A 57,671-nucleotide genomic window follows, 5' to 3' on the forward strand; every position below is an offset into this window, starting at 1 on the left:
TTCCAGGTTGGTGCCGATGCAGCACAGACCATCTCGTTCAAGATGACGTCTGCATTTACTTTGACAGGTATTGCCAGTGCGACTAAAGGCAGTGCTACTGTCGCAAGCGTAACAGTAACTACGACAAATGAGCCATATTCAGTCACACAAGTTGCAGGTACTGCTGTAGGCGTAGCGACAGTGCAGAGTATAAAGGATGCTTCATCAGCCCAACTTGCAATGGCAAACCTGGATTACATGATCCAGGCGGTAGACAGTAAGCGTGCCGAGCTGGGGGCGGTGCAGAACCGTTTTGACTCAACAATCAGGAACCAGGCTAACGTATCAGAAAACCTGAGCGCAGCACGCTCGCGTATTCGTGATGCAGATTTTGCGACAGAAACGGCTAACTTGACCAAACAGAATATTCTGCAGCAAGCAGCATCCAGTATTCTGGCGCAAGCAAATCAGCGTCCGCAATCAGCCCTGTCACTACTGGGTTAGGCAAGGTGATATGTTTATGCTCACGCAGTGGCTACGGTGATCGTAACTTATGGTTTTTAGCTGTTTGGATTTGATGTTTAGATCTAAAAAACGCTAGTGGCTGCTGACCTCAGACCCTCGATGTACTGCATCGGGGGTTTTCTTTTTAGCGGTACTTCTCCTCTCGCATTTCTCAACATCTCTATATTTGGATTTATTTGGGTCCCCACCTGTAACTTAAACCTTATGTGGCATCTTTTTGCCGCTTTCGGCAATCTTTTGCCTAAACATTAATCTTGCGCAGCCGTTACATAGAGTGAGGCAATCGAGGGGTGTTCGGAATCCAACGTTTGCACTACTGCGGGTGACCTGTTCGTTCAAACAGCCACCCGCCAGAAGAGCCAGGCTGTTCAACCTGCTCTTCAACTGGTGGGCTGTTGCGTAGTCAGCACAACCCGCAGTCGCATGTTCTTCGGGAGAATATTTTATGGCCATGTACATTAACACCAACATTTCATCATTGAACGCTCAGCGTAACTTGATGAATACCAACAAAGCGTTGGATACCTCCTATACCCGACTCGCTTCGGGTCTACGTATCAACAGTGCCAAGGATGATGCGGCCGGTTTGCAGATATCCAACCGTTTGACCTCTCAGGTCAATGGTCTTACCCAAGGTAACCGCAATGCTAATGATGGCATTTCAGTTGCGCAAACAGCAGAAGGTGCGATGGATGAAGTGACCTCAATGCTGCAGCGGATGCGAACTCTGGCTCAGCAATCGTCTAACGGATCTAATAATGCGGATGACCGGGTTGCATTGCAGCAAGAGTATGACCAATTAACCACTGAAATTGATCGCATCTCATCTGACACCACATTTGGTGGGCAGAAATTACTGGATGGGAGTTACAAGGGGTCATTCCAGGTTGGTGCCGATGCAGCACAGACCATCTCGTTCAAGATGACGTCTGCATTTACTTTGACAGGTATTGCCAGTGCGACTAAAGGCAGTGCTACTGTCGCAAGCGTAACAGTAACTACGACAAATGAGCCATATTCAGTCACACAAGTTGCAGGTACTGCTGTAGGCGTAGCGACAGTGCAGAGTATAAAGGATGCTTCATCAGCCCAACTTGCAATGGCAAACCTGGATTACATGATCCAGGCGGTAGACAGTAAGCGTGCCGAGCTGGGTGCGGTGCAGAACCGTTTTGACTCAACAATCAGGAACCAGGCTAACGTATCAGAAAACCTGAGCGCAGCACGCTCGCGTATTCGTGATGCAGATTTTGCGACAGAAACGGCTAACTTGACCAAGCAGAATATTCTGCAGCAAGCTGCATCCAGTATTTTAGCGCAAGCAAATCAGCGTCCGCAGTCAGCTCTATCCCTGCTGGGCTAAGGCCACCAGATTTATGATCTCAAGAGGGGAGAGAAATGATGACTATCGATATGGGAAGCCTGTCATCTGCTAACGGCTCTTCCGCACTGTTGAAGGAGAAGAGCGGCCCGCAGGCCGCTCAAACACTTTCGGACAGATTGGTAGAATCCGCAAAAATACAGTCTGAGCAATCAGAGGACAAAGAGGTCACGGTTACTTCAAGTCGGTCAAGCAAAGAAAGTGAAAGTGAGCTGGCCATTCAGGTACAAAAATTGCAGGATTTTGGAGCGTCGCAGGGGTGGACGGTCAGTTTCAGTATGGAGCAGGACTTGAATAAAGTAGTTATCAAAGTGGTCGATGCGGACACTAAGTCAGTGATCCGGCAGATCCCCAGTGAGGAGCTGCTTGCGATAAATAAACGGATCCAGGCTCTTCGTGAAGGAGAATTCGGAGCATCGTCAAAACTAGGTCTACTACTGGATAGCGAAATTTAAATTTTTATAAGTCAAGCGAGGAAAGAGGTATGGCAGCGATTACTTCAGCCGGGGCTGGATCTGGTATAGATCTGGAAAGTGTAATATCTGCCAGCCTCGAAGCAAGAAAGGCACAGATCCAACAACCTATAGTGACGAAAAGAGTCAATGCTCAGGTTACGTTGTCTGGTCTTGGGCAACTAAAGTCAGCCATCAGTTCTTATGTTACTAACCTTAAAGAGATGGCAAAAACAGATGCTTTTAATAAGCGATCCGTGAATGTGACACAGGATAAGGATAACCCTGTTCTCAAGGCAGAGAGTAAAACAGGAGCATCTAATGGTCAATACAATATTGTAGTAAATAAATTAGCGACTACTAGTAAATTTGAAGGGACTTTCAATAGCTCAACAAATCCTCTGGTCACCGAAGATGGAACCTTGACGTTTAAAGCCGGTGATAAAACATTTACAGTTGATGTAAAAAATGGAGATTCCCTGCAGGACATTCGTAAGCGGGTTAATAATAATGGCAATAACTTCGGCTTGACTGCGAATATAATTAATACCTCCGATGGAAAATCAAAGCTAGTAATTGATTCAGGTGTAAGTGGCACAGGGAAGGATCTGCAAATAACAGGAAGTTCGAGTGGGTTGGATCCTTTTACTTCTGCACTCACTAAGACTCTATCTGCTGGAAGTGCGGAAATCTCTGTCGATGGCAGCACACTGACAAGTGATACGAATACATTCGATGGCACGATCGTGGGATTGAAGCTCACAGTATTACGCACCTCAGATAAGGATACAGCTGGACTTGCCAAATCTAATAAAATTGATGTCACGACAGATAAAGATGGTATCAAAGAGATGGTCAAAGGGTTTGTTGCTGGCTATAACGACCTGGTTGGTAAGGCTAATGCATTAGGAAAACGAAACTCAGTTGTGGCTGGTGTGACCAAGGATGATGGTGGTGCCTTGGCGGGTGATTCTATGACTCGCAGTGTTGTGAACCTCATGAGTAGTATAATAGTATCCCCATCGGAGACATCAAAAGATATTTCTACGATTTTTCAACTTGGGATCAAGATGGATAATAAAGGTATCCTATCTTTAGATGAAAAAAAGTTTAATGAAGTATTAGATAAAAATTTCGAGCAAGTTGTCGCTGTTTTTGGTGGAGAAAAAGGTGTCGCTGGTAAGTTGGCCACATCATTAGAGAGTTTTTCCAAAAGTGGTGGATTAGTTGCACAGCGAGAAGACTCTCTTAATACAGAACTGCGTTCTTTAGCACAAAAAGAGGCAGATGCTGCGGCACAGCTAGTAAAATATGAAGCTAGTCTGCGGGCTCAGTATGGTGGACTTGATGCATTACTAGCCAAAATGAACCGTTCTGCATCTTATTTGAATAATATCCAAACATCAACGAAAAGTAGCTAAAGTTTAAAATCAGCCAAATTATACTGATATGATAGGAGTGATTATGTATCAGAAAAAAATAAAGGCATATACAACTCAGAATATTCAATCTGAACTGGCAGTGGCTGATCCTTATCGTGTTATCCAGCTTATGATGCAAGGCTGTATTGAACGTTTAGCCCAAGCTAAAGGTGCCATATTGCGAAAAGATTTTGAGGGTAAATCTTTAGCAATCTCAAAAGCTTTGGGTTTGATTTATGGCCTACAAGAGGCATTGGATCTTTCATATGGGAAAATACCAGAGGATCTTTTTTCTCTTTATGATTATATGAAGCAAAGGATACTGGATGCTAGCCGTGACATGGATACAGCACCTATAGATGAAGTGTTTGATTTGATGCTGACGATTAAGAGTGGCTGGGATTCTATTCCCCTGGAAGAGAGGGAGCTGGCTTTAGCTCGTCAGGCTTCATTATGACAACAAAGCAAGCAGATGATTTGAATGATTTTAGTGATAGAATTGCGAGTGCTTTCTGTAATCATAAATTGGATCTTGCTCACGAACTTGTTGATCTTCGTTTACAATGGCTACAAGATAACTGTATTGAGGAAAGTTATTCAGCTGATTTTGTTGCTGCAGCGACGAGAGCATTGGAGCAAGATCAAAAAATTTGTGTATTGATAGAAGAGCAGAAAAAACAAATAGAAATTAAACTACGAGATTTCATGGCTGCTGAGAAAGTATCGCAACTATATAAGACATATTCCAAATAGGATTCTTCATGAATTTTGACAAAAGTATAGAATCTCTTGAGTGTGAAGTAATTAGGTTGCGTGAGCAAAAAAATCAAGAGCAAGCAATGGCGGATGTACTACCAAAACGCTTTTCTGATAATATGGCTGCATTTAGTGAATATATTCCTGATGTTTATATGCAATTCAAAGAATATAAACCAAAGCGAGCTTTTCGTTTTTTTTGCAATGAGAATGGAATACCGAATTTACTGTGGTTAGATGATAATGTATCTCTATATGGTGATGATCCATATCAGCAGGCTAATGAGCAAATTGAATATGTATTAGCCACATCTCAAATTGAGCGCTTCATTTATAACGTAAGTGAAAATGACATGAATCAAGTCCATGTCGAGTATCTTAATTTATTGGCTGAATGTTATATTAAAGCTGAGAGTGTCCAGGAGAAAACGTCCTCAATTCCAGATAGTATGCCAATGGCATTCATGTTTGGTGTCGGTTTGGGATATCAATTGGGGTTGTTATATGAGCGCTGTAGCATAAAAAATCTTTTTATATTTGAACCGGATATGGATATTTTTTATGCTTCATTATTTTCGTTTGATTGGGCTCCACTCCTGAAATATTTGAAACAAGAGAAATTAGGATTACATATTTTTTTAGGACAAGATCAAGATAGTATTATCGAAGATCTGCTTGCAGGGCTTCACAAGAGAGGTGCATTCTGGATAGCAAGTATGTTTGCATTTTGGCATTATCCTTCCCCAGAAATATTTTCGCTTATAGATCGTGTTGCAAAAGAGTTTTATTTATTGAAAACAGGCTGGGGTTTTTTTGATGATAATCTATTTGCAATTGCTCACAGTGCAAAAAATATAAGTGAGGAAGTGCCTTTTCTTTTGAAAGATAAACAAGTAGATATATCCTATAGGAACATACCTGTTTTTGTTATAGGCAATGGTCCATCACTGGATGAGTCGATTAGTTATATTAAAATTAATAAAGAGAAAGCTATTATTATTGCATGTGGTAGTACTGTATCAGCTCTACATAAGGCTGGCATAAAACCAGATATATGTGTCGCAGTAGAAAGAACCAAGTCGATGGCTGATTTTTTTGATATATTTGATGATAAAGAGTATTTGAAGGATATACTTTTTTTAAGTGTTGATGTTATACACCCGGATTGCAGACGGTATTTTTCCAAGTCTGCACTTGGATTTAAACATAATGAAGCTATGTTTTCTATGTTGATGCTTAATCGACCTGATTTACATAAATTTGGTTATCTACCATACGTAAATCCTTTGGTGGGAAATACGGGCTTAAGTTATGCCATGACTTTGGGCTTCAAGAATATATATATGTTTGGCCTAGATAATGGCTATAAAGAAAAAAATCATCATCATTCTCGTCATAGTGCGTATTATGAAGATAATGGTTCAGCTATTAAAGAATTAACAGATGCAGTTACCTCTAATGAGACATTCCTTGTTCCTGCTAATTTTGGTGGCGAGATCAGTTCTGACTGCCTGTTTGGACTATCTGCAAACTCAATGGCCAAAGTGATTGCTATGTATCCTGATGCTAGCTGTTCTAACTGTAGTGATGGATCTCTAGTTAGAGGAGCCACACCGTTAAGATACTATGATGTAAATATTAAAGAGAAAATCATTGATAAAAATAGCATTGTAGAAAGTATATATAATAATTGCTTTGAATCACTATCTATATCCATAGAGGATATAAAAGAAGCTCTGTCTGTTGAGACATTTGATGAGCTGGTAACATTGATGGAGTCAGAGTGGGAAGATATTGACCTGAATAAAAGAGATATTTCAGAAATGATGCAGAGGCATTATGATTATCTAAATTATCTCTTGTCAACTAAGCAATCACATATACATCGAGTTTTAGTTGGTTCGATAAACTATTATTTTTCATTCATTACAACTATACTATATAGCTTTAATGAAAGTGATGCTTACATTAAGTTATTAAATGAAGTAAAAGAGATAACAGTTAATTTCATGCGAGAAATTAAAGAAATGTACCCTAATGCACTAAATCATATGGATGACAATAGTTTGGATATTATTGGCCATTTTAGAAAAGTACAATGATAAAGGTGACACCAATATTTATTGGTGTCACCTTTATTTTCAGATAGGTTTAATAGCAATTATATCCCAGCTTGCAAAGTGGCATTGATTCATTGGGATTTCTATATTACGTTCTTTATGTTCTAGCCTTTCAATGGTTAATCCGGCATTATAAAATAACTCAATGATGTGATTTTTATCACTAAAATGTACTTGACCAACACCTGAAAATTGGCTATCAAAAGGTAAATCTTTCTTTGTATATGTATCTACCGATATTCCACGATGAAAATCACCATGGTTTGTCGAAAACCAATCTATACCGATAAATTTACCACCTGGTTTAAGATATAAAAAAATGGATCTAAGGATTCTTTCGATACTTAATGTATCATTGTGAGTAATGGAAGCACGATCTACAACAACATCAATAATATCATTGAATTGTGAAAGGTGTTCTTTTGCAAAGTCACTGGTGATTATTCTCTTGCTAAGCTGTGGGTAATTATCAATGACTCTCTTGGAAATAGATTGGCTGCCTTCAATACCATAGTAATCAAAGTTAAGAGACAAAAATAGGGGGATATTAGCACCAGCTCCACAGCCTAGTTCTAGAACTCGTTTATATCCATTTTTAGGATTTGCGTATCGATATATGCTAGAAACAAGGTCACTCCAAGGCCAAATGCTCATATGATGGTTGTTTTTATACTGTTCATCCCATTCATTAGAAAATGCCATAATTATTGCTCTCCTTATCTCTCTGGTTAAACCAATAATCAACAACTCCCATAAATGGAACAAAGGATCCGAATAATTGCTCATATGGGCGTGGTTGGTAGTGATGGTAGTGGATTAATATTCCGTGACGATTGAATTTAACTTCATCTAAATAGTCCTTTCCCATTGGGCCAGAGATATAGTCTGTAGCATTATGCATATTACAAAGCTCAAGGACTAAATCTGATTTTTTCTCAGTTGTAATTAAATTTGATGCTCTTGTAATGGGGGTTTCAATGTTTAGCTCATTGAGCCAGAAAAGCAGATGCGTAAAACATAAATTAGAGAGATTTTTTTCGTTAGCATCATATAGTGAAAGTATTTTTTCATATTTTTCATTGAAACCTTCAGTTCGTGCATAGCAATTTTTTATTGATTTTAAATGTTTTGATTTCCAGTCTATATCTGTGGCAATTTCTATTTCATTTAGTTTTTTATGTAAATGACCTTTTTGTTTTATTGGAATAGTTAACCATTGAGGCCCATTTGGTCCTTTGATTATGTTTCTATTGGTGTAGCTATTTTTTTCGAATTGAACATTGTCCAAAAAAATAAATAAATCACTTTTAGCTATACGGTCAAAGTAGCCAAGCCAAGGTAGATATGCTGGTTGATGGATGCTAACTTTCATATTTTTAACGCTTTGCAACAGATGCTAATTATTTTATCTACTTCATGATCTGCCAATGAGGGATATAATGGAATAGATAAGCTATTTTTAGTTAAGGCTACCGCATTTGGAGTGGATAAACCAAGGGAGAGTAACTCAGTGTTCTCTATTGGAATGATGCTTTTTATGCCATGTAAAAGGAGTGCATTCCTGCACTTTGAAATATTATCGTGGGTATTTAAAACGACGGCTCTATACCTTATTGGTGTTATGTATTCATTTTTACCATCGATGAGACTCAGTCCGGATGATAGGTATTTTTGAAAAATTTCTTCTCGACGACGAATAAATTCTGGGAGTCGTGTGAGTTGGACTCTGGCGATAGCAGCTTGGATGTCAGTCATTTGAAAATTAAATTTAAAGGAGCGGTGATCCATAATGCAGTCATAATCACGCATGCTCCTTGCTATACTTGCCAACTCCTTTTCTCGTGAGAAAAATATTCCTCCTTGCCCACCACTTGTAATCGGCTTTGTTGCACCTAGTGAAAATATACCGACATTACCAAATATGCCGACAGATTTATTATTTATTTTTGCACCTATGGCTTGTGCTGCATCCTCTATAATAAATGAAGAATAATCATGGGTTAAAACGCTATCATCTGGTATTCCGAACATATGAGCCACAATTGATATGTCTATATGTTCATTTTTATTAACGATTGGTGCGTTTGGCCATATAGGTGAATTATCCCTAAACACAGCCAATCCACGGGCCATTTGGATTGCATTCCAAATGGAGCGACATGAATATGCTGGTGCGGAAATTTTTTTATCAACAGCATTTGCAATGCTCAATGCTAAATACAGCGCAGAAGATCCGCTTGATACCGCAACGACATTCTCTGCGGGAAGATTGATAAATGCCCCGATCTCAGCCTCTAAAGCTGCAACTTCTTCTCCTTGAGCAATCCAACCTGAATTGAGGACTCTATTGGAAGCTAAAATTTCCTCATGCCCAATGGTCGGTCTATTATGAGGGATCATTGTCATCCTTGTTTTTTTCATAATATCCAGCCTTAATTACCATTGGATTTCCAACAACCAATGAGTATGGTGGTACATAGCCAGCATTGACAACCGTCCCTGCAGCAATTACAGAGTGGTGCCCAATATGAGCACCGCCCTTAATGACCGAGTGAGACCCAATAAAAATGTGATCTTCTAATATAATATCTTTGCGAACAATGTTCTCGGACAGTTCAATACATTTTAAATGAGAGTCGGCACAGTTAATTGAAACAAATGATGCTATGTCACAGTTATCTCCAATTAAAATACTTGCACCTTGACTATTAATTTCACTAAAACCACCGATGTATACATTATTACCTATTGTAGGTTCACCCAGGATCCATACAAATGGATGGTATGGATTTTCTTTAAAACTCGTCAGTTTATGGAAGAGTTTTTTGTATTTTTCATAGTCATTCATGAAATATCCTCCCATTTCAATAGTTGTCCTTTAATAAGAGCTCGTGATGTTTTTTTTCCTATGATTTCATTGAAAAACATTGGAGGCAGACCGTTCCCTGGGCGTCGCAGCCCAATATTCATTGCTGTGAGGGGAGTATCTGGATTTATATCAGATAAAATGGTAATACTACGACGTGCTAATATCCTCATATTCTGCTCGGCATCAGTAGGTTTTATATGTGGAGATCCCATCATTTGATAAGCAGTATTAATAGCAGTTATCCATTCTTTTGCCCCAACCGGATCTTCTGAAAACCAGTGATCCGGACCAGGAAGTTGATGGTCAAGGGTGAAATGTTTTTCAAATACAACGGCTCCAAGTCCATAAGCAACTGTCGCAGCTAATGGTCCTTGTGTATGATCAGAAAAACCTAGCGTTATATTTGGAAATGCAGCTGATAGTGTTTTCAGCTTGTTCAAATTAACATCACTCGATGGTGTAGGGTATTGTGAAGTACAAAGCATTAACACAACTTTCTTACCTATAAATGCACCGGTTATGTCAAGGGCTTGGTATACCTCTGCCATATCTGCCATACCACATGAAATCAGTAATGGAAGTCCCTGGGAGCTATACTCTTTTAGCAAAGGAATGTTGGTGAAATCATCAGATCCTACTTTTAGCGCGGGGACACCTAATTCAAGTAGCAACTTCATATCCGAAGGGTTTTGAGGTGTGGAGAGAAACATAATCCTCTGTTCATCACAGTATTCCTTAAGCATCCACCATTCATCGTACGTAAATTCATAACGTTTAAACATATCTAACATTGATTCAGTAACAGATTCACCTTGAGATTGATAGGTAAATTGTAGTTCTGGATCACCGACAAACTCCTCTGCTTTAAACGTTTGAAACTTGATTGCGTTAGCTCCCAAGCTTTTAGCCATGCAGATCATGTCTTTTGCTATAGCGATATCGCCATTGTGGTTAATACCTGCTTCGAGGATGATAAAGGGAGATTTATTATGAGCTGCTTGTGCAGAAAATACATGGTCCATATCAATATTCATTGCATATCCTCAATAGCTGTGAGTATGCAAGATGCAACACGGATTGCACCTTTGCCATCTGTTATCGATAGTGCAGCATTAGACATTTTGCTCAGTGTCTGCGGGGTAATTGATAGCAGTGCTTCTTTATAGTCTGCTGATGTCAGGTTTGTCGTCATTCCTAAATTATATGCAGCGCCGAGTTGATGTAATACCGTGGCAATCGGAGTTTGATTGTCTGCTTGTATAGAGACAATAGAGGGTAATCCCATGCAGCATCTTTCCCAAGATGCACTGCCACCTGCTCCGATTGCAAGGTCTGCATCTAACATCAGTTTTGCCATGTGAGGTGTCTGTACATGTAATGTAATATTTCTGTCATGGCATATTTTTAATAACCTGGCTTTATGTGGATTACTGCTACCGACAACAACATCAATATGAAAGTCTTTGTTGGTAGATAAAGTACCCAATAGCGCTTTTTCTGTTTCATTATCTTGGTCGCTACCACCAAAAAAGATAAGTACGGTTTCTATATATTCTCTAATATTGACTTGATTTCTTAAATCTTGAAAAGAAGAAGATAGTAAGGCGTATGTCGGACCAAAAAAACAGGATGTTGTTTTTGGTACTTTATAACTATCATTATTTTTGGCTGTAATTATGTTTTGATCAAGTAAGAAATCACTCATGTGATGACGAAATAAATCATCTATAACTAAAAGTGGTAACGCAGCATTTTTTATAATACATTCCCAATGCGTTTGCAAATGGTAATGATCAGCAACCACTAACCTGGTAGATCCAGGCATAGCAGTAAGTGTTTCTCTAGCATCCATTATTTCACCCTCATCAAGATTGAGATTATAATTTTTAGTTAAAGTGAAATATTGATAGCCTCTCTTCACCACTTCTTGCGCAAGTGCATTTCCTTCTTTTGAGAATATGAATAACGAATTCTCACCTAACGATCTGAATGCATCAGCAAGCGCCAAGCAACGCATTACATGGCCATGCCCTAATATCAATGATGCATCAGCACGAAAAATTATCATGAAGTACCTATGATATTATATGTCGGCCTAGCATAAATGCTTCTGCATATGCATAACCGACAGAAGAACCTCGCCATTTGGCCAAGCTTTCAAGTGCCTCAATGGAGCGAGGGTGTGGATATGGACGCATTTCTGAGTGGTATTCATTTAGCGCGAGATGTTTTTTTTGCCAATGATTGGTAATGTTGACAAACCAATTAGGGCTGAATTGTTGCGCTGAGGCTGTTGGGCGCCATTCAGTGCTCGATGCTATTTCGAAAAAAAGCAGGGTCTGTATGTTACTTGATGGCTGCGGACGAGCTGCGGCTATGACTGCATCATGTATGACTCGGTGGTCAATGTTTACATCACCAGCATGATGTGTGTACAGGATATCAGGTTGCCACGCATTTATTTCAGCTTCAATAACTTTGATTACATCAAGAAGATCAACACTATCCATCCTATTATCAGGAAAATCCAATAGCTGGAGTCTTGTTACTCCAAGAATATCATTGGCCGCCTGTGCTGCCAGATGAAGTTCTGACAATTCATCTTTTACCTCGGTACGATTGCGTCTGGAAAGTCGTGAGGTAGCACCTTCAGCCATAATTAGCACGGAAACTTGATCTCCATGTTCAATGTGGCTGGCTATAGTAGCTCCGCATCCCAAAATCTCATCATCAGGATGTGCAGCTACAACCAATACTTTGCGAGGAGCTGTTGTCATAGAATAAGGCCTTGTTGCTTTTGGAACTGCCACATCAGCTCAGCATGAGACCAGTCCTCTGGAGTATCAATATCAATTACCAGATGGCGTGGGAGTATGAGCGGTGTCGCGTTGTGACTAAACAGCAGCATGTCTTTAAGCCATGCACTAGCCTGGCCCCAATAGAATTGGCCTGCATCATGTAAAACTTGCGGTAGGTCTTGAGACCTGGTTGTAAAGTGTTGAGGAAAGAGCATTTCGACCCCTTTGCCAGCCCGTACAAATCCCCTGTACGGTGAATAATCAAAATTAGTCGCGCTGAAAACAAAGTGTTGTTCACTTTCATTTAGCATTTGGAGACCAAGAGATAGGTCTTTGGCCCGTACAAAAGGAGCTGTCGCATACAGACAACATACTGGACCTAACTGCCATCCTTGTGACCTGGCCCAGTTGATGGCATGAGCAACGACCTCCTGAGTGCCTGCATGATCATCTGCCAATGCATCAGGCCGCATAAAAGGTACCTTGGCTCCATATGCTCTAGCTATATCCGCGATATGTGAATCATCAGTTGAAACAATTATTTGGTCAAAACATCGCGAATTTTGCGCAGCTATAATCGAATGCGCAATCATGGGTTTACCTGCGAATAAACGGATGTTTTTTTGTGGGACCCGTTTACTTCCTCCTCGAGCAGGGATTACTGCAAGCTTAATTTCAGGTGGTGTTTCCATACATATGACCATCAGACTTTGATAAAGTTAACTGGATAGAAGGCGTATCGCCTCTATGACTTGATCTTGTTCGGCATTACTTAACGTACTGTATAGTGGTAATGAAAGGCATGTTTGGTAATATTTTTCTGTTATTGGGCACATGCCCTCTTGGTAATTATATCTTTGCTGATACCAAGGGTGGTGATAAACGGGAATATAATGAACTTGGGTTCCGATTCCGATATTAAAAAGAGCGTCCATGACTTGACTTCTTGTTTTACCAATAGCCATGAAATCAATAAGTATTACATATAGATGAAAGCAGGATGATACATTTTCATCTTCATGCGGAATAGTTATCCATGGGGTGTCTGAAAATGCTTTATTATAACGAGCAACAGATGCTCGTCGTTGTGCCTTAAATTCATTCAGCCGTTTTAATTGACTTAATCCTAACGCTGCTTGTATATCAGTCATCCGATAATGCCAGCCAAGAGTCTGCATTTCATAAAACCATGGACCTGGGTCGATCGTTAGTTTAGTCACATCTTTAGTTATACCATGATTGCGAAGTAACAATATTTTTTCATAAATGGATGAATCATTAGTCAGGATCGCCCCACCTTCACCACAGGTGATAGTTTTTACTGGATGAAATGAAAATATAGTTGTATCTGAATATTTACAACAGCCTACAAGAGACCCATCTTTATAAGATGAACCTATTGCATGTGCAGCATCCTCGATTACCCTTAAATTATTTTGGTCGGCAATCTCTTTTATTAACTCCATATTTGCTGGTTGACCAGCAAAATGTACAGGAGTTATCAAGCGCGTTTTTGGAGTTATATTTTTTGCAATGCTACATGGATCAATGTTGTAACTGACACTATCAATATCGGCAAATACAGGTATTAGACCACAATACACCATGCTATTGGCGGTTGCGGCAAAGGTATTTGCACTCGTGATACCTTCACTGCCTTCCGGTAGGTTTAGTGCTGCGACAGAAAGGTGTAATGCTGCGGTGCCGCTCGCAACAACAATGCAGTGTTTTGCGCCAGTATAATCGCACAGTGCTTGTTCGAATTCCGCGACTTTGGGGCCCTGAGTTATATACATAGACGCAAGGACATCGCATACGGCCGAGATGTCAGCCTTTGATATGTCCTGTTTACCATAGGGGATCATTCTGATAGCACCTGCTGATTCATGTGCTGTAGTTCAGCGATAGAGAGAAAAGTTTTATTATTGAGAGAGTTATATTCAAACCCCGGCATGACCAGCGTAGCTGTTTCACCTAGCGCATTAGTGCTGAAATCATTGTTGCAGCTATTGAAAGTGATACTGGGGGCAATCACGTAGTAATCGTTGAACTCGTAGGTGTGGAAAGAGTCGTCTGCCGGGCACATCACCTCGTGCAACTTCTCCCCTGGGCGGATACCGATGATCTCCTGTTTAAGGGCCGGAGCCATGGCCGCCGCCAGATCGGTGATCCTGACCGACGGAATTTTCGGCACGAACAGTTCGCCTCCGCGCATACGCTGAAAGTTGCTAAGAACAAAATCGACACCTTGCTGCAAGGTCAGCCAGAAGCGGGTCATCTCGGGATGGGTAATCGGCAGCATATCTGCCCCACTGTTGATCAGGTTGTCGAAGAAGGGAACCACTGAGCCCCTTGAGCCAACAACGTTGCCATAACGCACCACCGAGAAGATAGTCGGGTTCTTGCCCGCCATATTGTTGGCGGCGACAAAGAGCTTGTCGGAGCAGAGTTTGGTAGCCCCGTAAAGGTTGATTGGATTGGCAGCCTTGTCGGTGGAGAGTGCAATGACTTTCTGTACGCCATTGTTGAGCGCAGCCTTGATGACGTTTTCGGCTCCTCCAATGTTGGTCTTGATGCACTCCATCGGGTTGTATTCGGCTGCTGGCACTTGCTTGAGCGCCGCAGCGTGCACCACGAAGTCAACATCGCGCATCGCCATGTCGAGGCGCTCGGCATCGCGCACATCGCCGATAAAGTAGCGCATGCAGGGATGGTTGAAACGCTGTTGCATTTCAAACTGCTTGAGCTCATCACGGGAGTAGACGATCAGTCGTGCGGGTTGGTAGCGGGATAGCACGGTTGCAATGAATTTCTTGCCAAATGACCCAGTGCCACCGGTAACCAGAATTGTTTTTCCATTAAACATGACGGTGTCCCATGATGAAGATTGGTATCTATAGAATTCTAAAGCACTTTTTATGCCATTTGCAGACGTATATTGGCAGGTGTGATCTGAATGGCTGTTTTTTGGCTACTTGCTGTCGCGTTGGGCAATGGCTCGGCATATCTGCTCCACCGCATTGAGGGCTCTCGGGGTGAAGCGGTGCAGCTCATCCGAGTTGATCAAATCGAGTCGCTGATGTTGCACTGCGTCCAGATTGGGCCACTTCTGCCAATGACGCAGGGCGTCAGGATCTTGACTCCCCGCCAGGATCAGTGTTGGATTAGCTCTGATCACCTGTTCCATGTCCACTTGAGGGTAGGGGGTCTTGGCATTCGCCATGATGTTGATCCCCCCGCAGAGTTCGATGGCCTGAGCAGGCCAGGCATGGCCACTGACGCTGGTGAGCGGCGGGTACCAGAGTTGGTAGAACACCTTGACGTTGGTTGGCTGACCATAACGCTGTTGCAGGTCATGCAGGCGTCCCAGATAGCGATCGGCGGCTTCGTTGGCACTCTTCTCCACCCCCAGCATTTTGCCGAGAGCCCGCATCTCGGTAGCCAGCGAGGCAAAATCGGTGGGCTCCGAGTAGAAAACCGGGATCCCGAGTTGTTCCAGCGGTGCCAGCATTCGTGACTGGGCAGAGCGCCAGCCGAGGATCAGGTCCGGTTGTTGCGCCAGCAGCGCCTCGACATTGATGCTGCGATAATTGGCCACCTTGGGCTTGTTTTTCACTTCGGCGGGATAGTCGGAGGCATCATCGATGGCCACCAGCTTGTCACCGGCACCGATGTCATAAAGCAGTTCGGTAAGATGGGGCACTACGCTTACCACCCGGCTCGGAGTTGCGGCGAGCAGCGCACCGGGCAACCAGGCCAGCAGTACGCAGGGCAGCCAGATTAGCAATCGCAACCATCTAACCATGAAATAACCCTGCCACAGTGACAAGCAGCGCCAGCATCAACCAGCCCCAGCCCATTGCTTGCAGAATATTGAGTACCTTGCGCGGTGACTCGCCATCGGGGTCATCACCGCTGCCGAGTACCGGCCAGCGTTGCAAGGTTCCCTGATAGTAGCGGGGGCCACCAAGGCGGATCCGGCACTTGTCCGCAAGTAGTGTCAACAGCATCCCGATAGCAGGGTAGGGCCAGATCGCACCACTTCGCAGCAGTTGGGCTGCCTGCTTGAGCCGTGTCAGTAGGAGCAGCAGCCCCAGCAGCAGAATGGTGGGGGCATTGAGCCCCTGATAGAGGGCGCTGGCGGCTCGGCCAAAATAGCCAAAGGCGGGATCTTTCATGCTCCAGCCCTGGCTCATCAGCTGGGTTAGCCGCCAGAGCAGTGCGCCTTGTACCCCCGCGAGAGCGTACCCCAGCAGCGGGCCAGCCCATTGACTCACCAGATGCAGGGCGCAACTTTCGGTCACCGCCTTGGCAATCCCCATGGCCGAGAGCTTGCCGGTGTCACGTTTGAGCCAAGGAGCCGCCTGCAATCTTGCCAGCGGCAGGGTCTCCTGCGTGGCGAGCGAGCGGGTGGCATGGGCGAGTTCGCGCAGCGGACGGGACTCGATCATCAAGAGCAGGAACAGCAGGTCAAACAGCGGCTCGCTCAGAGCCAGATTGCGCAATGACCAGAGCCCGGCTGCGCAGGGCACCCAGACCACCAGCATCGCCAGCATACCCGCTTGCAGCTGCTGGCGTGGTGCACCATCGGCTCTGTGCACCTTGTGACCCAGTCGGGTCAGCAGGGGCGTGACGGCCGAGAGCCGCAGATGGGATGGCCACGGGATTACCGCCTCAAGCAGGGCAGCACCCACCAGAATGGCCGCCGTCGTCGAGAGGAGGGCGTCGGCCATCAGTTCGAGCGAGCCGGTTTCGATCACAGCTTACCGAGCATCTTGATGATCATCTCGGCGGAGTGTTTGCCAGCCACTTCGATAAAGGCGTCGAAGGATTCAACCTGTTCCTTGCCGGCGATATCGGACATGGCGCGCACTACCAGATAGGGCACCTTGAACATGTGGCACACCTGGCCGATGGCGGCACCTTCCATCTCGACTGCCAGCATCTGCGGGAAGTCGGCGCGGGCCTTGGCGATGGCGTCCGGTTTGCACATGAACTGATCGCCGGTGCAGATAAGGCCAACTTTGGTCTGGTGCTTGCCCTGTTCGGCAATGCAATCCTGAGCGACCGCGATGAGCTTCTCGTCGCAGGGGAAGGCGGCTGGCTGCTGTGCCATCTGGCCCATCTCGTAACCAAAGGCGGTTACGTCGACATCGTGGAAGCGCATCTCGCTGGCGATCACCACGTCACCAATGTGCAGATCCTGGGCAAAGCCGCCCGCAGAGCCGGTATTGATGACGCAGTCAGGGGCAAACTTTTCCAGCAGCAGGCTGGTCGCCACGCTGGCTGCAACTTTACCGATGCCGGAGCGGGTCAGGATCACCTCTTTGCCTGCCAGCATCCCGTGATAGAACTCACAGCCGCCCAGTTGCAGGGTGGTGGGGTTGCTCATCTGGCTGCGCAGCAGGGCTACTTCTTGCTCCATGGCGCCGATAATACCTACTTTCATTGCTGACCTCGTCTTGCTAGCCGTGTGGCTGAGTTTAAGTTGCTGTAGATCATAACAAAAGATGGCGTCGGCGCCGAGAGGCACTACGCAAGGAGAGATGAATGCCGCACACCTTACCAACTCGGTTGTCGTTTGTTGATCACAACATGCCGACTAACCTCAGCGTGGAAACAGGACTTAAAGAAGGCTTGTATAAGCCGTGATCCTGCTCACGAATTGCGTTTTATTAGCTTGTTTTTAAATTTTCAAGAAAAGTGAGGATGTGGTCGCCTTGTGCTAGAGTGCGCGTTTTTGCGGAATGCCAGCTTCCTGGCGTTCTGTTTATGTTTCCCGTCAGGAAGATCCGGGTATCAGCTCATAGGGATGTGATCGCCACACTCCATTCGCCTGTCAGCAGTAGAGGATCACCAACCACTATGTTTTACAAGAATCTCTCCATCGGCAAAAAAATTGCCGTGGTCTTTGCGGTCATTGCCGCCGTCAACGTGATATTCGGTATCTTTCTCTCCAGCGAGTTACGTGGTGTGCGTGATCGGGTGTTGAACTTTACCGACTCTACGCTGCCGAGTGTCCTGTCGGTTGAAACCCTGCTCTATGACGTCTCCTATGTCCGCCGTGCTCAGTTTGCCCTGCTGATGGTGAACGATGCCGCCGATCTGCAAGCTCGTCGCAGCCGGATCCAGCAAAATATCCAGAAAGTAGACAATGCATTTCACGCCTATGAGGCGACCGTCGGTGCTGATCACGAGCGTCAGGTGTTTAATCAAGCCAAACAACAGTGGCTCAGTTATCAACGTTCAGTGAACGAGTTTGATCTGCTGTTGGTACAAGGACAACAAGAGCAGGCCAAGGCACAGTTGTTTGCCTCGAATGCTGCTTTTGGCTCTCTGGAGCAGGCGGTTAATGGTCTGATCGATGTGAACCTCGGTTTTGTGCAAGAAAACCGTGGCAGCCTGCTGGACAGCGTCAGCATGGTTATATCGTTTGCCATGGTCAGCATCGGCGCTCTGCTGCTGTTTATGATGGCGATGACCTGGTTCCTGACCCGTCAAATCTGTCTGCCACTACAGGCAGTGGTCGCCCAGGCCAATGCGATTGCTGCGGGGGATTTGACTCATCAACTGGATCGTCAGCATATTGGCCGTGACGAGCTGGGACTGCTGGCCAAGGCATCTCTCAAGATGCAGGACAACCTGCGAGGTCTGATTGAAGAGGTGGTTGCCGCAGTGACCCAGCTTGGGACAGCCATCGAAGAGGTGAGCGCTGTTTCTGAGCAGTCTGCAAAAGGGATTCAGAGCCAGCAGCAGGAGATTTCGCTGGTGGCGACCGCTATGACCCAGATGAAGGCGACCGTCGCCGATGTTGCGGGCAACACCGAGAATGCGTCCGAATCGGCCAGTTCAGCCAATGCGCTGGCCCGTAGCGGCAATCAGGACGTGCAGCGCTCATTGGTTGCGATCACCCGAGTGGCCGAAGAGATTGAGCAGGCTGGTACGTTGGTGGCCGAGCTGGAGCGCGAGTCTGCCCAGATCAACGTAGTGGTAGATGTGATCCGAGGCATTGCCGATCAGACCAACTTGCTGGCGCTCAATGCTGCTATTGAAGCTGCTCGTGCTGGTGAGCAGGGGCGTGGTTTTGCCGTGGTCGCCGATGAGGTGCGCACTCTGGCGGGCCGTACCCAGGCGTCTACCGGCGAGATAGTTGCCATCATCGAAACCTTGCAAGCACGCGCCAATCAGGCGAAAGAGGTGACCGGTCTGAGCTGCGATATGATCCGCCAGTGCGTGATCCAGAGCGAGCAAACGGGGTCCGGTATTCAGCAGATCGAAGAGGCGGTGGCGCAGATTGCTGATATGGCAATCCAGATTGCCAGCGCCTGTGGCGAGCAGGATGCGGTTTCTGATGAGCTGGGTCGCAATGTCGAGCGTATTAATGAATCCGCCAATGAGGTCGCGCTGGGGGCAGATCATACCGCCCATGCTTGTCTGGAGTTGAGTCAGCTGGCTGTTGGGCTGAAACAGACCATCGGTCGCTTCCGTCTGGCGTGATATGGAGGCTGCCTATGGTGTCATCTCGATTAGTCTGCTGATGTGGACAAGGAATGTTTGCGAGTTCGGCGTCGTATTTGCAATGGAAGAGGCAAGCGAGCCAGGAAGCAAGCAAATCGGGAGGGGCTGCAGGTGATCTGGATGCCTGCTACAAACGCACTCTCTTGGGAAAGGCAATTGTGGCAGGGGAAGAGGTAATGACCTGCAGACCCCACCTCGTCACTCGCCATTACTGGTGAGCAGATACAAAAAAACCGGCTTGCGCCGGTTTTTTTGGTTGCTGAGCAAACTGGCTTATTTAGCCAGAGACTCCGGCAGTTCGTCACGAATTTTGGCGAGCATCTCTTTCAGTACGCGCGGGTTAGCCACGACAGTGTTACCTGAGTTCTCGTAGTTATGACCACCCACGAAATCGGTCATGATGGCACCGGCTTCTTTGGCAAGCAGCTCACCTGCCGCAGTTTCCCAAGGCTTGAGGCCGATTTCCCAGAAACCGTCGATGCGACCGGCCGCAACGTAGGCCAGATCCAGCGCGACAGAACCAGAGCGACGAATGTCAGCACACTCGATAAACATGCTCTGGAACATTTTCAGGTAGGGGGCAATGTGGTGCTTCTGCTTATATGGGAAACCAGTTGCCAGTACGGTACCAGCCATCTCTCGGGCTTTGCCCACACGGATGCGGTAGCCGTTCAGCTGTGCGCCGTTACCACGGGTAGAGGTAAACAGCTCATCACGGATGGGATCATAAACGACAGCTTGTTCAGTTTTGCCTTTCACGCGCAGGGCGATGGAAACAGCAAAGTGTGGAATGCCTTTAACAAGGTTGGTCGTGCCATCCAGTGGGTCAATGATCCATTGGTAGTCCGGATTGGTACCGGCAATCTCACCAGACTCTTCAGCAATAATGCTGTGCTCCGGGTAAGATTTTTTGATGGTATGAATGATGGCCGCTTCGGCTTCACGGTCAACGTTGGTCACGAAGTCATTGCTGCCTTTTTGGATAGCCTCAATGTTCTCGGGCTGGGAGAAGGCTTTTACTACAACTTGACCGGCGTTGCGCGCAGCGCGCACGGCGATATTCAGCATCGGATGCATAGGTTCACCACTGGATGTTAAAGAACGGGGGATAAAAGGACGGCGTATGATACCAGTATTTTTATCGATGGCAACTGTAATCCCCCTACGACCAATTGATTACCACTGCCAGATTTGACGGCTCCAATATAGACCAGATCTGCGCTAGTCTTATCCCAGCAGCCGGATACAGGCTGTCATGAGCATAGGGATATGAGCCATGAATTTGTCATTAGTGAGTCAGAACGTGTCAGCGGCCAGTGAGGGACTGTTGGCCATCTTGCGGTCATCACCCGAGTATGGTGATCACTTTGCCCACATCACCGTGACCCCCCTTGCCCAGTGGCAACCGGCCAAGACGGAGGCGGCGATCCTGTTGATCGACGGCGATGCTTCCTGGCAGGATGCCGGATTTACCCGGGGAGAGGACGAGACGATCGGCTTGCCGGTCTTGCCGCTGCTGATCCGCAAGGGGGACAAAGAGCTGACGGTCTGCGGGCCGGATGTGCGTGACCCCCGTTTCTATTTTGTCTCAAACGGCATCGTGCTGGATGAGTCGGAGCTGGCCGAGCCTGCCTGCAGCCGGGTGTTGCTACGCAAGCTGGAGTCTTACTTCCCGCTGCTTTCCCGCCTGATCATGCTGCGCCAGCGCAAGCCGGTCGCCATGCTCAACTAGCATTTACCATTGTCAGAGCGCACCAGCGGCGCACCGTGTGCCTTTTTTGGCCAGCGGTGCGCCGCTTTTTAATGGTCTGGAGCCGGCCACTTGTTGCAAGATGAAGCGGCAACCATTTATCAACTACATCGAACCGTACAATCAGGTTATGAGTAACAAGGAGTAAATCATGATCGACTTTTACACCGCCGCGACCCCCAATGGTTTCAAGGTAGCGATAGCCCTCGAAGAGCTGGGCTTGCCCTATCGGGTTATTCCCCTCGACTTGTCGGCGCTGGATCAGAAACAGCCCGAATTTCTTGCCATCAACCCCAATGGTCGCATTCCGGCCATTGTCGACCGGGATAACGACGATTTCGCGGTATTCGAATCAGGTGCCATCCTCATCTATCTGGCGGAGAAAGCTGGCAAGTTGCTGCCGGCCGATCCCAAACGCCGCTCCCAGGCTCTCCAGTGGTTGATGTTTCAGATGGGGGGCGTGGGCCCCATGATGGGGCAGGCCAACGTCTTCTACCGCTACTTCCCCGAGAAGATCCCCGCCGCCATCGAGCGTTATCAGAAGGAAGGGCGCCGTCTGTTCGAGGTGCTCGATAGCCATCTGGCCCACCATGAATATCTGGCGGATGAATACAGCATCGCCGACATCGCCACCTGGCCCTGGGTGCGTATTTATGACTGGAGCGGCATCTCCATTGAAGGGCTGACCCATCTGCAAGCCTGGATGGCCCGCATGGCAGAGAAGCCTGCCTGCCAGAGGGGGATCACCATACCGCCACGCAAAGAGCAGCCAGATGAGCTGATCAAGCAGGCACAGCAGATGATAACGCGTTGATTTACAACCTTAGATGGAGCAGCAGACCCCATAATATTAGAAAAACTAAGGCAAGCTGATTATAAAGATTGGCTCGTTTTTTGTGAGCTGAATCACTATGATGCCCCCATCCCACCGTACGTTCTGTGCGGTGGTCTGGCGGGCTCCCCGCCTCCTGTTTCCAGCACTTTTTTATGATGGCATCACAGTGTTTGTGATCAGATCCCTCTGGGCATATTACCCCGGAGGGGCGGCCGCATTTTTACGATTTAGTGGGACTGATATGGATCGGCACAGTTTTTATCCGTTGTTTTTATTGACCATCCTGATGGTCGCTGTGGGCCAGATGACCCAGACCCTGTATGTACCGTCGATTCCCATGATGGCGGGGGATTTTAATGTTGCCTCGAGTCAGTTGCAGGCGGTGATGGCCTGTTACCTGATCCCCTATGGCCTCTCCCAATTTGTCTACGGGCCGTTGTCGGATCGCATCGGCCGTCGTCCGGTGCTGATCGTCGGCATGATGGTGTTTCTGGTGGGGACCCTGATCATTCAGCTCATTCCACACTTCACCGCCCTGCTGGTGGGAAGCTTCATTCAAGGGCTGGGGACCGGTTCTGGCGGCGCAATGAGCCGGACCGTAATGCGCGATCGCTATAACGGGGCCGAGCTCAATCGTGCCAATAGTCTGGTGAGCATGGGGGTGATCTTCTCCCCGCTGCTGGCGCCGGTGCTCGGTGGTTGGCTGACCGAGTTGTTCAACTGGCGTGCCGGTTACTGGTTTCTGTTCGGCTTTGGGGCGGTAACGACCCTGGCGCTGCTGGCCTGGTTTGGTGAAACGCTGCCGGTGGCGGCACGTCAACAACCACTGCGGGTTAGCGCGGCTTATCGCCATGTGCTGAGTAATCCACGCTTTCAGGGCAATTTGCTCTGCCTGATGGCAACTTTCGCCGGTCTGGCGGTGTTTGAAGCGGCTGCCGGTGTGCTGCTTGGCGATGTGCTAAAACTGAGCGCCCGCACCGTGAGCGTGCTCTTCGTGCTGCCGCTGCCCGGCTATCTGTTCGGTGCCTGGCTCTCTGCCAAGCTCAGTTTTCGTCTGAGCCAGGGCAAGTTGATGCGTCTGGGTATTGTTTTTTTGGCGCTCGGTTCTCTGATCATTCTGCTGCCAGGGTTGTTCGGTATCGTGAGTGCCGCCTCGCTGGTTGGCGGCGCGGCGGTTTACTTCATCGGTAGCGGCATCCTCTATCCGACCGCCACCTCCTGCGCCATTGAACCGTTCCCCGGTCAGGCTGGCACCGCCGGGGCTATTCTCGGCGGGATGCAAAATCTGGGGGCCGGCATAGTGACGCTGCTGGCGGCTGGTTTCCCGATGACAGGGCAGGTGACCTTGGGCGCTATCATGACCCTGATGGTCTTGCTGGTTGCCCTGAGCTTTGCCTGGTTGCGCCACCATGGCTCCCCCCACGAGCAGATGGCGATCTGATCGACGGGATCAACCTCGATAAGCCCACCGTTACTGGTGGGCTTTTGTTTGGCAGAAAGAGTGCACATCACTGCGCTACTGCAGCTTGATAGAGCGGGGCGCCATGACCGTTTATGCGAGGAAAAAGAAAAAGCCCGTCACCTTGGTGACGGGCTTTTTGCTATTGGTACCCCGAGATGCCGTTGCCGGTTTGGGCCCTTGAACCGTAGGTTCAAGGCGGGAATCGAATCTGACCGCAGGCTTCTCGGTCGTGCCGAGCATGCGCAATAGCCAGAAGGCCGATCCCCTGTTGGGTATGATTATCGGCTCGGGGACTTGAACCGGCTGACAAACATCCCAGGGAATTTTAAAACGGTTTGCGATTAGGGCTGCTGCCCCTCTTCGCTGGAATCACCATACTGACCATGCTCAATTAAGGCAGCTTCGATGGTGCGTTGCAGCATCTTGATCCGCTTGTCCATGGTTTCAGAGTATTGGTGATTCTTATCTTTTTCAAGGCAGAGCTCATGACAGAAGTTAAGCGCCGCCATGATCGCCAATTGCTCATTGCTCGAAACTTTGGAGCGTTGACGCAGGTCGATCAGCTTGTCGGTCAGCTGCTCGGCGGCCTGGCGCAGGGCATCCTGCTGTCCCAAGGGACAGGATACCTTGTAGGGACGTCCCAAAATGACGATTTCTACGGCCTCTGTGCTCATGCCTTCCTCAATACGGCGGAGCTGATTTCCGCCTTTATCCACGTGGACAACTGGGCGGGACTATATAGCGCAGATGCATAAGTTTCAAGGCCTTGCTGGCTCTGGAAGAGGGAGAATGCTAGGATCCTGACCATTAATTCTGCAAATTTGACTGAACTTTGAGCGGATCCTCGATGAGCAAAACGAACCCCCTTGAATATACCGCCGTATCTGACCTCATGGAGCAACATGAGTTGATGGCAACGGCAGTAGAAGCCCACGGCGTGATCTGTGGTCTGGTATGTGGTGGCGTGGCCCTGGATGACAAGAGCTGGCTGCCTCCTTTTAACGACCTCGTGAACGACGGTTTCGGCCTGCCGGCCCCGGTGCGCCAGGTGATGACCGATCTTTATCACAATGTGGTCGAGAGCCTGATGGCCCAGAAAGGGGTCGAGCTGCTGCTGCCAAGTGACGATGCCCCCCTTGATGAGCGCATCGATTCGCTGGTGGATTGGTCACAGGCATTTCTGGCCGGTTTTGGCGTGGTGCAGCAGGAGCTCTCCCGCGCGTCGGAAGAGCTGCAGGAGATGATCCAGGATATCGCCAGCATCACTCAGGTCTCTGCCGAGTTCGATCAGGAAGATGACGAGAATGAAGCCTCTTTCCTGGTGCTCTATGAACACGTCAAGCTGGGGGTGATGATGACCTTCGAAGAGTTTGGCAAGCGCCCCGAGACCCCGAGCACGCCGCCGACCCTCCATTGAGGATCGGGCCACTGCGGCCATCACTGATCTGCAAGAGCGCCTGATGGCGCTCTTTTTTATCCCCTTGTGGTGGCTAACCCTGTGAGGCGCAACCGGTTTTTTGCCGCTGGCCTCGCATTCGGCTTGCGGCTTTGTGATAGCATGAGGCCACCTTTTTCACTTCTTCTTCTCTGCTTATGTCTCAATCTGATGTGCGACAGGTCGATGTCACCCTGGTCGGCGGTGGAATGAGCGGTGCCGTGCTGGCGCTCTCGCTGGCGGCCCTGCTTCGATCCGATGGCTCCTCCCTCGAGATCCTGCTGCTGGAGGCGAGCGTCCCCGAACAGCATACCCATTCGGGGTTTGACGCCCGCGCCATTGCGCTCTCGGCCGGTACCTGCGATGCGCTGTCGCGGCGCGGACTCTGGCCGCTGTTTGCCCCCCACTGCGCCCCCATTACCCATATCCATGTCTCGGATCGAGGCCACTGCGGTCAGGCTCGCCTCTCGGCCGCCGAATATGGTCTGCCCGCGCTGGGTCAGGTGATCGAGCTGGCGGCCGCTGGCAACGCGCTGCAACGGGCGATGGCCGCCGCCACCAATATCCGGGTCTGTTGTCCGGCCCGGGTGAGGCAGATTGCCCCCGATGAGGAGAAGGTGACCCTCACCCTCGAGAGCGGTGAACTGATTGATACCCGCCTGCTGGTGGCGGCAGACGGGGGCAACTCCTTTGTGCGTCAGCACTTCAAGTTGCCGGTGACCCGCCACGACTTTGAGCAGCACGCCATCATCGCCACGGTCAAAACCTCGCAAGACCCTGCGGGACGCGCCTTCGAGCGCTTTACCGAAGGGGGCCCGCTGGCCCTGCTGCCGATGCAGGATGGGCTCTCCTCGCTGGTGTGGAGCGTCGGGCAGCATGAGGTGGATGAGCTGATGGCCCTCGATGAGGCTGCGTTTCTCGCCCGGCTGCAGCAGGCCTTCGGTTGGCGGCTCGGCCGCTTCGAGCGATGCGGCGTGCGTAACGTTTATCCCTTGATCCTGACTGCCTGCGACTATCCGCTGGCCCAGCGCACCGTGCTGGTGGGCAATGCTGCTCACGCCCTGCACCCTATTGCCGGGCAGGGCTTCAACCTCGGGATGCGGGATCTCGACCTGCTCACCGGGGCAGTAGCCAAGGCGCTGGCAGAGAGGGAGGATATCGGCAGCTTCAAGGTGCTGAGCGGTTACTGGCAGCAGCGCAAGCGCGATCAGGCGCAGACCGTCTGGCTCACCTCCTCGCTGGCCCAGCTCTTCTCCAATGGTCACGATCCGCTGGTGGCGGGGCGCAATCTGGCGCTCACCCTGATGGGGCGATTCCCTTGCCTAAAGGCGCCGCTCGCCTCGCGCACCCTGGGCTTTGTCGCCGATGTGTGCGGCAACTAGCCAGCGCTTGTTGACTGGGACCTGTTGACCGCCATTCGTTGATCAAAACGTGTTGAATAAAAAGAGGCGATGCCTGTGGGCGTCCCCTCGCTGGCCAGCCGGTCAGCCCTGAAAGGATGAGATGATGCAGATGCAAAATGTGGATGTGGTGATTGTCGGTGGCGGCATGGTGGGGCTGGGGCTCGCTGCGGCCCTTAAAAATAGCCCCCTCAAGGTGCTGGTGGTAGAGGGGCAACTGCCCGACCCGCAGCTGGGGGAGGTGGCCGACAACCGGGTCAGCGCCCTGAGCCTGGCCAGCCAGCAGATCCTGCGCCATGTTGGCGCCTGGGACGGCATGGCAGCGCGCCGCCTGCAGGCCTATGACAAGATGGCGGTGTGGGAGCAGGACAGTTTCGGCCACATCGACTTTGATGCCGCCAGTCTGCGTCAGGCCAACCTCGGCCATATCGTCGAGAATCGGGTGATCCAGCTGGCGCTGCTTGAGGCCATTGAGGGTGCCAGCAATATCCAGTTGCTGACCCCCGCCAGAGCCAAGAGCCTGCAAAGTGGCCCGGCGGGCGCCCTGCTGCTCCTTGAAGATGGTCAGGCCATCTCGGCCAAGCTGGTGGTGGCTGCTGATGGTGCCCACTCCTGGGTGCGCCGTCAGGCCGATATTCCCCTCACCAGTTGGGATTACGGCCACCACGCACTGGTGGCGACGGTGCGCTGCGCCGAGCCCCACGAGGCGGTGGCGCGCCAGATCTTCACCCCGGATGGCCCGCTCGCCTTTTTGCCGCTGTGGCAGGAGAACCTCTGCTCCATCGTCTGGTCGCTGCCCGCTGCCCGCGCCGAGGCGCTCTGTGGCTGCGACGACGAGCAGTTCAACCGCCAGCTCACCGCCGCCTTCGATGCCCGCCTCGGTCTGTGCAAGGTGGAGGGGGCGCGCAGCGCCATTCCACTCACCGCCCGCTATGCCCGTGACTTTGCCCGCGAGCGGCTGGTGCTGGTGGGGGATGCCGCCCATACCATCCACCCGCTGGCGGGGCAGGGGGTCAACCTCGGCCTGCTGGATGCCGCCGCGCTGGCGGAGCAGATTTTGCACAATCATGCCGCGGGCGAGGATATCGGCCTGCTCGCCAACCTGCGCAGCTACGAGCGCTGGCGCAAGAGCGAAGCAGCCCGCATGCTGGCGGCAATGGAAGGGCTCAAGCGGCTGTTCAGTGGTGTCAACCCGCTCAAGAAGCTGGTGCGGGGCATCGGATTGCGGGCCGCCAACCTGCTGACGCCCTTCAAGGAGGGGGTGATCCGCGCCGCCATGGGGCTGGAGGGGGAGTTGCCCGCATTGGCCCGTCCTGACTGGACTGTTACGGCCACCAAGGGCAGTGCCATGCAGGCCAAGGGTGAAAAAAACTAATATTACCCGCCGTTTTTGGCAACAAAAGTAATCCGACAAGGCTGATGACCCGTTTTGGGTGTCAGCCTTTAATTTTGCTCTGGAGCGAAACGTTTTTCTGTAAATTGTGACGAAACGGTAAAAATCAAAATTTAATCTCGCTTGATCCGGCTTACAGCTGTTTTTATCACTGTATTTATCTTAGTGTCTGGAGTCAGTTTTACGGGAGTGGATTAGTTTTTTTTGAGCGGCGCGCTCGCCTGCTTGTCATATAATCCGCTCCGTTCAAGGAATCCCTCTTGCCTGGCAAGGGCAGGAGCGAGCACACACTCTGCAATCCGGTCGCTTTTTGCTGCGCGCAGTGCAGTCAGAGCGGTGGCGCGGGTCGCAAGGGTGGTCGCTACAGCGAAAAGGCTTTTTGCTAAGGAAAGAATGCGATGATCCAGACTACTGTACTGCATCCCAAACACCTGGAAGCCGGCGCCAAGATGGTGGACTTCCACGGTTGGGAAATGCCCATCAACTACGGCTCCCAGTTGGAAGAGCACCACGCGGTGCGCAGCGATGCCGGTATGTTCGATGTCTCCCACATGACCATCGTCGATTTGACCGGCGAACGGGTCAAAGCCTTTTTGCAACACCTGCTGGCCAACGACGTGGCCAAACTCACCGTCTCCGGCAAGGCCCTCTACAGCGGCATGCTCAATCCTGACGGCGGGGTGATCGATGACCTCATCACCTATTACCTGACCGATACCTTTTACCGGCTGGTGGTCAACTCCGCCACCCGCGAGAAGGATCTGGCCTGGATCCGCCATCACGCCAGCGATTTCGATATCGCCGTCACCGAGCGTCCTGAGCTGGCGATGATCGCGGTGCAGGGCCCGAATGCCAAGGTCAAGGCTGCTGCCGTGCTGAGCGCCGCCCAGCGCACTGCCGTGGTGGGGATGAAACCCTTCTTCGGCGTGCAGGCTGGCGATCTCTTTATCGCCACCACCGGCTACACCGGCGAAGATGGCTACGAGATCGTGGTGCCGCAAGAGAAAGCCTGCGAGCTGTGGCAAGCGCTGCTGGATAACGGCGTAGCCCCATGTGGTCTCGGTGCCCGCGATACCCTGCGCCTTGAAGCGGGGATGAACCTCTACGGTCAGGACATGGACGAGTCAGTATCTCCGCTCGCCGCCAACATGGCCTGGACCATCGCCTGGGATCCGAGCGATCGCAACTTCATCGGCCGCGACGTGCTGGAAGCGCAGAAAGCGGCGGGCAATCAGCCCAAGCTGGTGGGGTTGGTGATGGAAGAGAAAGGAGTGCTGCGTGCCGGCATGCCGGTCACCTTCACCGCGGCAAACGGTGAGAAGCGGGAAGGTGTGATCACCTCCGGCTCTTTCTCTCCCACTCTGGGATACAGTATTGCCCTGGCGCGGGTGCCCCGTGATATCGGTGAACAGGCCGAGGTGGAGATCCGCAAGAAGCTGGTCACCGTGAAGGTCAGCAAGCCCGCTTTCGTCCGTAACGGCCAGAAGCTGGTTTAACACAATGTCGGGGGAGGGTAGTGCCTTCCCCGCCGCTTTTCATATTCGTTTTTAAACGCGACTCAAAGATCAAAGGAAGCACAAATGAGCCATATCCCGAGCGAACTGAAATATGCCACTTCCCACGAGTGGATCCGTGTTGAAGCCAACGGCGAGGCCGTGATCGGTATCACCGAGCATGCCCAGGAGCTGCTGGGTGACATGGTGTTTGTCGAGCTGCCGGAAGTGGGCAAGCAGGTCAGTGCCGGTGACGACTGCGCCGTGGCCGAGTCGGTCAAGGCCGCCTCTGACATCTACAGCCCGGTGAGCGGCGAGATCATCGCCGTCAACGAAGAGCTGGAAGGGAGTCCCGAGCTGGTCAACTCAGATCCTTACGATGCCGGTTGGTTGTTCCGCATCAAGCTCGATGACGAAAGCGAGCTGGCCAACCTGCTGGATGCCGAAGGCTACCAGAACGTGGTGGACGAATAATAATGCCCCGGGCCCTGCACCAACGTGCGGGGCCCTTTTGTATGGCTGCCGACAGGGTCGACAGCCGGGTGAAGTCACCCGTATCCGGCGTGTTGGGGTTTAGCCAGCGCGCGGTTTACAGGGGGATCCCCGGGGTGCCAGCGAGCATCCGGTGCCGTGCTCTCTTGGCTGCGGCATAGCGAACATGAGTGGAGTCGGTCTCAGCCGACCATCAGGAACATCAGGTCTTGGTTATCAGGATTTCATGCCAGGACTTATTTACCAGGAAATAGGGAAATGACCCAGTCACTGTTTGAACTCGAGCAAAAACATGATTTTGTCCGCCGCCATATCGGCCCGGGCGAGGAAGAGCTGCGCCAGCTGCTGGCGACCGTCGGGGCCGAGAGCCTGGACGATCTGATTGCCCAGACCGTGCCCGCCGCCATTCGCCTGCCGGGCCCGCTGGGGATCGGTGCGGGTATGACCGAAGTGGAGGCGCTTGCCAAGCTCAGGGGCTATGCCGCCCAGAACAAGATTGCCAAGAGCTATATCGGTATGGGTTATCACGATACCCATGTGCCCCACGTCATTTTGCGCAACGTGCTGGAAAACCCGGGCTGGTATACCGCCTACACCCCGTACCAGCCCGAGCTGGCGCAGGGCCGTCTCGAAGCCCTGCTCAACTTCCAGCAGCTGACGCTGGATCTCACCGGCATGGATCTGGCAAGCGCCTCCCTGCTGGATGAAGCGACCGCCGCCGCCGAGGCGATGGCGCTTGCCAAGCGGATGGCCAAGTCCAAATCCAACCTCTTCTTCGTGGCCGATGACGTGCACCCGCAGGTGATCGACGTGGTCAAGGAGCGCGCAGTTCACTTCGGTTTTGACGTGGCGGTCGGCGCCGCCAGCGAGGCGGTGAGTGAAGAGGTGTTTGGTGCCCTGTTCCAGTACCCCACCACCACAGGTGAGGTAAAAGATCTGCGCGCCCTCATCGCCGCAGTACAGGCCCAGAAAGGGCTAGCTTGCGTCAGCGCCGATCTGCTCTCCCTGCTGCTGCTCAAATCCCCGGGCGAGCTGGGTGCCGACGTGGTGTTGGGCTCCGCCCAGCGCTTTGGCGTGCCCATGGGTTACGGTGGCCCCCACGCAGCCTTCTTCGCCACCCGTGATGCTTACAAGCGCTCCATGCCGGGTCGCATCATCGGTGTCTCCAAGGATGCCCGTGGCAAGAGTGCCCTGCGCATGGCGATGCAGACTCGCGAGCAGCATATCCGCCGCGAGAAGGCCAACTCCAACATCTGTACTGCACAGGTGCTGTTGGCCAACATGGCGAGCTTCTACGCCGTCTACCACGGTCCGGTGGGACTGAAAACCATCGCCTCCCGGGTGCACCGTCTTACCACCATTCTGGCGCTCGGCCTCAAGGCCAAGGGTGTCGCCCTCAAGCACACCAGCTGGTTCGATACCCTCACTGTGCTGACGGGCGACAAGGCCGCGTTGATCGCCAAGGCCGAAGGGCTGGGTATCAACCTGCGTACGGATCTCGATGGCGCGGTGGGGGTGTCCCTCTCTGAAACCACTACCCGCGGCGATGTGGCCGAGCTGTTCGAACTGTTCCTCGGTCAAGGTCACGGGCTCGATATTGAAGCCCTCGACAAGGCGGCTCAGGCCCATCACGCCATCCCGCAGGATCTGCTGCGCAGCGACGCCGTGCTGACCCACGAGGTGTTCAACAAGTACCACTCCGAAACCGAGATGCTGCGTTACATCCACCGTCTCGAAGCCAAGGATCTGGCGCTCAACTACGCCATGATTTCGCTCGGCTCCTGCACCATGAAGCTCAATGCCACCGCCGAGATGATCCCGGTGACCTGGCCCGAGTTTGGCAAGCTGCACCCGTTTGCCCCGCTGGCGCAAGCCAAGGGTTATCAGCTGCTGCTGGCCGACCTCGAAAACTGGCTGGTGAAAGTGACCGGTTACGATGCGGTCTGCATGCAGCCCAACTCTGGGGCGCAGGGCGAGTACGCTGGTCTCTTGGCTATCAAGAAGTACCACGAGTCCCGTGGTGAGGGGCATCGCGATATCTGCCTCATTCCGGCTTCTGCTCACGGTACCAACCCGGCCTCTGCCCAGATGGCAGGACTCAAGGTGATCGTCACCGCTTGTGACAAGTCCGGCAACGTGGATCTCGACGACCTGCGTGCCAAGGCTGCCGAGGCGGGGGATCAACTCTCCTGTCTGATGGTGACCTACCCCTCCACCCACGGGGTGTATGAGGAGACCATCAAGGAGGTGTGCGATATCGTTCACCAGCACGGTGGTCAGGTCTACCTCGACGGCGCTAACATGAACGCCCAGGTGGGCCTCACGGCGCCGGGCTTTATCGGGGCGGATGTCTCTCACCTCAACCTGCACAAGACCTTCGCCATCCCTCATGGCGGTGGCGGCCCGGGCATGGGCCCCATCGGCGTGAAGAAACATCTGGCACCGTTTGTGGCCGGTCACGCCGTGGTCAAGACCGACAAGGAGAGCCGCAACAACGGCGCCGTGTCAGCTGCACCGTTCGGCTCGGCCAGCATCCTGCCCATCAGCTGGATGTATATCGCCATGCTGGGGGACGAGGGGCTCAAAAAATCCACTCAGGTGGCTATCCTCAACGCCAACTATCTGGCCAAGAAGCTGGGTGAATCCTTCCCGGTGCTCTACTCCGGCCGTAACGGTCGGGTGGCCCATGAGTGCATTCTGGATATCCGTCCGCTCAAAGAAGCCTCAGGCATCAGCGAGATGGACGTGGCCAAGCGGCTGATGGACTACGGCTTCCACGCGCCGACCATGAGCTTCCCGGTGGCGGGCACCCTGATGGTCGAGCCGACCGAATCCGAATCCAAGCGCGAGCTGGATCGCTTCGTCGAGGCGATGACCGCCATCCGCGCCGAGATTGCCAAGGTGCAGGAGGGGCAGTGGAGCCTCGCCGACAACCCGCTGGTGCATGCGCCGCACACTCAGGATGACGTGATGGATGCAGAGTGGTCCCGTGGCTACAGCCGCGCCGAAGCGGTCTTCCCGTCCGACGCCGTGCGCGCCGCGAAACTGTGGCCCTCGGTCAACCGCATCGATGATGTATACGGCGATCGCAACCTGTTCTGCGCTTGTATTCCGACTGAGGATTACGCCAAGTAAGTGGTGCGCTGATCACGGCCATTTAAGTTGGAAACCGTGACATTGAAGTTGGAAACCGACAATTGAGTTGGAAACTCAACGGCCCTGCAACAGCAGGGCCTTTTTATTTTTTGCGGTGATTAACTGTAATTAAATTACAAAATGATCTCGGTTGGATCTTTCAGGCAGGCCAGGGTCTACCTCTTGTCAATGGTACACATAAAAGCATCATTTCAATTGATGCAAAAATAATGGGCGTTGATATTGACTCAGTAGCGTCAGATGCGACACACTGTAACTGCATCATTAACGATGAAGAGATTTTTTGTGAAGCTGAACCATATTGCCACCATCAGTGCTGGGCACCCCTATCGCGGCAAGATCCCGGAGATCGATTCCGGCAGCATGGCCGTGGTGCAGATGAGAGATGCCTCGCCAGAAGGGGGGGTTGACTGGTCTGCCTGCCTTCGTTCTGAGCCTACCAGCAAGAAGGAGCCTGATTGGCTGCAAACCGGCGATATCCTGGTGGCGGCCCGTGGCAGCACTAACTATGCCGTGCTGGTCGATACCGGGCTTGCACCATTGCCCGCCGTAGCCGCCCCTCACTTCTATGTGGTGCGGTTGCATAGCGAGGCGCTCAGTCCCGAATTTCTGGCCTGGCAGCTCAATCAGTCCCCTTGCCAGCGCTACTTCGAGCTTCACGCCGAAGGCAGCGCGGCAAAAAGTATTCGCCGTCAGGTGTTGGAGGAGGCCCCTATAGGCATCCCGTCTCTTGCGAGGCAAGCCGCCATCATGAAGCTGGTCCACAGCCTGCGTGAAGAACGGAACCTGATGCAACAACTGCAACGTAACGGCGAGCAGATGATGCAGGCTATCGCTGCCAGCCTGCTCGAACAATCCGATCAGCAACCGAAATAGTTTCGCTGAGCAGCCCATTTTTCCAAGAAATACCCAAGGAATTGTGACTTATGACTACCTCGATAAACCAGGACGATATCAACAAGGCCCTCTGGTCTGCCTGCGATACCTTCCGGGGCACCATCAGTGCCGATACCTATAAAGATTTCGTGCTCACCATGCTGTTCCTGAAATACATCTCCGATGTCTGGCAGGATCACTACGATGGCTACAAGGCCGAATATGGCGATGAGCCGGAGCTCATTGAAGAGATGCTCAAAAACGAGCGCTTCGTGCTGCCCAAACAGGCCAGTTTCTACAGTCTGTTCGAGCGTCGCTTTGAACCGGGCAACGGCGAGCGGATCGATCAGGCGCTGCACGCGATCGAAGAGGCCAACGGCACCAAGCTCAAAGACGCGGGCAAGAGCGTGTTTCAGGACATCAGCTTCAACACCGACCGCCTCGGCGAAGAGAAGCAGAAGAACACCATACTGCGCCACCTGATGGAAGACTTTGCCAAGGATGAGCTCAACCTCAAGCCCAGTCGGGTCGGCACCCTGGATGTGATCGGCAACGCCTATGAGTATCTCATCAAGAACTTCGCCGCCAGCGGCGGCCAGAAGGCGGGGGAGTTCTATACCCCGCCCGAAGTCTCCGATCTTATCGCCGAGCTGCTGGAGCCGATACCGGGCGACACCATCTGCGATCCGGCCTGTGGCTCGGGGTCGCTGTTGATGAAGTGCGGCCGCAAGGTGGTGGCAAACCATGGCGAGAAGCACTATGCCCTCTACGGTCAGGAGGCCATCGGCTCTACCTGGTCGCTGGCCAAGATGAACATGTTCCTGCACGGGGAAGACAACCACAAGATCGAGTGGGGCGACACCATCCGCAACCCCAAGCTACTGGATAAAAACGGCGATCTGATGCGCTTTGATATCGTGACCGCCAACCCGCCGTTTTCGCTGGATAAATGGGGTTATGAGGAGGCGGGGAACGATAAGTTCGGTCGCTTCAAGCGCGGGCTGCCGCCCAAGACCAAGGGGGATTACGCCTTTATCCTCCATATGATTGAGACCCTCAAACCCAAGAGTGGTCGCATGGGGGTAGTGGTGCCTCACGGCGTGTTATTCCGGGGTTCCAGCGAGGGGAAAATTCGCCAGCAGCTGATCGATGAAAACCTGCTCGATGCGGTGATCGGCCTGCCGGAGAAGCTCTTCTACGGCACCGGCATCCCCGCCGCCATCCTGATCTTTAAAAAGCAGAAGGTGGATGACAATGTGCTGTTTATCGACGCCAGCCGTGAGTTCAAGGCGGGTAAAAACCAGAACCTGTTGAGTGCGGACAATATCGCCAAGATCGTCGCCACCTACCGCAACGGCGGCAATGTCGATAAATACGCCTATCTCGCCTCGCTTAAAGAGATCAAGGAGAACGACTACAACCTCAATATCCCCCGCTATGTGGATACCTTCGAGGAGGAAGAGGAGATCGATCTGCTGGCGGTGCGGGCCGAGCGCGAACAACTGAAAACCCAACTGGCCGAGCTGGAAACCGAGATGGCTAAGTATCTGGAGGAGTTGGGTTATGGTGCCTAATGATTGGTCTCTCGTTGAAGCAAAGGACGTATGTAAAGCGATATCAGTTGGGGTGGTTATTAAGCCAACCCAGTATTACGTTTCCAAGGATGAGGGTATCAAAGCTTTCAGATCGGCAAACGTAAGAGAAGGTTTTATCAATGACAATGACTGGGTTTACTTCTCGAAAGAAGGGCATGCAGCAAACAAAAAAAGTAGCCTCTTGGCTGGCGACGTTCTAATTGTGCGAACTGGTTATCCAGGCACGGCTTGTGTTGTTACACCCGAGTTTGAGGGCTCAAACGCAATTGACATAGTTATTGCACGTCCCGATTCGAACAAAATCATACCTGAATATCTCTGTGCCTATACAAATAGTCACATTGGAAAAAGCCAAGTATTAGATCTTCAAGGTGGATTGGCACAAAAACACTTAAATGTTGGTGCTTACCAAGTCCTAAAGATTAAGCTCCCACCACTCCTAGAACAAAAGAAAATAACCAAAATTCTCGCTACTTGGGATAAAGCAATCAGCACCACCGAGCAACTGCTGGCCAATAGCCAGCAGCAGAAAAAGGCGCTGATGCAGCAACTGCTCACCGGCCAAAAACGCCTGCTGGATAACAATGGTGTGAGGTTTAGTGGGGAGTGGAAATTCCAAAGCATTAGTCAAGTTTCCAAAAGAATCCAGCGTAAATCCGATGGTGAAGATCACCCTATTCTCACTATTTCATCTTTATCTGGGTTTGTTAGGCAGGATGAACGCTACAGTAGATATATGGCTGGCGAGAGTGTTAAAAACTACATCCTTTTGAAACAAGGTGAATTTGCATATAACAAAGGAAACTCAAAAACCTACGAGTTTGGCTGCATTTTTGATCTTGATAGTTATACATCGGGGTTGGTACCTCACGTGTATGTATGTTTCAAACTTCATCAAGGGCTTAGCCACCGTTATTTCAAGTACCTTTTTGAAGCAGACTACCTTAAGCCTCAGCTTGGTGCCTTGGTAAATACGGGAGTCAGAAACAACGGGCTGCTGAATATTAAACCTTCTGAGTTTATGAATGCCAAAGTTCCAGTACCATGTTTCGATGAGCAGGAGCAGATTGCCGATGTTCTTCATGCATCAAGCGAAACCATCAATAAGCTGCAACTGAAGCTTGACGCCTTAAAGCAAGAGAAAAAAGCCCTGATGCAGCAACTGCTGACCGGCAAGTTGCGAGTGCAGGTGCCAAAAGAGGAGGTAGCATGTTAACCGAAATTCATTTGCGTAATTTCAAGAGTTATCGGGAGCAAACGTTACCTCTCGCCCCGTTGACCCTGATGATTGGGGCCAATGCCTCCGGCAAGAGTAACGCTATAGAAGCATTCAGATTGTTGTGCTGGTTGGCACAGGGACAAAAGTTGGATGTACTCAGGCACCAAGTACAGGATTCCGAGAAAATTGTACGGGGAAATATCCGTGACCTGGGCTATCTGGGCGCCAGTCAATTTGGATTAGGTTGTGCGACCGATGATAAAAATTGGGATTGTTTAGAAATCGATCTCTCGCTGCGGGATGGCGAGCTGCATATTGTCCAGGAGACCATTACTTCTCCCAATGGCAGTTGGCCTTTGTATCGCGTCGAACAGGCATCGGTGGGTCTGACCAATAACATACGGGTTGCTTATAACAACTTCGCCAAAGGTGGTAAAAAGCCACAGATCAGTTGCACCGATCAGATTGCCATTCTCAATCAGTTAGCAAGTTCGGCAATGTTTGAAAGCGGCCATAAAAAAGCCCAGATAGAGATCCCGAAAGTGACTGCTCGCTTTAATGAGTTGCTGGCCAACACCTTGTTCCTGGACCCGGTACCGTCCTTGATGCGAGATGGTAGCTTTCCAGATAAGCGACTGCGGGGGGATTGCGCCAATCTTTCCGGCGTGCTGTTTAGCCTGTGCCAATACAGAAAAACCCAAGCCGAAATCATCGAATTTATTCGCAGCCTGCCAGAACAGGATGTGCAGTCGATTAACTTTCAGAAAGGGTTCCGTGGCACCTGCATGCTGGAGCTGGTTGAAAGCTTCGGCGGTCAAAAAAAATCATGGACTGCTGATTTACTATCCGATGGTACGCTCCGGGTATTAGCCATTGCCGCAGCATTATTGTCGGCAGACCGTGGCACCACAGTGGTGATTGAAGAGGTCGATAATGGCGTGCATCCCTCCCGTGCCCGGCAATTACTTTCCACCATGCGTGCACAAGCCGAGAAACGCGGTGTACGTTTGCTGCTCTCGACCCATAATCCGGCCCTGATGGATGCCTTGCCCGATGAGGCATTAGGCGATGTGATATTTTGCTATCGCGACTCAAAGCAGGGTGATAGCCAACTGGTTCGCTTACAGGATTTGCAGGATTACCCAGGTCTTGTGGCACAAGGGCCGTTAGGCGAGTTAGTCACCAATGGGATCGTTGATCGCTTCGTTAAGAATCCAGAAACTCCTGAGCAGAAAAAACAGAAGGCCCTCGACTGGTTGGCGAAGATGCGGGGGGAAGACGCATGAGTGCGATATCTATTATCGATACCTCTGTATTCTTGAACTTGCTGGACGTGCCCAATAGAAATGGTGCAAGAGGGCAGGTTGATCAGGCGTTCAGAGACTACGTTGCGCTGGGCGCTACATTTATTCTGCCGATGGCGACAATCATCGAAACGGGGAATCATATTGCCCAGAACGGAGATGGTGGAACCAGACGAGCAACTGCACAACGCTTTTGTGAACAAGTAGGAGCTGCTTTTTGTGGAAATGCTCCCTACCAGATCAGTGAATTTCCTAATTCACAGGAAGTATTAGCGTGGCTGCATTCTTTCCCTGAACAGGCAGGCCAAAACAAAACGCCAGCCAAAACCACCGAAGGCACCAGTTTTGGCGACCTGAGTATTATCGAGGAATACAACAAGTGCCGCCGTCGCTTTTCCATGTCTGAGGTCTTTATCTGGTCGTTAGATTCAGATTTGGTGATGTATAGCTACAAGCCGTAACTATGGAGTTCCGTTCGATGACAGCCCATTACCTGCCAAAGTTTCAGGAAGAGTACAGCGCCAAGATCCCCGCCCTGACCCTGTTGACCCAGCTGGGCTGGACTTTCCTCTCCCCCGAACAGGCGCTTATCGCAAGGGATAACAAGGCCGATCAGGTAGTGCTGCGTCAACAGCTACGCAGCGTACTGGCCGAGCGCACCTTTGTGTTTGCGGGCAAAACCTATCCGCTGTCCCCTAAGTCAGTGGACAATCTGGTGAGTGAGCTGTGTAGCCCGGCCCTGAATGAAGGATTGCAGGCGGCCAACGAGCGGCTCTATAACCACTTGCTCTATGGCATGTCCGTCACCGAGTTTGTTGATGGCAAGAAGGTGAGCCCAACCATCCCCCTTATTGACTGGCACAACCCGCAGAATAACCGCTTCACCTTCACCGAAGAGTTTCGGGTTACTCGCGCAGGCGGCATCGAGTCGCGTCGTCCGGATATCGTCTGCTTCGTCAATGGCTTGCCCTTGGTGGTGATTGAGGCCAAGCGCCCGGATGGCAACGCCAAAAAAGGGCCGACCATCAAGGAGGGGATCTCTCAAAGCCTGCGCAACCAGCGCCCCGACGAGATCCCGCTGCTGTTTGCCTACAGCCAGTTGTTGCTCTCCATCAATGGCATCGAGGGGCGATATGGCACCTGCGGTACGCCGGAGAAGTTCTGGGCCGCCTGGCGTGAGGAGGACATCGGTGATGGCGAGATGACAGCCATCAAGAATCAGCCGCTCTCATCCGAACAACGCTCTGCCCTGTTTAGCCACCGGCCCGCCGCCGATCTGGGCTGGTATCAGTCGCTGGTTGCGGCTGGCGAGCTGGCCGTCAGTGATCAGGATCGGCTGCTCATCAGCCTGCTCTCGCCGGAGCGGTTGCTGGAGATGACCCGGCTGTTCACCCTGTTTGACAAGAAGGCGGGCAAGATAGTCGCCCGCTACCAGCAGGTGTTTGGCATCAAGCGGTTAATCGAGCGTATCAACCAGAAACGTCCAGATGGCGGGAGAGAAGGTGGGGTGATCTGGCACACCACTGGTTCGGGCAAGTCGTTCACCATGGTGTTCCTCAGCAAGGCGCTGATCCTGCACGACAGTTTGAAACAGTGTCGCCTGCTGGTGGTGACCGACCGGGTGGATCTGGAGAGCCAGCTCAGCAAGACCTTCGCTTCCAGCGGTGAACTCGCGGGCAAGAAAGATAAAGAGGCGGCCATGGCCACTTCGGGCAAGCGGTTAGCCGAGCAGATCGGTAAGGGCAGCGAGCGGATCATCTTCTCGCTTATTCAGAAGTTCAATTCAGCCACCAAGTTGCCGGAGTGCATCAACAAGAGCCCGGATCTCATCGTGTTGATCGATGAGGGCCACCGCAGCCAGGGGGGCGAGAACCACATACGCATGAAGCAGGCGCTGCCCAATGCCGCCTTTGTCGCCTTCACCGGCACACCGCTGCTCAAGGATGACAAGACCACCAACAAGTTTGGCCCCATCGTCCATGCCTACACCATGCAACGGGCGGTCGAGGACAAAACTGTGACGCCGCTGCTCTATGAGGAGCGCATCCCCGACCTGGAGGTCAACGAGCGGGCCATCGACAGCTGGTTTGAGCGTATCACCCTGGGGTTAAACGAGCAGCAACAGGCCGATCTGAAACGCAAATTCGCCCGCAAGGGCGAGATCTACAGTGCGGAGGATCGCATCAAGCTGATTGCGTTCGATATCGCCAGTCACTTTTCAAACCACATCGTCGAGGGGCTCAAGGGCCAGCTAGCCTGCGATAGCAAGGCCTCGGCGGTGCTCTATAAAAAGTACCTCGACGAGGCGGGGCTGTTCGAGTCGGCGGTGGTGATGAGCCCGCCCGACAGCCGGGAAGGCAACACCGAGGTCGATGAATCGACCACACCGCTGGTCACTCAGTGGTGGAAGGAGAATGTCGGTACTCAGGATGAGCAGGTCTATTCCAAGGCGCTTATCGAGCGTTTTGCCGATGAGAATGATCCCCTCAAGTTGCTGGTCGTGGTGGACAAGTTGCTGACCGGCTTCGATGAACCAAAGAACACAGTGCTCTATATCGACAAGCCACTCAAAGAGCACAACCTGATCCAGGCGATTGCACGGGTCAACCGGCTGCACCCGAAGAAGAAATTTGGTCTGCTTATCGACTATCGCGGCATCTTATCCGAGCTGGATACCACCATCGGCAAGTATCAGGATCTCGCTTCCCGCACCCAAGGCGGCTATGACGTTGACGATCTCAAAGGCCTCTACAACCAGATGGGCACCGAGTACAAGCGGCTGCCACAGCTCTATCAGGCCCTGTGGGGTATCTTCGCCGGGGTAAAGAACAAGCAGGATATCGAGCAATTGCGCCAAGTGCTGGTGCCCAAGATGGAGGAACTGGACGGCGAACTGGTGGATGTGAACCTCAAGGTGCGAGAAGACTTCTACGAGGCGCTCACGGGGTTTGCCAGTTGCCTGAAAGTGGCGTTGCAATCGGCCTCTTTCTTCGAGGACAGCGCCTTTAGCGAGGCGGATCGCCGTCACTACAAGGAGACGGTGAAACAGCTCTCCAGCCTGCGCCAACTGGTGCAGCAGGATGCCGGTGAGAAGGTGGACTACGACGAATATGCCGAGCAGGTGAAGAAGCTGCTGGATAAGCATGTGGTCGGGGTGGAGGTCAAAGAGCCGGGTGGCGTCTATGAAGTCGGCAAGATGGGTCAGCAGCAGCCAGAAGAGTGGAACGAGAACAAGACCCGCAACGAGACCGACATCATCAAAACTCGGGTCACCCGCATGATTGAGCAGGAGCTACGAGATGACCCTTACGCCCAGGAAGCCTTCTCCAAGCTGCTGCGACAAGCTATCGAGGAGGCAGAGAAGCTGTTCGAGCACCCGCTCAAGCAGTACATGCTGTTTCGGGAGTTCGAAGAGCAGGTACAGGAGCGGCGTCTCAGCGATATGCCCGATGCCTTTGCCGGTCATCGCCATGCGCAGGCCTATTTTGGGGTGTTCAAGAAGGTGCTGCCGGAGGTGTTTGCCATCACCGACAGCCAGGTACAGGACAAATGGATCGCGCTGGCCTTCGAGATCGACACCATCGTGGATGCTTCTGTAGCCGAACACTCCATCAACCCGCAGAACATCGAAGCAGGCATTCGCAAGCAGCTGCTGCCACGCATGTTCCAGGAGTGCAAAGCCATCGGCAGCGGCATGGAGCAGGCCAAGAAGATCGTCGAGATGGTGGTGCAGATCACTCGTGTTGGCTTGAGCGGAGTCTGATCAGATGAATGTGCCTATTCGGGCCAAGGGCGATGCTCAGGCCCAGGCTCCAGCTCCATCCTTTAGCTTTCGCTACGGCGATGAGCTGATCGCCTTCGAGCGGGTGCAACGGAGACAGGCTAGCGGCAAGGTGCTTATCAAGGTGCATCCCGATTGCCGCGTCGTGGTCTCGGCCCCGCGTGAGGCGGCTGATGATGCGGTTCTCGCAGCGGTCAAGCAGCGCGGACGCTGGATCTACGAACAGTTACGCGACTTTCGCCAGCAGTTGGAGCACGTCACCCCACGCCAGTACATCAGTGGGGAAAGTCACTATTACCTCGGCAAGCAGTACCTGCTCAAGATGATCGAAGCCCCTGATTCGGTGCAGGGGGTCAAAATGCTGCGTGGCAAGTTGGAGGTGTCGGTTCGACAACGTAGCGCCGAGAAAGTTCGTGAGCTGCTGGCAGACTGGTACAAGGCCCGTGCCAAAGAGGTGTTTGCCAGACGCCTCAACGCCATGCTGGATCAAGCCATCTGGGTCACGGGCAGACCAGCACTGCGCATCCTGACTATGCAGACACAGTGGGGCAGTTGTTCCCCCCATGGCCGGATCACGCTTAACCCACATCTGGTCAAAGCGCCCCGCGAGTGCATCGATTACGTGATCCTGCACGAGCTCTGCCATATCGCCGAGCACAACCACAGCGAGCACTTTTACCGGCTGATGGGTCAGGTGATGCCCGGTTGGGAAAAGACCAAAGTGCGGCTGGATGGGATGGCTAACCGCTTGTTGACGTGAGTTATCAGCTCGTCAGTCACCCACAGCCCGGCAGGCCACCCTTGCCGGGCTGAATTTTTTGGTGTGGATGCATTGATTGCTCTTCGCATGGAGCCTTTTGTAGCCAAAAACGGACATTCTTTCTGAACGTAATCATCAATCGCTTCAGAATAATGTTCTATATCCGCTATCCTCTTATGTCAAAAAAGGAATAAAAAAAATTTACTTATTATTTATAAAAATAAATATCCGTGATTATGTATGCTTATGTGATTGTTTATAACTATATGTTTTTTAAGATAAAAAATGAAATTTTGTTGAGTGTAGTATTTTTGCCATGATAGCGTCGATAGTTATTATTTATAAAAATAAATAAGTAAAAACAACGCCTTACGTGCACCATTGCGGTTGACGACCCCCTGCCCAGTTACTAGGTTGTATGCAGGTCAGGTAGGAGTAGTCATGCAGCAAAAAACGGTTCAGCAGCCCATCGTCACCGATGCGGAGATCGCAAAAACAGCACGGTATAACCGAGACATCAAAGCTTCGGGGTATCGCCCCTGGGTCACGGTGCGGCAGTCCCATACCTATGGTCAGGGGCAGATTGTATTTAGTCACAAAACGGGTCGTGAGCATCATCTGCTCAGTCGTGGTGAGCGACAGCCCTTTTTCTATTTCGAGCGCGATCCAACGGTTATCGACATTCTCGAACAGTACCCGCTGCCCCTGCATCAAACGCTAGAAATTGCTGCCTCTCTGAACATTGTCCATCCTGGTAATTACAAAGAGCGAGGACATTTCGGTGGCCGTATCCCTGCCAAAACCATGACGCAGGATTTTGTTGTGCTGAGGCAATCCGATAGTGGAAAAGTGCGATTGACAGCATACAGCTATAAATATTCAGAGGCACTGGACTCTGCGATCACCAGTCCCCGAGTCGTTAATCGAACACGAGCAAAAGAGCAAATTGCCCTTGAGTATTGGCGTACTCAAAATATCGATCATGTGCTGGTAACTGAGAAAGATTTTAATGCAACATTTATATACAATGTAGAGTTTTTGCGGGAATGTTTTGATTCAAAAAATTTTCTCCAGGTTTCAGCGGATTTTTATGACAATGTGATTTTACAATTTAAGTCTCACATGATTATGGCTCCCTTATCCACTCTTAGGATGTTAATCCTGCTGGTAGCTCAAGAGATAAATATCGATGAGGCGCATGTTGTTTGCTTATTCCAACATGCTGTATATACCGGTCGTATTGATATAGATTTGACACAGCGCATCGAGTTATATCACCCTCTTCCGGCATTGCGGGGGTCTTGTGCGGATTAACCAAAAAATTGTATCCAAAACAAAAAACCAGTCAGAACTGCTTATCGTTGACATCTGTCTGGATAACAGATTAATAGCCGTATCAGACCTGTTGGCTGACTCACCTAAGCGCCCATTTGTCATTTCATTGGAACATGTCGAGTCTGATATAAATGCAGCTAGGGTTTCTATTGCAGATCATGATTTTCCAGAGATATTCTATCAGCCTGATTCAGTTTTTGATCCAAAATGGATTGATAAAAGAGAACAGTGTCTTGCTACTATCAAACCACTGATAGTAGATCCAGATCTTAAGCATCGTTATCTCTATGGTGAATCAAATGGTATATTGAATCAACTCATCGCTCAGTCAGGACGTAGTAAAAAATATGTAAGCAGTTGTTTGAATCGTTATTTTAAATGTGGAGGAATGCCAAATTCACTATTGCCACGATATTACGAGTGTGGTTTGAATCATCAACTGCCAACTAAAAGTCTTGAGTTAGACGACGGAAAAATCTGCCTAGCCTCAAAAAGAGGACGTGAAACTAATTACGGTAATCCTTATCGGGGTATTACCCAGCAGGACATTAAAAACATAGAGTTATTCTCAAGGTCGATTCGTTCTGGAGAGGAAGTTGTTCTCTCTAAATTATATTTAGACTATTGTATGACCTATGCATCTGTAGAGATGAGTCCAAAAAATGTTGGAGATGGTGAAATATCAGAGTCAGTGAAAATATTACTGCCAAAAGAGCACTTGATTTCTCCCCGTTCATTCAAACGACAATTAATGAAATGTATCGACAAACTAACATTTATCAAAAAACGAGTTGGTAGCATTAATTATGCGCGAGATCATGCGGCTAAACCTGGTGTGGCAAAAAAAGGGCTGCGTGGACCGACTTATCGCTATGAAATAGATAGTACCATCGCCGATATTTATATTCGTGACGCATACTCTCAGGATGAATTAGTGAGTATTGGACGACCTACAATATATCTAGTTGTTGATACGTACAGTACCATGATTGTTGGAATTCATGTGGGGTTTGGCAGTCCCTGCTGGCATGGTGCCAGTCAGGCTCTTTGTAATGCCATGAGTAATAAAATTGATTTCTGTCGGGAGTATGGCGTTGATATAAAGGAGTCTGAATGGCCCTGCCAAGAAGTTTGTCGTGAATTAACGATGGATCGGGGATCTGAAAATTCGGATAGCAATATTACTGCAATACTGCAAGGCCAAATCGGTATCAAGGTCGCAAATTTAAATGCACTCCACCGTGGCGATATGAAAGGTACGGTCGAAAAAAGCTTCCATTTACTGCAAGAAATGGCAATACCGCCTCATGCAGGCAAAGTGATGAAGGTGCCGAAAAAAGAGGACCAGCATCCGTCGCGTAAACCATTATATAGTTACAATGAGTTTGTGAATCGCTTGATAAATGCCATTCTCTTTTTGAATAATAATCGCGCTAGTATTAATAATCAAAATTTTGAAATGTCGCGAGATGGTATTGGTTTTACTCCTCGTGATGTCTGGAATTGGGGGCTCAAGCAGGCTGTCATAGGCTCCAGAGTGTCCGCAGATAAGCTGCGTTTTGCATTATTGCCCGAATCCGAGGCAACGGTTATGTCACAAGGCATTTATTTTAGAAACTTATACTATAGTTGCAATGAAATTGTTCGTAGGAGCTATCTGGATAAAGCCAAAAATTTTGGCAGGTTTAAAATTAAAATTCGCTACTCAGATGTCACCACCAATTATATATGGCTTAAAGATGAGGTATTGGGTGATGTTATTCAGTTGGATATTACTGACCGGAGTGAGGCCTATAAAAATCAGATTTGGGAAAATGTCATGCGACAGCAGGAAATCACAAAAAAACGTCTTGCAAATTTGAAGGAACGCGAATTCAGTGAGCGAGTAGCGCTTGTACAAAAATTCGATAAACAGGATAAGCAAATACAGGCCAGCATTAGAAAACATAGCAAAAGTAATGCCAAGAGCATTCAAGGCGGCATGAAAAATCGCAAAATGATAGATGCTGCCATGCAACGACATCAGGAGGGGCAGTCCATTGTTGCCGATTTGGTTCCTGTGGCTCAGGAAAATACATATCCTCGACCATTATCGGCGATAAGCCAGCAAGATCTCACTGATCCGACAATTTTCAGTGTTGAGGAGAAATGACCATGGCCGCACCTCAATATTTTTCACACCCCAATTCCAAATATCGGGGCAATCCCTATATCGAGGGGCTCGGCTTGCCGCTATCTTCGGCACAGTTTTATGCGAACTGTGAGCTCCCTTTTCAGTGCGATCTGGATCTTGGCGGGGTGGATGAATCGCTGCATTCGTATTTTATCCGTACTGCCATTGATCAACTGGCCGAGGTTTATACCTCTCCAGATGAGGCGTACCGTTTATATGACCAGATACGACGGATGATCGAGGCTGGCTATGCTCGACGCAATCCAATTGGGGCAGATGTACGCCGGATATTAGCTGCGATTGATCGTGACAAGGCCGAGCCATGGAAAGCTTCACATGTATTGGATCTAGAATTGTCTGTTCAGTACAGCTTGTTACTGTTGGGGCTGAGTGGACGCGGAAAATCGACTATGGTTAGGCAAATCTGCAAACAACTCCACCAGACCCTAGAACATAGTTGCTATACCGATCATCAGGGCAATGAATTTGTTATTAACCGGACGCAGGTGACCTATTTATATGTTGAGGTTCATGATCGCCGTGGCCAAAAAGCCCTGCTATTGAACCTGTTAGAGTCACTCGATGCTATCACGGGTGAGAGTTATAGCCACGCCCATAGGAGCCGCTCTGTTAATGAGTTGATTTCGGTGGTGCAAAAATCTTTTATCGGCCATGGGGTTGGTTTGCTGATCCTAGATGAGGCGCAGAATCTGGCCAAGTCTGCCAAGAGTGAAGTGATCAGCAACAACGAGAAAACCACCATGAGATTTTTAGAGGAACTATTCAATCGAGTTGGTATACCGCTGATGTTTGTCGGGACGCTGGCCACGATGAAATTATTCGAAAGCGAGATGACACTCACTCGCCGAGCAACTAAAAATGGATTTATGCAATTGGTTAGTTGTGAACTCGAAAGCTCATTCTGGCACCGCTTTATTCGCCTGATCTGCCAGACTAGATTGCTGAAAAACCAGACAACCTCGGAAGACGTGTTGCGCCAGCACATCCATTATTTAAGCGCAGGTATTCCAGCCATTGCGACTAGCCTAGTGCGGGCCGCGCTTTCGTATCTAACCCACCTGAAACCCCAAGATCAAGATCTCTCGATAGCCGCATTGGACCACACCTTTAATCGCGAATTTAAAATTCTCAACCCTGCGCTGACCGCATTGCGCAAGGGCGACTACTACCAATTTGAGGATCTCTCGCCGATGCTCATGCTGGAATCGGTGGCGAGTGGTCATGAGGCCGCTCAGCAGGCGCAACCACAGTCAGGAAAAAATCTGCTGCAAGGTAAGGTTAGGATCAGTAATAAGCCGCAGAACATAGAGGTAAAGCAGCAGAAAACATTGGAGCAGTTATCGCCGGATCTATTGTTAGGCCAACTGGGTTACCACCTGGATAAGGGCCAGCGGAAATGATCCTCCATCGGTTGGAGCTGCTACCGGGTGAGCTTTTGGGGGCGGTAGCTGGTCGGATGCATGTACTGAGCACGTACAGGACGTTTACGGCAACGACTCATGCACTGAGGCTGGGTACACCAAAAATCCGACCTCACCGTTTATGTCATCCCGATGATCCCTCATTAGCTGCTCAGTTTCTGGCGCGAGGCGTTTCTCATCCGTGGCAGGCTCATAGTGTCGGTAACTATGTGGATCCTTTTTTGACGCCGCATGAGCAGGGGATAGTGGCATCAGCATTGGCGGGTCATTCCCCGCTCCGGTTACGGGTGACAGGCCTGCACAATGTACAGCACCAATATTGGCGCTGGTGTGCAGACTGTATCGCCGAGGATTATGAGCTCCATGGTATGCCCTACTACCACCGAGATCATCAACTGCCAGGAGTGTTCCATTGTCATCGGCATCAACGCGGTTTGTCTGGTCACTGCGCAGGCTGTGGTTTTTCTGCCAAATTGTTGTCGGAACAACTGATCCCACCCTACGATAGCCTCTGCCCCCATTGTGGACACTGGATGGGGGGATACGATGGTCATTTTACCGAGCGGATGCACGAGATCGAGTTGGCATCGCTGGCATTGGCCCAGTCCGCGAGTGCTCTCACTCTGTGTGCGCTAACTCAGCTGGTGACTGATTCGATGGGCATCTCGGGCGAGGCGATGCGCACGGTCAAAAGTATCAAAACGATCAATGCGTGGTTTCAGCAGATGGACTCGCAATGTGATCCCCTGGCACTTACTGCGTATTTCACCAATAGTGGGGGGCCAGGTCAGGTATGGCAATTACCCCCACAGCTGCGCAATGCACGGGGCTACCATGAGAAGTCAGCCCGAGATCCGTTGCACCCTCTGGCCCATCTAATGATGTTGCAGCATGCAGGCGTCGATCTGGTAGGGCTCTTGGGATCTGAGGGGTGATCGGTGTTGACCTCGGTGATCCCCACCTATATTCCTGGCGAGTCGGCCTACAGCTGGGTCAGCCAGTATTTTGTTCATTCGGCATACAGTGATCGAAACCATTTTTGTAACCAGCTATTCCACTGTCCTGCTGTTCGGTTGCATCCGGCATTACCAGGCCATATTGAGGCGGCTGCCCAGGCGGCGGGGGTGGATCCGCAATACCTGCTGCACCATGGCACGGGTTTCCCGCTTTATGCCCTTACGTTGAGAGACAAGCTGCAAGTCGACAACCTGGCATCTGCGATGTTGGGTGAAGGGAAGGGGCTGATGGCCCTGTCAGGACAAGCGGCCAGCAAGCTGGCTTTTGGCGGTGTCTGCCTGAAATGGTGTTCCGCCTGCTTGCGAGAGGATGAACAGGCCGTAGGATGTGGATATTGGCATACGGCGCATCAACTGTACGGGGTCACGGCCTGTGCCAAGCATGAGCTACGATTGCAAACCCTGGCGGCCAGTGCGGGAGGTATTGATCGGCGACTGCTAATACCGGATCCCGAGATACCCTGTGAACCATCGCGTCCATCTGAACAGGAAATCAATCTTTCTACATATATCACCGCTATGCATCGGTATCTGTGCGTCCAGTCGCCAACGGAGTCGCTAGCGGAGCTGTACCAGCGATGGCTCGGGCAACAGGGCTATCTGACGACCAGAGGCCATCTGCGTAGCCAGCTCCTGTTGCAGGCCATGACGGAGTTCTGGCAGGGGTTGTTTGCCGATATAACGCCAACAGTGCCACCGGGGCTGGCCAACTATCGATACGTCTCGGGGCTGGTGCACGGCAACCGCAATCACCACTACCTAAAGCATATGATGCTGATGGCGTTTGTAAGCCGTAGCCCAGCGGAATTTTTTTCTATCAGTAGCCCACCTACGGTGCAGATACAATCCACTATGCCTAGCGACGGACAGCTATCAGAAACAGCAATACTGACATTGTTGGTTAATCGAGTTCCCATGCGACAGATTGCCTGCCAGACCGGATACAGCATCGGCTATATCAAACAACTCGCCCTGAGACACAATCAACCGGTTGATCACCGTGCCAAGCGCATTACACCTGAAGTTGAGCGGGGAATATGGCGTCAGGCGTTCATGGGGGGATCACGGCAGCAGATCGCGCACAGTCATGGCGTTTCTGTCGGGACGGTCGAAGCCATTATTCAGAGCCACCAAGGGCTGTCTGACTGGCGACGGCATTTGAGAAGGGTTAACCGTCTCCGTGAGCACCGTGTAACGGTGGCTGCATATTTGGCAAAACATGCTGATGCTAGTCGAGGCTGTGTCGAGCAGGTGTGCAGAACGGCTTTCACCTGGCTCTATAAACATGATCGTGCCTGGTTGTATCAACAGTTACCTGCCGCCAAGCGAGCAGTTCACCATCCCAGTGTGGATTGGGAAGAACGGGATAGGAAACTGGCTGAGCAACTGGGGCTGCTGGCCGAGCAGGCAAGCTCTCTATCTGCATTGGAACGGGCAGTCGATAGGCCAGACTGCCTGAGGAAATACAAAACACGTCTACCGCTCAGTTACGCATTGGCTGTGCGGCTGGTTGCGGCGTATGCCGCTCAACATCCTATGCCCTGATGCTCGCCGTCGATACCTATACAGGTTCTGATATCAGGCATCACAACGAGGAGTATTGCCATGAAGGTCGAAGCAATCGTTCCTACCACACAGGTCGTCGATATTTTGTGCGATGTCTGTGGTGCTAGTACTACTAAATCGCTCGGTACGCAGGAATTCGGCACGCTGGAGGCTTGCTGGGGTTATGGTTCGCAGCACGATGGTGAACGATATCAGGTACACCTATGTGAAGGCTGCTTTTTTGGGGCGCTGGCCAACCTGAGACAGGAGCATCGGTTGATGAATATGTTTTCGGATGATTATCAACCCGCAGACCCTGATCAATTTGGGAAAATTGAAGGCAATCGAGAGCTTATCTAACCACGATTTGAGTGGTTGTGTTGATCGGCTCATCAAGTGAGCCGATTGGTCGAGGTGATCGGCTCATCAAATGAGCCGATTGGTCGAGGTGATCGGCTCATCAAATGAGCCGATTGGTCTGGGTGATCGGCTCACCAAATTAGCCTATTGTTGGTTCTTTATGGTATGACCCTTAATCAGCAGGGGATGCCATGCCTAATCCGGCCGACAAGATCGATAACTGCCTGCGCTCCCATAGGCGTAGTAATCACATCGGCCGGTTTTTCACCACCTAATCCCCACGCAGAGCGGGTGAGCCATCTCATCGTTTTAGCAGTATCTCCCCGGTGTAGGGATATGGCTGCGTCCACTGCTAAGGCTGCCCAGTAAACGCGATCTCCCTGAGCTGTCGATAAGCGATTGCCCCGTTTGATTTGGCGATTCAGTGTGTCTCGGCTAATACCAATCATCTGGCAAATTGTTCGGGTATTAGACCCCAATAGCGAGCTCAGTTTGACGACGATCTCAGGAGATACACCAGACACTATGTGCTGATGGGCGGCTAGCCAGTTACGTGGTAGACCGAGCGACTCCAGAACAGATAGATTGCTGGTTGGGGGAGATTGCTCTACATGAGTCATGATGAGTCTGTGCCTCCTTCAGGGAGTTGTTGATGGCAGCCCAATGCGAGTCACCACTCAGTAGTGCATTGGGACATCATCTAGTTTGGGGTATTCGTGAGCGGTTGACCACAACATCAGTTTTTTTCATAAAAATCATTTAATAACAAACGGTTATTGTTTTTTCGGCGGTTGGTTTCGTCATTTTTCAACGCAGGCGTGTGCCAATTGGCGAATGATTTGCATGTGAGTCCTTTTCGTTAATGACATCCCTTTTTGACTACTTTCGCGGTAAACCGTACCTGCCTATCTATGGCCCTGCCTACCCCCCCCTCACTTGTAAACTGCAATTAACTTTCAATCCCCTTCGAATGGTTATGTGCCCCTCGTTAGGGGGATAAATGGGCGTTAAACCCATTATGGGGTGCAAAATATCGACTGCATTATCCTGAATATGTCAAATAGAGTGATTTTGATTAAAAACACATTTATTGGAGTTGATATACTGCATCTCTCAAAATCGGGAGTCATGCATGAATTTCACCTTGTTGTTCGACTGGCTTAAGCACCTTGAGCCCAGCTCTGTCCCTACCATCGTGTTCTGTCTGGTAGTTTTGTTTTCCGCATTTTTTTGTGCGTTTTATCTTGGGCCATCATTTTTGGTGGCGAACAAGTTAAAGCAGGCTAGCAAGGGATTAGAAATACAGCATGAACTACCTGCTTCTGAAAAGTTAGAACAGGCTACAGCCATGTTTGCTGAGCCCAAATATCGGGCCATGAATCATGCATGGAAAGAATACGCTGACACTCTGCACAGACAGAGTGAATTGGTTGAGGGAGAGAGTCGATTAGTTGCTGTGCGAGCAACCTCCCTATCTGCCACTTTCTTCTCAGTGCCTAGTATTGTAGAGACGCCTCTCCGCACCGAGGTTTTCAAACACCTGCCAGGTGTACTGACAGGGTTAGGTATCGTAGGCACCTTCCTGGGTTTGATGTCGGGTTTGATGCATTTTGATGTGTCGGATCCTGCCAAGGTTACCGAAAGTGTCTCTCGCTTGCTCAATGACGTGCTTTTTGCTTTTGTTGGGTCTTCGATCGCAATCTTTGCATCCATCGTGGTGACTGGATTGGAAAAATGGCGTTGGGGACGTTGCCTCCAGTTACTGGAAAAGTTGACCGAGTCCATTGATGAACTCTTCAAGGGTGGTGTGGGTGAGGAATATTTAGCTGACTTGGTTAAGGCCAGCAATGAAAGTGCAGTTAATGCACGACAACTGAAAGACAGCTTGGTCAGTGATCTACGCACCATGATGCAAAATCTGGTTGATACCCAGGTTCAGGAAAATCTCAAACTGGCCAATACCCTCTCAACCTCTTATCAAGAGGTTGGCACATCTTTGGCTACCCAGATCGGTCGCTCCATCGAACATAGTCTTAAAGATCCCTTGGAAAAAATTGCTGGTTCAGTGAAGCAGGCAAGTGGCGATCAGTCAGGCCAAGTTCAGCATCTATTGACGGATGTACTGAGTGCTTTCATGAGCAAACTAGATGCATCTTTCGGTCAACAGTTCAGCGGTTTGCATGAAATGCTCGGTCAGTCAGTAACTGCAATGCAGTCCATGCAGCAAGGCTTTGTGGCATTGGTGGACGATATGCGGCGAGCTGGCGAGTCCTCTTCTCAGCAAAGTGCCACAGTCATCGCGCAACTGCTTACAGACATGCAGGCTGGTCAAGCCAGTATGCAGAATGGCATGAACGAGATGTTGTCAAAAATGCAGGCGGCGGTAGAGCGAATGGGAAGCTCGGGCGAGGATGCCAGTGAACGCATAGCTCACCAATTGGAGAGATTGTTTGCCGAGAGTGAGGCCCGTCAGCAACAGATAGCCGAACACCTGAATAGCTTTATTGAACAGAGCCAGCGGAGTATTGGCCAAGGGCAAGAAGAGGTCATGACCAACATGTCCACAAACTTGACTCAGCTGGGCTCACAACTTAATCAGATGTTCCAGACCTTTAACGCTAACCAAGAAGGAATGGATGCACAGCATCGCTTGGCACAGGCGGATATCAGGAATACAACTGAAACGGTTATTGGTGGGTTGGATAAGCAGCTTAGAGAGACGCTGCAATTGGTCGAGCAGCAGCGCAAAGAGGCACAGGAAGTTATTGACCTTCTTGGCTTGCAAACTAGAGAGCACTTGCAGCAAATGGCACAAGGGGCAGACAAGATGCGCCTTGCTGCGGATCGATTCGACACCGCGGGCAGCAGTGTGGTGCAAGCGGGTGAGACCGCTGCCAAAGTATTGGGGTCGGCGCAGCAAGTCGGTGGAGAGCTGGCGGTAGCTTCCCGTGAGCTCACAACCATTATTGGTGAATACCGCAATCATCGAGAGTCTGCGGCCAAAGTTTTGGCTACCATCGAGTCCGTAGTCGCCGGGGCGCAGAGCGAACAAAGCCAGCGAGCACAACTAATTAACGATCTCAGGCAACACGGTGAGCGGATGCGTGACCTTAATCGTGAGGCCACAGAATATTTGGACCAGATTGGCAATGCTCTAGCGAAAGGGTTCAATGAGTTTGCCGATGGGTTGAATCGTAATCTGGTCAAGACCATGGGAAGTCTCGATAGTGAGCTAGACAAAGCGGTGAAGGGGCTTGCTGGTGGTATCGATGATATGAAGGAAGGAATTGAGGATCTTTCCGAGTTGTTTGAGTCTATCAAGGTGCGGCGCTAAGGGGCTAACTTATGTTCGGGATGAAAGGCGCTCCGGCCTCGCGTCGCAACGATGAGGCGGAAAAGCCGTTTTGGATATCTTATGCCGATCTGATGACTGCCATGATGGTGTTGTTCTTGGTTGTCATGGTTGCTTCACTTGCGTCTGTGACCCAGCGTATTCGCGAAGTTGAGGCTGGAGAAAAGCAAAGAGGGCAGGATATTGCCCGTATCTGTCAAAGCTTGGAGATACTGGCGCGAAAGAAGAGCAACATCATTAAAGTTGACTGTCGTGACAACCGGATTAGCTTTGGGGAGGCCGGTCGCTTTGGTCACAACCAATATTTTCTAGACCCACAGGGTCAGCAGGCATTGCAGGACGTGGTGCCGTTGATCCTGGATGTTACCGATAGCCCAGAGGGGCAACGTTGGATGAAACAGGTGGTGGTTGAAGGTTTTACCGATACGGATGGTTCTTACCTCTATAACCTCCACTTGTCGCTACAGCGTTCCGAGTGGGTAATGTGTGCACTGCTTGACGGACGGAGCCAGTTGCAGCAATCCCTTTCTGCCGAACACCAGCAGCAGATCCGTAGCCTGTTTTTGGCTGGCGGTGTTTCTTTTAACAATGCCAAGGACAGCAAAGAGGCAAGTCGTCGAGTGGAGCTGCGCATGCAGTTTTATGGGCTCAAGGAAGACAAGCAGCAGGCGGCGGAGAGCGCACCTCAGTTTTCTGGTCTGATGACGGCTGAACGTTGTCAGTTGGAGATGCGCTGATGGTGGATGCAATTTCCCGTCTTACGGCGATCTTGGAGTCCAGTGTGGAGCGGGTCAATGGTCGCTATCAGGAGAGGACTCTGCATTCCTTTTCGGCTTTGCAGCGAGCTAGATCTGAGGTTGAGGCTAGGTTTGACCAAGCGGAGGCAGCTCCAGAACCACCGAAGGAGAAGCGTCATGCCGCTCTGGCGGCCTTCCTGCGTAATGAACCGCTCACCCGGCGGCAGTGGCGGTTGGTATATGCAGGGCTTGTTGACTGCGTTGAAGCAGGCAAGCAGTTGCTAGATGATGAAAAGGTCTTTCCACGAGTGAGTAGGCATGTATCTGCTCACATCGATAGCCGTGAGTTGGTTCGCCGGGATTGGACTGCTCTCTGCTTCAGCTATTTTGGTTATGAGGCAATAGAGCCTGAGAAGAGCCAAAACTGGCAACAACTGCGCACTTATATCCGGGATGGTTATCGTGTACTCCGGAATCCGGAGAAGCTTAAAGCTTGGATGCGGGTAGTTGATGAGCATCAAGAGCTTTTTCAGAGTGAAGCTGGCTTGCGGTTAGGGCAGCAGATATTCGAGGGAACAGTAACAGACCTCACTCAGCTACAGACTCTTGCCCAGATCCCGACAGAAAGTTGGTTGTGGCATCAAATTGTTGCCGTTGTGCAGAAAAGGATTGCTGAACTTGATGAAGCGCCATTTTTAGCTCGGTTACCGGCATTGCTGGCGCTGATGGCTATCAATAATAGGCGTCATTCCGACGAGATCATGGCTGCTTGTCTCACTCGGTATCATGGTTGTAGCTGTCATGTTCAGCCACAAGCTAACTTGATACAAGCAGGTCTGGAGATCTGGGGGAACCCCCAGTTGAAATCCGATCAAAACCGCTGGCGTCACCATGTGGCTAAACCGGTATGTGACATGGTGGGGGCATGGCTTGCCAAGCAGGATTTACAGCACTTTTTTAGTTTGCTGAAAGGTGAAGGCGAGGTTGATCAGGCGCGTCTCTTCTATTGGCTCCGTTTTGCCGATCAGATGAGTTATACCCGTATCGTGATGGGACGTGATGCTCAATTAAACCGAGATGGAGAGTTTGTCCGTTTTCGTGATCAAAATAAGGGCCGCCTAGGAGATTTATCTGGGGGCTCGCCAGCTGATAACGCAGTAATCATGCAGATTGGCGATTACATCTTTGTCGAGTTTTCGCACACAGGAAACGCCTGTTATGTATATCGAGCTAACTCCTGCGGATTTAATCCTGATGTCAGTACATTGCACTTAACTCATGATTTGAAACAAAAAAACCTCGCGAAGGGGCGTTGGATACATGTTCCCAAACCATTAAAGCCCGATGCGATGGAGGGGTGGCAGCAAAAATATGATGATGAGTTACGGTTGCTTGGTATTGTTCCAAACCCACAGGGAGCCAATCAATTATGGAATCGTGTAGTTAAACCAAAAATTGTCAAACCAAGCGTTCCATCATTTCAAGCTCCCCTTGGCAACAATCCTGAATCAAAGAGCCGAGTTGTGAACACACCTGCTGATCGGACCGTTGTGATTCATTCAGGCGGTAAGGGGAAAGTTGATTTTGCTCTGTTGCTCGAACAGTTAGGCGAAAACCTGCGACATTATACGGATCATCGTGAAAAGGGCGGTGCTTTCCATATAGAGATCAAGCAGCGCAATACAGATGACATTTTGCTTCTGAGGCGCAATGGTTTTGTGGTCAAAACTGGCAGCCCGTTTATGTTTTGGAAAAAATGATGCTTGGACGTTGGTTTAGCAAATTTGGGAAAAATAAGCATGATCCGGTTGATCTCAGCCCATGTTGGCAGGCGGATGAGAGAGGGATCGTGTTTGCCGAACGTATTCAGAGCGAGCCTGAGCGATGGGCCTTGGTTGCCTATCTGGAGCAGCTTGCCGAGGAGGAGTACGTTGCGGTGCTTAGCGACCGCTGGCTCCTGACATGGCGTGATATGTATCGATTAATGGCCGACGCCGATCATGAAAGTAGTCTGGCGTTGTTGTCGCTGCCTCACTGTACTGATCTACGCCCCAAATTGGAATGCAGAGGCAGCTTGGTCGATCCTCAGTTCACCGTTGCGATTACTCACTGGAGTGATGAAGTAACGGGAGAACATGTCGAGTTAAAACGTCAGGGGGCGTTGGTAACAACGAAGAAGGGACAACGTCTACTGAACGAAGCCAGCTGGCAGCTCTGTGAGTCTCTGCGTGACCTTGCTCGTTGTCAGAGGGATGAGCCGGGTGAGGCGACCAACTATGAAGGGTGGGCCGTTATTCGCAGTGTTGCCATAGCGGCTAATGCCGACATGGATGGTTTTCTTGCCAAGACAGTGGTCGTTAAACCTCAGCGACTGGCTTTGCGACCACGTAAGGCAGAGATCGACTCTTGTCCTGTCATTGAGGTTGGCGTTGATTTTCCTGAACAACCAGTTGGGTTCCTTTCCTCATTTGATGCTACCCAACGGGTACAGGACAGATACCGTATCACGCAACCAGATGGCACCATCGCTCATGTGTTGATAGAGCCTGAGATCAAGCAAGTACTCGAAGCCATCAAGGCGATACCGGGGAGAAGGGTGGCTGGGGATTCGGCGTTGTCCCTGTTGCGCAATCCCTATGCCCTGCTGGGAGAAATGACCAGCGTGGTACTCGATCCAGAGCAGCACGAGCAATCGCTTGTCGATGCGGGGATCTATTTTCATCACTTTCGTCTGGAACCTCAATGCGAGGCCGAAAGTGGGAAGATCTCCACCGTATTGCTGCATCTCTCCCCTATAAGCCGAGAGCCACTCCCTGATGAAACACTGAGTTTCAATTCACCTGGAATATTTGCGCCTTTTGTACAGGAGCTGCGCCTTAAGCTGGCTGCTGGTATGAGCGCAGGTTTCTGGCAGGGTTTTGAGCTGGAGTTAGGCGACTTT

The 57,671-nt window shown here is 50.6% G+C and carries 51 protein-coding genes and 1 other RNA gene (1 of these 52 running past the window's edge); 34 read left to right on the forward strand and 18 right to left on the reverse strand.

Annotated elements, in window-relative coordinates; genetic code table 11:
* From CF137_RS06050 to CF137_RS06080, 7 genes are all read left to right on the forward strand, one after another.
* A partial coding sequence (locus CF137_RS06050; RefSeq protein ID WP_275066013.1) for a flagellin occupies window positions 1–483 on the forward strand: 483 nt, incomplete at its 5' end.
* A 466-nt stretch (window positions 484–949) separates the two neighbouring features.
* On the forward strand, window positions 950–1,867 hold the full coding sequence (gene flaB, locus CF137_RS06055) for a flagellin B (RefSeq protein WP_139718373.1): 918 nt from the start codon (window positions 950–952) through the stop codon (window positions 1,865–1,867).
* 35 nt (window positions 1,868–1,902) lie between these two features.
* Window positions 1,903–2,340 carry a flagellar protein FlaG gene (locus CF137_RS06060; RefSeq protein ID WP_240038516.1) on the forward strand — a complete coding sequence of 146 codons (438 nt, stop codon included), beginning with the start codon at window positions 1,903–1,905 and terminating at the stop codon, window positions 2,338–2,340.
* A 29-nt stretch (window positions 2,341–2,369) separates the two neighbouring features.
* Window positions 2,370–3,758, forward strand: a complete 1,389-nt coding sequence (gene fliD / locus CF137_RS06065) for a flagellar filament capping protein FliD (RefSeq protein WP_139718374.1) — start codon at window positions 2,370–2,372, stop codon at window positions 3,756–3,758.
* Window positions 3,759–3,801: 43 nt separating this feature from the next.
* Complete coding sequence (gene fliS, locus CF137_RS06070; RefSeq protein ID WP_139718375.1) at window positions 3,802–4,215, forward strand: flagellar export chaperone FliS; 414 nt, start codon at window positions 3,802–3,804, stop codon at window positions 4,213–4,215.
* Window positions 4,212–4,511 (forward strand): hypothetical protein, encoded by a 300-nt coding sequence (locus CF137_RS06075; RefSeq protein WP_139718376.1) that lies wholly within the window; start codon window positions 4,212–4,214, stop codon window positions 4,509–4,511. The genes fliS and CF137_RS06075 overlap by 4 nt, the downstream gene beginning before the upstream one ends.
* An 8-nt stretch (window positions 4,512–4,519) precedes the next feature.
* Window positions 4,520–6,616 (forward strand): motility associated factor glycosyltransferase family protein, encoded by a 2,097-nt coding sequence (locus CF137_RS06080; RefSeq protein WP_139718377.1) that lies wholly within the window; start codon window positions 4,520–4,522, stop codon window positions 6,614–6,616.
* Window positions 6,617–6,655: 39 nt separating this feature from the next.
* Here the strand turns inward: CF137_RS06080 and CF137_RS06085 are convergent, their stop codons facing one another.
* The 13 genes from CF137_RS06085 to mtnN all read right to left on the reverse strand — a co-directional run bounded on the left by CF137_RS06085 (window position 6,656) and on the right by mtnN (window position 17,750).
* Window positions 6,656–7,336, reverse strand: a complete 681-nt coding sequence (locus CF137_RS06085) for a class I SAM-dependent methyltransferase (protein ID WP_162515868.1) — start codon at window positions 7,334–7,336, stop codon at window positions 6,656–6,658.
* Window positions 7,323–8,006, reverse strand: a complete 684-nt coding sequence (locus CF137_RS06090) for a WbqC family protein (protein ID WP_139718379.1) — start codon at window positions 8,004–8,006, stop codon at window positions 7,323–7,325. Before CF137_RS06090 ends, CF137_RS06085 begins: the two co-directional genes overlap by 14 nt.
* Window positions 8,003–9,034, reverse strand: coding sequence for a DegT/DnrJ/EryC1/StrS family aminotransferase (locus CF137_RS06095; protein ID WP_162515869.1), 1,032 nt, complete (start codon window positions 9,032–9,034; stop codon window positions 8,003–8,005). The genes CF137_RS06090 and CF137_RS06095 overlap by 4 nt, the downstream gene beginning before the upstream one ends.
* Window positions 9,021–9,482: an acyltransferase gene (locus tag CF137_RS06100; RefSeq protein ID WP_139718381.1), complete on the reverse strand. Its 462-nt coding sequence runs from the start codon at window positions 9,480–9,482 to the stop codon at window positions 9,021–9,023. Before CF137_RS06100 ends, CF137_RS06095 begins: the two co-directional genes overlap by 14 nt.
* The gene (locus CF137_RS06105) at window positions 9,479–10,537 is read right to left on the reverse strand and encodes an N-acetylneuraminate synthase family protein (protein ID WP_139718382.1); all 1,059 of its coding nucleotides are present in this window, start codon (window positions 10,535–10,537) and stop codon (window positions 9,479–9,481) included. The genes CF137_RS06100 and CF137_RS06105 overlap by 4 nt, the downstream gene beginning before the upstream one ends.
* Window positions 10,534–11,571: a UDP-2,4-diacetamido-2,4,6-trideoxy-beta-L-altropyranose hydrolase gene (gene pseG, locus CF137_RS06110; protein ID WP_139718383.1), complete on the reverse strand. Its 1,038-nt coding sequence runs from the start codon at window positions 11,569–11,571 to the stop codon at window positions 10,534–10,536. The genes CF137_RS06105 and pseG overlap by 4 nt, the downstream gene beginning before the upstream one ends.
* Before the next feature lie 7 nt (window positions 11,572–11,578).
* Window positions 11,579–12,280: a PIG-L deacetylase family protein gene (locus CF137_RS06115; protein WP_139718384.1), complete on the reverse strand. Its 702-nt coding sequence runs from the start codon at window positions 12,278–12,280 to the stop codon at window positions 11,579–11,581.
* Window positions 12,277–12,993, reverse strand: a complete 717-nt coding sequence (gene pseF / locus CF137_RS06120) for a pseudaminic acid cytidylyltransferase (RefSeq protein ID WP_240038517.1) — start codon at window positions 12,991–12,993, stop codon at window positions 12,277–12,279. The genes CF137_RS06115 and pseF overlap by 4 nt, the downstream gene beginning before the upstream one ends.
* 27 nt (window positions 12,994–13,020) lie before the next feature.
* Entirely contained in the window at window positions 13,021–14,166 is a 1,146-nt protein-coding gene (pseC, locus tag CF137_RS06125; protein ID WP_139718385.1) for a UDP-4-amino-4,6-dideoxy-N-acetyl-beta-L-altrosamine transaminase, read from the reverse strand.
* Window positions 14,163–15,167, reverse strand: a complete 1,005-nt coding sequence (pseB, locus tag CF137_RS06130) for a UDP-N-acetylglucosamine 4,6-dehydratase (inverting) (RefSeq protein ID WP_139718386.1) — start codon at window positions 15,165–15,167, stop codon at window positions 14,163–14,165. Before pseB ends, pseC begins: the two co-directional genes overlap by 4 nt.
* Window positions 15,168–15,272: 105 nt before the next feature.
* Window positions 15,273–16,106 carry a cobalamin-binding protein gene (locus CF137_RS06135; RefSeq protein WP_139718387.1) on the reverse strand — a complete coding sequence of 278 codons (834 nt, stop codon included), beginning with the start codon at window positions 16,104–16,106 and terminating at the stop codon, window positions 15,273–15,275.
* Window positions 16,099–17,061 (reverse strand): cobalamin biosynthesis protein CobD/CbiB, encoded by a 963-nt coding sequence (locus CF137_RS06140; RefSeq protein WP_139718388.1) that lies wholly within the window; start codon window positions 17,059–17,061, stop codon window positions 16,099–16,101. The genes CF137_RS06135 and CF137_RS06140 overlap by 8 nt, the downstream gene beginning before the upstream one ends.
* Window positions 17,058–17,750 carry a 5'-methylthioadenosine/S-adenosylhomocysteine nucleosidase gene (gene mtnN, locus CF137_RS06145; RefSeq protein WP_139718389.1) on the reverse strand — a complete coding sequence of 231 codons (693 nt, stop codon included), beginning with the start codon at window positions 17,748–17,750 and terminating at the stop codon, window positions 17,058–17,060. Before mtnN ends, CF137_RS06140 begins: the two co-directional genes overlap by 4 nt.
* Window positions 17,751–18,166: 416 nt before the next feature.
* Here mtnN and CF137_RS06150 point away from each other — a divergent pair, with 416 nt between their 5' ends.
* On the forward strand, window positions 18,167–19,798 hold the full coding sequence (locus CF137_RS06150) for a methyl-accepting chemotaxis protein (RefSeq protein WP_139718390.1): 1,632 nt from the start codon (window positions 18,167–18,169) through the stop codon (window positions 19,796–19,798).
* A gap of 294 nt (window positions 19,799–20,092) precedes the next feature.
* Here the strand turns inward: CF137_RS06150 and suhB are convergent, their stop codons facing one another.
* Window positions 20,093–20,896, reverse strand: coding sequence for an inositol-1-monophosphatase (suhB, locus tag CF137_RS06155; protein ID WP_042022253.1), 804 nt, complete (start codon window positions 20,894–20,896; stop codon window positions 20,093–20,095).
* Window positions 20,897–21,095: 199 nt separating this feature from the next.
* Here suhB and CF137_RS06160 point away from each other — a divergent pair, with 199 nt between their 5' ends.
* From CF137_RS06160 to emrD, 3 genes are all read left to right on the forward strand, one after another.
* Window positions 21,096–21,551: a hypothetical protein gene (locus CF137_RS06160; RefSeq protein ID WP_101317560.1), complete on the forward strand. Its 456-nt coding sequence runs from the start codon at window positions 21,096–21,098 to the stop codon at window positions 21,549–21,551.
* A 169-nt stretch (window positions 21,552–21,720) separates the two neighbouring features.
* Window positions 21,721–22,383, forward strand: a complete 663-nt coding sequence (locus CF137_RS06165; protein WP_101317558.1) for a glutathione S-transferase family protein — start codon at window positions 21,721–21,723, stop codon at window positions 22,381–22,383.
* Between the two features lie 262 nt (window positions 22,384–22,645).
* On the forward strand, window positions 22,646–23,845 hold the full coding sequence (gene emrD, locus CF137_RS06170) for a multidrug efflux MFS transporter EmrD (RefSeq protein WP_042022257.1): 1,200 nt from the start codon (window positions 22,646–22,648) through the stop codon (window positions 23,843–23,845).
* A gap of 164 nt (window positions 23,846–24,009) precedes the next feature.
* Here the strand turns inward: emrD and ssrS are convergent.
* Together ssrS and zapA are read right to left on the reverse strand one after the other, a co-directional pair.
* Window positions 24,010–24,191, reverse strand: a non-coding RNA gene (gene ssrS, locus CF137_RS06175) — 6S RNA.
* 16 nt (window positions 24,192–24,207) lie between these two features.
* Window positions 24,208–24,540 (reverse strand): cell division protein ZapA, encoded by a 333-nt coding sequence (gene zapA, locus CF137_RS06180; protein ID WP_042022258.1) that lies wholly within the window; start codon window positions 24,538–24,540, stop codon window positions 24,208–24,210.
* Between the two features lie 173 nt (window positions 24,541–24,713).
* On the opposite strand from zapA, the gene CF137_RS06185 reads away from it, so the two are divergent.
* The 3 genes from CF137_RS06185 to CF137_RS06195 all read left to right on the forward strand — a co-directional run bounded on the left by CF137_RS06185 (window position 24,714) and on the right by CF137_RS06195 (window position 28,076).
* Window positions 24,714–25,283: a UPF0149 family protein gene (locus CF137_RS06185; protein WP_042022260.1), complete on the forward strand. Its 570-nt coding sequence runs from the start codon at window positions 24,714–24,716 to the stop codon at window positions 25,281–25,283.
* A gap of 176 nt (window positions 25,284–25,459) precedes the next feature.
* Window positions 25,460–26,683, forward strand: coding sequence for a 2-octaprenyl-6-methoxyphenyl hydroxylase (ubiH, locus tag CF137_RS06190; protein ID WP_139718391.1), 1,224 nt, complete (start codon window positions 25,460–25,462; stop codon window positions 26,681–26,683).
* A gap of 124 nt (window positions 26,684–26,807) precedes the next feature.
* On the forward strand, window positions 26,808–28,076 hold the full coding sequence (locus CF137_RS06195; protein WP_139718485.1) for an FAD-dependent 2-octaprenylphenol hydroxylase: 1,269 nt from the start codon (window positions 26,808–26,810) through the stop codon (window positions 28,074–28,076).
* Between the two features lie 212 nt (window positions 28,077–28,288).
* Here the strand turns inward: CF137_RS06195 and CF137_RS06200 are convergent, their stop codons facing one another.
* Window positions 28,289–28,516, reverse strand: a complete 228-nt coding sequence (locus tag CF137_RS06200; RefSeq protein WP_139718392.1) for a hypothetical protein — start codon at window positions 28,514–28,516, stop codon at window positions 28,289–28,291.
* Here CF137_RS06200 and gcvT point away from each other — a divergent pair.
* From gcvT to CF137_RS06280, 16 genes are all read left to right on the forward strand, one after another.
* On the forward strand, window positions 28,493–29,590 hold the full coding sequence (gene gcvT, locus CF137_RS06205; RefSeq protein ID WP_139718393.1) for a glycine cleavage system aminomethyltransferase GcvT: 1,098 nt from the start codon (window positions 28,493–28,495) through the stop codon (window positions 29,588–29,590). The genes CF137_RS06200 and gcvT overlap by 24 nt on opposite strands.
* 84 nt (window positions 29,591–29,674) lie before the next feature.
* Complete coding sequence (gcvH, locus tag CF137_RS06210) at window positions 29,675–30,061, forward strand: glycine cleavage system protein GcvH (RefSeq protein WP_139718394.1); 387 nt, start codon at window positions 29,675–29,677, stop codon at window positions 30,059–30,061.
* A 276-nt stretch (window positions 30,062–30,337) separates the two neighbouring features.
* Window positions 30,338–33,214: an aminomethyl-transferring glycine dehydrogenase gene (gene gcvP / locus CF137_RS06215; protein WP_139718395.1), complete on the forward strand. Its 2,877-nt coding sequence runs from the start codon at window positions 30,338–30,340 to the stop codon at window positions 33,212–33,214.
* 306 nt (window positions 33,215–33,520) lie between these two features.
* A complete protein-coding gene (locus tag CF137_RS06220) occupies window positions 33,521–34,111 on the forward strand; it encodes a restriction endonuclease subunit S (RefSeq protein ID WP_240038518.1) in 591 nt (196 codons plus the stop codon).
* A 50-nt stretch (window positions 34,112–34,161) separates the two neighbouring features.
* Entirely contained in the window at window positions 34,162–35,685 is a 1,524-nt protein-coding gene (locus CF137_RS06225) for a type I restriction-modification system subunit M (RefSeq protein WP_139718397.1), read from the forward strand.
* The gene (locus CF137_RS06230) at window positions 35,675–36,922 is read left to right on the forward strand and encodes a restriction endonuclease subunit S (protein ID WP_139718398.1); all 1,248 of its coding nucleotides are present in this window, start codon (window positions 35,675–35,677) and stop codon (window positions 36,920–36,922) included. Before CF137_RS06225 ends, CF137_RS06230 begins: the two co-directional genes overlap by 11 nt.
* A complete protein-coding gene (locus CF137_RS06235) occupies window positions 36,916–38,211 on the forward strand; it encodes an AAA family ATPase (protein ID WP_139718399.1) in 1,296 nt (431 codons plus the stop codon). Before CF137_RS06230 ends, CF137_RS06235 begins: the two co-directional genes overlap by 7 nt.
* Window positions 38,208–38,690, forward strand: a complete 483-nt coding sequence (locus CF137_RS06240; protein ID WP_139718400.1) for a hypothetical protein — start codon at window positions 38,208–38,210, stop codon at window positions 38,688–38,690. Before CF137_RS06235 ends, CF137_RS06240 begins: the two co-directional genes overlap by 4 nt.
* 17 nt (window positions 38,691–38,707) lie before the next feature.
* A complete protein-coding gene (locus tag CF137_RS06245) occupies window positions 38,708–41,992 on the forward strand; it encodes a type I restriction endonuclease subunit R (protein ID WP_139718401.1) in 3,285 nt (1,094 codons plus the stop codon).
* Window positions 41,993–41,996: 4 nt separating this feature from the next.
* On the forward strand, window positions 41,997–42,770 hold the full coding sequence (locus CF137_RS06250) for a M48 family metallopeptidase (protein WP_139718402.1): 774 nt from the start codon (window positions 41,997–41,999) through the stop codon (window positions 42,768–42,770).
* 441 nt (window positions 42,771–43,211) lie between these two features.
* Entirely contained in the window at window positions 43,212–44,084 is an 873-nt protein-coding gene (locus tag CF137_RS06255) for a TnsA endonuclease N-terminal domain-containing protein (protein WP_139718403.1), read from the forward strand.
* Window positions 44,074–46,257, forward strand: a complete 2,184-nt coding sequence (locus tag CF137_RS06260) for a transposase (RefSeq protein WP_139718404.1) — start codon at window positions 44,074–44,076, stop codon at window positions 46,255–46,257. The genes CF137_RS06255 and CF137_RS06260 overlap by 11 nt, the downstream gene beginning before the upstream one ends.
* A 2-nt stretch (window positions 46,258–46,259) precedes the next feature.
* Window positions 46,260–47,699: an AAA family ATPase gene (locus CF137_RS06265; protein ID WP_139718405.1), complete on the forward strand. Its 1,440-nt coding sequence runs from the start codon at window positions 46,260–46,262 to the stop codon at window positions 47,697–47,699.
* 56 nt (window positions 47,700–47,755) lie between these two features.
* Complete coding sequence (locus tag CF137_RS06270) at window positions 47,756–48,655, forward strand: TniQ family protein (RefSeq protein ID WP_240038519.1); 900 nt, start codon at window positions 47,756–47,758, stop codon at window positions 48,653–48,655.
* Window positions 48,656–48,658: 3 nt separating this feature from the next.
* Window positions 48,659–50,281: a TnsD family Tn7-like transposition protein gene (locus CF137_RS06275; protein ID WP_139718407.1), complete on the forward strand. Its 1,623-nt coding sequence runs from the start codon at window positions 48,659–48,661 to the stop codon at window positions 50,279–50,281.
* Between the two features lie 60 nt (window positions 50,282–50,341).
* Window positions 50,342–50,641 carry a hypothetical protein gene (locus CF137_RS06280; protein WP_024941359.1) on the forward strand — a complete coding sequence of 100 codons (300 nt, stop codon included), beginning with the start codon at window positions 50,342–50,344 and terminating at the stop codon, window positions 50,639–50,641.
* A gap of 176 nt (window positions 50,642–50,817) precedes the next feature.
* Here the strand turns inward: CF137_RS06280 and CF137_RS06285 are convergent, their stop codons facing one another.
* Window positions 50,818–51,261, reverse strand: coding sequence for an antitoxin Xre/MbcA/ParS toxin-binding domain-containing protein (locus CF137_RS06285; RefSeq protein ID WP_139718408.1), 444 nt, complete (start codon window positions 51,259–51,261; stop codon window positions 50,818–50,820).
* A 512-nt stretch (window positions 51,262–51,773) separates the two neighbouring features.
* Between CF137_RS06285 and zorA1 the strand changes: the two genes are divergently transcribed.
* The 4 genes in view from zorA1 to zorD are tightly spaced (at most 11 nt apart) and all read left to right on the forward strand, a layout consistent with a single transcriptional unit that may run on beyond the window.
* Window positions 51,774–53,975, forward strand: a complete 2,202-nt coding sequence (gene zorA1 / locus CF137_RS06290) for a type I Zorya anti-phage system protein ZorA1 (protein WP_153227364.1) — start codon at window positions 51,774–51,776, stop codon at window positions 53,973–53,975.
* A gap of 11 nt (window positions 53,976–53,986) precedes the next feature.
* Window positions 53,987–54,730 (forward strand): type I Zorya anti-phage system protein ZorB1, encoded by a 744-nt coding sequence (zorB1, locus tag CF137_RS06295; protein ID WP_024946483.1) that lies wholly within the window; start codon window positions 53,987–53,989, stop codon window positions 54,728–54,730.
* Window positions 54,730–56,490, forward strand: coding sequence for a type I Zorya anti-phage system protein ZorC (gene zorC / locus CF137_RS06300; protein WP_139718409.1), 1,761 nt, complete (start codon window positions 54,730–54,732; stop codon window positions 56,488–56,490). The genes zorB1 and zorC overlap by 1 nt, the downstream gene beginning before the upstream one ends.
* Window positions 56,487–57,671 carry the 5' end (the start) of a type I Zorya anti-phage system protein ZorD gene (zorD, locus tag CF137_RS06305; protein WP_204787361.1) on the forward strand. The gene runs 2,055 nt beyond the window's last position, so only the first 1,185 of its 3,240 coding nucleotides appear in the window; its start codon is at window positions 56,487–56,489; its stop codon lies off the right edge, out of view. The genes zorC and zorD overlap by 4 nt, the downstream gene beginning before the upstream one ends.

The organism is Aeromonas sobria (assembly GCF_006243315.1).
GTDB classification, from domain to species: domain Bacteria; phylum Pseudomonadota; class Gammaproteobacteria; order Enterobacterales; family Aeromonadaceae; genus Aeromonas; species Aeromonas sobria_A.

Coding starts and splice junctions, on each gene's coding strand:
- flaB (WP_139718373.1), top strand. CDS start 950: ATGGCCATGTACATTAACACCAACATTTCATCATTGAACGCTCAGCGT.
- CF137_RS06060 (WP_240038516.1), top strand. CDS start 1,903: ATGATGACTATCGATATGGGAAGCCTGTCATCTGCTAACGGCTCTTCC.
- fliD (WP_139718374.1), top strand. CDS start 2,370: ATGGCAGCGATTACTTCAGCCGGGGCTGGATCTGGTATAGATCTGGAA.
- fliS (WP_139718375.1), top strand. CDS start 3,802: ATGTATCAGAAAAAAATAAAGGCATATACAACTCAGAATATTCAATCT.
- CF137_RS06075 (WP_139718376.1), top strand. CDS start 4,212: ATGACAACAAAGCAAGCAGATGATTTGAATGATTTTAGTGATAGAATT.
- CF137_RS06080 (WP_139718377.1), top strand. CDS start 4,520: ATGAATTTTGACAAAAGTATAGAATCTCTTGAGTGTGAAGTAATTAGG.
- CF137_RS06085 (WP_162515868.1), bottom strand. CDS start 7,336: ATGGCATTTTCTAATGAATGGGATGAACAGTATAAAAACAACCATCAT.
- CF137_RS06090 (WP_139718379.1), bottom strand. CDS start 8,006: ATGAAAGTTAGCATCCATCAACCAGCATATCTACCTTGGCTTGGCTAC.
- CF137_RS06095 (WP_162515869.1), bottom strand. CDS start 9,034: ATGATCCCTCATAATAGACCGACCATTGGGCATGAGGAAATTTTAGCT.
- CF137_RS06100 (WP_139718381.1), bottom strand. CDS start 9,482: ATGAATGACTATGAAAAATACAAAAAACTCTTCCATAAACTGACGAGT.
- CF137_RS06105 (WP_139718382.1), bottom strand. CDS start 10,537: ATGAATATTGATATGGACCATGTATTTTCTGCACAAGCAGCTCATAAT.
- pseG (WP_139718383.1), bottom strand. CDS start 11,571: ATGATAATTTTTCGTGCTGATGCATCATTGATATTAGGGCATGGCCAT.
- CF137_RS06115 (WP_139718384.1), bottom strand. CDS start 12,280: ATGACAACAGCTCCTCGCAAAGTATTGGTTGTAGCTGCACATCCTGAT.
- pseF (WP_240038517.1), bottom strand. CDS start 12,993: ATGGAAACACCACCTGAAATTAAGCTTGCAGTAATCCCTGCTCGAGGA.
- pseC (WP_139718385.1), bottom strand. CDS start 14,166: ATGATCCCCTATGGTAAACAGGACATATCAAAGGCTGACATCTCGGCC.
- pseB (WP_139718386.1), bottom strand. CDS start 15,167: ATGTTTAATGGAAAAACAATTCTGGTTACCGGTGGCACTGGGTCATTT.
- CF137_RS06135 (WP_139718387.1), bottom strand. CDS start 16,106: ATGGTTAGATGGTTGCGATTGCTAATCTGGCTGCCCTGCGTACTGCTG.
- mtnN (WP_139718389.1), bottom strand. CDS start 17,750: ATGAAAGTAGGTATTATCGGCGCCATGGAGCAAGAAGTAGCCCTGCTG.
- CF137_RS06150 (WP_139718390.1), top strand. CDS start 18,167: ATGTTTTACAAGAATCTCTCCATCGGCAAAAAAATTGCCGTGGTCTTT.
- suhB (WP_042022253.1), bottom strand. CDS start 20,896: ATGCATCCGATGCTGAATATCGCCGTGCGCGCTGCGCGCAACGCCGGT.
- CF137_RS06160 (WP_101317560.1), top strand. CDS start 21,096: ATGAATTTGTCATTAGTGAGTCAGAACGTGTCAGCGGCCAGTGAGGGA.
- CF137_RS06165 (WP_101317558.1), top strand. CDS start 21,721: ATGATCGACTTTTACACCGCCGCGACCCCCAATGGTTTCAAGGTAGCG.
- emrD (WP_042022257.1), top strand. CDS start 22,646: ATGGATCGGCACAGTTTTTATCCGTTGTTTTTATTGACCATCCTGATG.
- zapA (WP_042022258.1), bottom strand. CDS start 24,540: ATGAGCACAGAGGCCGTAGAAATCGTCATTTTGGGACGTCCCTACAAG.
- CF137_RS06185 (WP_042022260.1), top strand. CDS start 24,714: ATGAGCAAAACGAACCCCCTTGAATATACCGCCGTATCTGACCTCATG.
- ubiH (WP_139718391.1), top strand. CDS start 25,460: ATGTCTCAATCTGATGTGCGACAGGTCGATGTCACCCTGGTCGGCGGT.
- CF137_RS06195 (WP_139718485.1), top strand. CDS start 26,808: ATGCAGATGCAAAATGTGGATGTGGTGATTGTCGGTGGCGGCATGGTG.
- gcvT (WP_139718393.1), top strand. CDS start 28,493: ATGATCCAGACTACTGTACTGCATCCCAAACACCTGGAAGCCGGCGCC.
- CF137_RS06200 (WP_139718392.1), bottom strand. CDS start 28,516: ATGCAGTACAGTAGTCTGGATCATCGCATTCTTTCCTTAGCAAAAAGC.
- gcvH (WP_139718394.1), top strand. CDS start 29,675: ATGAGCCATATCCCGAGCGAACTGAAATATGCCACTTCCCACGAGTGG.
- gcvP (WP_139718395.1), top strand. CDS start 30,338: ATGACCCAGTCACTGTTTGAACTCGAGCAAAAACATGATTTTGTCCGC.
- CF137_RS06225 (WP_139718397.1), top strand. CDS start 34,162: ATGACTACCTCGATAAACCAGGACGATATCAACAAGGCCCTCTGGTCT.
- CF137_RS06230 (WP_139718398.1), top strand. CDS start 35,675: ATGGTGCCTAATGATTGGTCTCTCGTTGAAGCAAAGGACGTATGTAAA.
- CF137_RS06235 (WP_139718399.1), top strand. CDS start 36,916: ATGTTAACCGAAATTCATTTGCGTAATTTCAAGAGTTATCGGGAGCAA.
- CF137_RS06240 (WP_139718400.1), top strand. CDS start 38,208: ATGAGTGCGATATCTATTATCGATACCTCTGTATTCTTGAACTTGCTG.
- CF137_RS06245 (WP_139718401.1), top strand. CDS start 38,708: ATGACAGCCCATTACCTGCCAAAGTTTCAGGAAGAGTACAGCGCCAAG.
- CF137_RS06250 (WP_139718402.1), top strand. CDS start 41,997: ATGAATGTGCCTATTCGGGCCAAGGGCGATGCTCAGGCCCAGGCTCCA.
- CF137_RS06255 (WP_139718403.1), top strand. CDS start 43,212: ATGCAGCAAAAAACGGTTCAGCAGCCCATCGTCACCGATGCGGAGATC.
- CF137_RS06265 (WP_139718405.1), top strand. CDS start 46,260: ATGGCCGCACCTCAATATTTTTCACACCCCAATTCCAAATATCGGGGC.
- CF137_RS06270 (WP_240038519.1), top strand. CDS start 47,756: ATGCATGTACTGAGCACGTACAGGACGTTTACGGCAACGACTCATGCA.
- CF137_RS06280 (WP_024941359.1), top strand. CDS start 50,342: ATGAAGGTCGAAGCAATCGTTCCTACCACACAGGTCGTCGATATTTTG.
- CF137_RS06285 (WP_139718408.1), bottom strand. CDS start 51,261: ATGACTCATGTAGAGCAATCTCCCCCAACCAGCAATCTATCTGTTCTG.
- zorA1 (WP_153227364.1), top strand. CDS start 51,774: ATGAATTTCACCTTGTTGTTCGACTGGCTTAAGCACCTTGAGCCCAGC.
- zorB1 (WP_024946483.1), top strand. CDS start 53,987: ATGTTCGGGATGAAAGGCGCTCCGGCCTCGCGTCGCAACGATGAGGCG.
- zorC (WP_139718409.1), top strand. CDS start 54,730: ATGGTGGATGCAATTTCCCGTCTTACGGCGATCTTGGAGTCCAGTGTG.